General features: G+C 61.8%; 49 protein-coding genes and 1 pseudogene (2 of these 50 running past the window's edge). 21 read left to right on the top strand and 29 right to left on the bottom strand.

Going from position 1 to position 57,671, the window contains the following annotated elements:
* The 5 genes from LDN90_RS09440 to LDN90_RS09420 all read left to right on the top strand — a co-directional run.
* On the top strand, positions 1–499 hold the final stretch of the coding sequence (locus LDN90_RS09440; protein WP_223948806.1) for an ATP-dependent acyl-CoA ligase. It extends 1,187 nt beyond the left edge of the window; only the last 499 of its 1,686 coding nucleotides appear in the window; its start codon lies off the left edge, out of view; the stop codon is at positions 497–499.
* Between the two features lie 43 nt (positions 500–542).
* Complete coding sequence (locus LDN90_RS09435; RefSeq protein WP_223948805.1) at positions 543–1,718, top strand: thiolase family protein; 1,176 nt, start codon at positions 543–545, stop codon at positions 1,716–1,718.
* Complete coding sequence (locus tag LDN90_RS09430; RefSeq protein WP_223948804.1) at positions 1,715–2,458, top strand: zinc ribbon domain-containing protein; 744 nt, start codon at positions 1,715–1,717, stop codon at positions 2,456–2,458. The genes LDN90_RS09435 and LDN90_RS09430 overlap by 4 nt, the downstream gene beginning before the upstream one ends.
* A gap of 65 nt (positions 2,459–2,523) precedes the next feature.
* Complete coding sequence (locus LDN90_RS09425; RefSeq protein ID WP_223948803.1) at positions 2,524–3,315, top strand: cyclase family protein; 792 nt, start codon at positions 2,524–2,526, stop codon at positions 3,313–3,315.
* Complete coding sequence (locus tag LDN90_RS09420) at positions 3,312–4,988, top strand: thiamine pyrophosphate-binding protein (RefSeq protein WP_223948802.1); 1,677 nt, start codon at positions 3,312–3,314, stop codon at positions 4,986–4,988. The genes LDN90_RS09425 and LDN90_RS09420 overlap by 4 nt, the downstream gene beginning before the upstream one ends.
* A 104-nt stretch (positions 4,989–5,092) precedes the next feature.
* On the opposite strand, the gene LDN90_RS09415 is transcribed toward LDN90_RS09420, so the two are convergent.
* Positions 5,093–6,349 carry an amidohydrolase gene (locus LDN90_RS09415; RefSeq protein ID WP_223948801.1) on the bottom strand — a complete coding sequence of 419 codons (1,257 nt, stop codon included), beginning with the start codon at positions 6,347–6,349 and terminating at the stop codon, positions 5,093–5,095.
* Between the two features lie 71 nt (positions 6,350–6,420).
* A complete protein-coding gene (locus LDN90_RS09410; protein ID WP_223948800.1) occupies positions 6,421–7,311 on the bottom strand; it encodes a sugar phosphate isomerase/epimerase in 891 nt (296 codons plus the stop codon).
* A gap of 137 nt (positions 7,312–7,448) precedes the next feature.
* Between LDN90_RS09410 and LDN90_RS09405 the strand changes: the two genes are divergently transcribed.
* The gene (locus tag LDN90_RS09405) at positions 7,449–8,615 is read left to right on the top strand and encodes an ROK family protein (protein ID WP_223948799.1); all 1,167 of its coding nucleotides are present in this window, start codon (positions 7,449–7,451) and stop codon (positions 8,613–8,615) included.
* Between the two features lie 121 nt (positions 8,616–8,736).
* On the opposite strand, the gene LDN90_RS09400 is transcribed toward LDN90_RS09405, so the two are convergent.
* Positions 8,737–9,117: a GNAT family N-acetyltransferase gene (locus LDN90_RS09400; RefSeq protein ID WP_223948798.1), complete on the bottom strand. Its 381-nt coding sequence runs from the start codon at positions 9,115–9,117 to the stop codon at positions 8,737–8,739.
* Positions 9,118–9,205: 88 nt separating this feature from the next.
* On the bottom strand, positions 9,206–9,688 hold the full coding sequence (locus LDN90_RS09395; RefSeq protein ID WP_223948797.1) for a helix-turn-helix domain-containing protein: 483 nt from the start codon (positions 9,686–9,688) through the stop codon (positions 9,206–9,208).
* Between the two features lie 127 nt (positions 9,689–9,815).
* On the opposite strand from LDN90_RS09395, the gene LDN90_RS09390 reads away from it, so the two are divergent.
* The 4 genes and pseudogenes from LDN90_RS09390 to LDN90_RS09375 all read left to right on the top strand — a co-directional run bounded on the left by LDN90_RS09390 (position 9,816) and on the right by LDN90_RS09375 (position 13,018).
* Positions 9,816–10,532, top strand: a complete 717-nt coding sequence (locus LDN90_RS09390) for an SDR family oxidoreductase (protein WP_223948796.1) — start codon at positions 9,816–9,818, stop codon at positions 10,530–10,532.
* 46 nt (positions 10,533–10,578) lie between these two features.
* Positions 10,579–10,815 carry a hypothetical protein gene (locus LDN90_RS09385; protein ID WP_223948795.1) on the top strand — a complete coding sequence of 79 codons (237 nt, stop codon included), beginning with the start codon at positions 10,579–10,581 and terminating at the stop codon, positions 10,813–10,815.
* Between the two features lie 52 nt (positions 10,816–10,867).
* Positions 10,868–11,689 (top strand): hypothetical protein, encoded by an 822-nt coding sequence (locus LDN90_RS09380; protein WP_223948794.1) that lies wholly within the window; start codon positions 10,868–10,870, stop codon positions 11,687–11,689.
* A 359-nt stretch (positions 11,690–12,048) separates the two neighbouring features.
* Positions 12,049–13,018, top strand: a pseudogene (locus LDN90_RS09375) (IS481 family transposase).
* A gap of 13 nt (positions 13,019–13,031) precedes the next feature.
* On the opposite strand, the gene LDN90_RS09370 reads toward LDN90_RS09375, so the two are convergent.
* A complete protein-coding gene (locus LDN90_RS09370) occupies positions 13,032–13,913 on the bottom strand; it encodes a hypothetical protein (RefSeq protein WP_223948793.1) in 882 nt (293 codons plus the stop codon).
* Positions 13,914–14,385: 472 nt separating this feature from the next.
* Between LDN90_RS09370 and LDN90_RS09365 the strand changes: the two genes are divergently transcribed.
* Entirely contained in the window at positions 14,386–15,417 is a 1,032-nt protein-coding gene (locus tag LDN90_RS09365; RefSeq protein ID WP_223948792.1) for a DUF4192 domain-containing protein, read from the top strand.
* 93 nt (positions 15,418–15,510) lie between these two features.
* On the opposite strand, the gene LDN90_RS09360 is transcribed toward LDN90_RS09365, so the two are convergent.
* The 9 genes from LDN90_RS09360 to LDN90_RS09320 are packed head-to-tail and all read right to left on the bottom strand — an operon-like array spanning position 15,511 to position 24,462.
* Positions 15,511–16,191, bottom strand: a complete 681-nt coding sequence (locus LDN90_RS09360) for an SDR family oxidoreductase (RefSeq protein WP_223948791.1) — start codon at positions 16,189–16,191, stop codon at positions 15,511–15,513.
* Complete coding sequence (locus LDN90_RS09355; protein ID WP_223948790.1) at positions 16,181–17,440, bottom strand: exo-alpha-sialidase; 1,260 nt, start codon at positions 17,438–17,440, stop codon at positions 16,181–16,183. Before LDN90_RS09355 ends, LDN90_RS09360 begins: the two co-directional genes overlap by 11 nt.
* Positions 17,441–17,443: 3 nt before the next feature.
* The gene (locus LDN90_RS09350) at positions 17,444–18,235 is read right to left on the bottom strand and encodes an aldolase/citrate lyase family protein (protein ID WP_223948789.1); all 792 of its coding nucleotides are present in this window, start codon (positions 18,233–18,235) and stop codon (positions 17,444–17,446) included.
* A gap of 38 nt (positions 18,236–18,273) precedes the next feature.
* Positions 18,274–19,260 carry an aldo/keto reductase gene (locus LDN90_RS09345; protein ID WP_223948788.1) on the bottom strand — a complete coding sequence of 329 codons (987 nt, stop codon included), beginning with the start codon at positions 19,258–19,260 and terminating at the stop codon, positions 18,274–18,276.
* Positions 19,257–20,096, bottom strand: a complete 840-nt coding sequence (locus LDN90_RS09340; RefSeq protein WP_223948787.1) for an ATP-binding cassette domain-containing protein — start codon at positions 20,094–20,096, stop codon at positions 19,257–19,259. The genes LDN90_RS09345 and LDN90_RS09340 overlap by 4 nt, the downstream gene beginning before the upstream one ends.
* Positions 20,089–21,009, bottom strand: coding sequence for an ABC transporter ATP-binding protein (locus tag LDN90_RS09335; protein ID WP_223948786.1), 921 nt, complete (start codon positions 21,007–21,009; stop codon positions 20,089–20,091). The genes LDN90_RS09340 and LDN90_RS09335 overlap by 8 nt, the downstream gene beginning before the upstream one ends.
* A 1-nt stretch (position 21,010) precedes the next feature.
* Entirely contained in the window at positions 21,011–21,952 is a 942-nt protein-coding gene (locus LDN90_RS09330; RefSeq protein WP_223948785.1) for an ABC transporter permease, read from the bottom strand.
* Positions 21,949–22,884, bottom strand: a complete 936-nt coding sequence (locus LDN90_RS09325) for an ABC transporter permease (protein ID WP_223948784.1) — start codon at positions 22,882–22,884, stop codon at positions 21,949–21,951. The genes LDN90_RS09330 and LDN90_RS09325 overlap by 4 nt, the downstream gene beginning before the upstream one ends.
* A 3-nt stretch (positions 22,885–22,887) precedes the next feature.
* Positions 22,888–24,462 (bottom strand): ABC transporter substrate-binding protein, encoded by a 1,575-nt coding sequence (locus LDN90_RS09320; RefSeq protein ID WP_223948783.1) that lies wholly within the window; start codon positions 24,460–24,462, stop codon positions 22,888–22,890.
* A gap of 193 nt (positions 24,463–24,655) precedes the next feature.
* Between LDN90_RS09320 and pdxA the strand changes: the two genes are divergently transcribed.
* Both pdxA and LDN90_RS09310 read left to right on the top strand, forming a co-directional pair.
* Positions 24,656–27,049, top strand: a complete 2,394-nt coding sequence (gene pdxA, locus LDN90_RS09315; protein ID WP_223948782.1) for a 4-hydroxythreonine-4-phosphate dehydrogenase PdxA — start codon at positions 24,656–24,658, stop codon at positions 27,047–27,049.
* A gap of 64 nt (positions 27,050–27,113) precedes the next feature.
* Positions 27,114–27,896, top strand: a complete 783-nt coding sequence (locus LDN90_RS09310) for a DeoR/GlpR family DNA-binding transcription regulator (RefSeq protein ID WP_223948781.1) — start codon at positions 27,114–27,116, stop codon at positions 27,894–27,896.
* Between the two features lie 443 nt (positions 27,897–28,339).
* On the opposite strand, the gene LDN90_RS09305 is transcribed toward LDN90_RS09310, so the two are convergent.
* Positions 28,340–28,567, bottom strand: coding sequence for a hypothetical protein (locus LDN90_RS09305; protein WP_223948780.1), 228 nt, complete (start codon positions 28,565–28,567; stop codon positions 28,340–28,342).
* Positions 28,568–29,187: 620 nt separating this feature from the next.
* Here LDN90_RS09305 and LDN90_RS09300 point away from each other — a divergent pair.
* Both LDN90_RS09300 and LDN90_RS09295 read left to right on the top strand, forming a co-directional pair.
* Positions 29,188–30,573 carry an alpha/beta hydrolase family protein gene (locus tag LDN90_RS09300; protein ID WP_223948779.1) on the top strand — a complete coding sequence of 462 codons (1,386 nt, stop codon included), beginning with the start codon at positions 29,188–29,190 and terminating at the stop codon, positions 30,571–30,573.
* Between the two features lie 141 nt (positions 30,574–30,714).
* A complete protein-coding gene (locus tag LDN90_RS09295; protein WP_223948778.1) occupies positions 30,715–32,106 on the top strand; it encodes an alpha/beta hydrolase family protein in 1,392 nt (463 codons plus the stop codon).
* 383 nt (positions 32,107–32,489) lie between these two features.
* On the opposite strand, the gene LDN90_RS09290 is transcribed toward LDN90_RS09295, so the two are convergent.
* The 9 genes from LDN90_RS09290 to LDN90_RS09250 all read right to left on the bottom strand — a co-directional run bounded on the left by LDN90_RS09290 (position 32,490) and on the right by LDN90_RS09250 (position 43,158).
* Complete coding sequence (locus tag LDN90_RS09290) at positions 32,490–33,554, bottom strand: LacI family DNA-binding transcriptional regulator (RefSeq protein ID WP_223948777.1); 1,065 nt, start codon at positions 33,552–33,554, stop codon at positions 32,490–32,492.
* Between the two features lie 151 nt (positions 33,555–33,705).
* Entirely contained in the window at positions 33,706–34,530 is an 825-nt protein-coding gene (locus LDN90_RS09285) for an alpha/beta hydrolase (RefSeq protein ID WP_223948776.1), read from the bottom strand.
* Positions 34,531–35,487: a glycosyl hydrolase family 32 gene (locus LDN90_RS09280; protein ID WP_223948775.1), complete on the bottom strand. Its 957-nt coding sequence runs from the start codon at positions 35,485–35,487 to the stop codon at positions 34,531–34,533.
* A gap of 29 nt (positions 35,488–35,516) precedes the next feature.
* Entirely contained in the window at positions 35,517–36,485 is a 969-nt protein-coding gene (locus LDN90_RS09275) for an alpha/beta hydrolase (protein ID WP_223948774.1), read from the bottom strand.
* 53 nt (positions 36,486–36,538) lie between these two features.
* Positions 36,539–37,390, bottom strand: a complete 852-nt coding sequence (locus tag LDN90_RS09270; RefSeq protein ID WP_223948773.1) for an ATP-binding cassette domain-containing protein — start codon at positions 37,388–37,390, stop codon at positions 36,539–36,541.
* Positions 37,387–39,330, bottom strand: coding sequence for a dipeptide/oligopeptide/nickel ABC transporter permease/ATP-binding protein (locus tag LDN90_RS09265; RefSeq protein ID WP_223948772.1), 1,944 nt, complete (start codon positions 39,328–39,330; stop codon positions 37,387–37,389). Before LDN90_RS09265 ends, LDN90_RS09270 begins: the two co-directional genes overlap by 4 nt.
* Positions 39,327–40,265: an ABC transporter permease gene (locus tag LDN90_RS09260; RefSeq protein ID WP_223948771.1), complete on the bottom strand. Its 939-nt coding sequence runs from the start codon at positions 40,263–40,265 to the stop codon at positions 39,327–39,329. Before LDN90_RS09260 ends, LDN90_RS09265 begins: the two co-directional genes overlap by 4 nt.
* A gap of 15 nt (positions 40,266–40,280) precedes the next feature.
* Complete coding sequence (locus tag LDN90_RS09255) at positions 40,281–42,005, bottom strand: ABC transporter substrate-binding protein (protein WP_223948770.1); 1,725 nt, start codon at positions 42,003–42,005, stop codon at positions 40,281–40,283.
* A 112-nt stretch (positions 42,006–42,117) separates the two neighbouring features.
* On the bottom strand, positions 42,118–43,158 hold the full coding sequence (locus LDN90_RS09250; RefSeq protein ID WP_223948769.1) for a LacI family DNA-binding transcriptional regulator: 1,041 nt from the start codon (positions 43,156–43,158) through the stop codon (positions 42,118–42,120).
* Positions 43,159–43,268: 110 nt separating this feature from the next.
* On the opposite strand from LDN90_RS09250, the gene LDN90_RS09245 reads away from it, so the two are divergent.
* Together LDN90_RS09245 and LDN90_RS09240 are read left to right on the top strand one after the other, a co-directional pair.
* A complete protein-coding gene (locus LDN90_RS09245) occupies positions 43,269–44,393 on the top strand; it encodes a serine hydrolase domain-containing protein (RefSeq protein ID WP_223948768.1) in 1,125 nt (374 codons plus the stop codon).
* A gap of 251 nt (positions 44,394–44,644) precedes the next feature.
* Complete coding sequence (locus LDN90_RS09240; RefSeq protein ID WP_223948767.1) at positions 44,645–46,252, top strand: AMP-binding protein; 1,608 nt, start codon at positions 44,645–44,647, stop codon at positions 46,250–46,252.
* Positions 46,253–46,601: 349 nt separating this feature from the next.
* On the opposite strand, the gene LDN90_RS09235 is transcribed toward LDN90_RS09240, so the two are convergent.
* From LDN90_RS09235 to LDN90_RS09225, 3 genes are all read right to left on the bottom strand, one after another.
* A complete protein-coding gene (locus LDN90_RS09235) occupies positions 46,602–47,399 on the bottom strand; it encodes an enoyl-CoA hydratase (RefSeq protein ID WP_223948766.1) in 798 nt (265 codons plus the stop codon).
* A 192-nt stretch (positions 47,400–47,591) separates the two neighbouring features.
* Positions 47,592–48,800 carry an acyl-CoA dehydrogenase family protein gene (locus LDN90_RS09230; protein ID WP_223948765.1) on the bottom strand — a complete coding sequence of 403 codons (1,209 nt, stop codon included), beginning with the start codon at positions 48,798–48,800 and terminating at the stop codon, positions 47,592–47,594.
* 463 nt (positions 48,801–49,263) lie between these two features.
* Positions 49,264–49,851, bottom strand: a complete 588-nt coding sequence (locus LDN90_RS09225; protein WP_223948764.1) for a TetR/AcrR family transcriptional regulator — start codon at positions 49,849–49,851, stop codon at positions 49,264–49,266.
* Positions 49,852–50,061: 210 nt separating this feature from the next.
* Between LDN90_RS09225 and LDN90_RS09220 the strand changes: the two genes are divergently transcribed.
* The 4 genes from LDN90_RS09220 to LDN90_RS09205 all read left to right on the top strand — a co-directional run bounded on the left by LDN90_RS09220 (position 50,062) and on the right by LDN90_RS09205 (position 55,576).
* The gene (locus LDN90_RS09220) at positions 50,062–51,261 is read left to right on the top strand and encodes an acetyl-CoA C-acetyltransferase (RefSeq protein WP_223948763.1); all 1,200 of its coding nucleotides are present in this window, start codon (positions 50,062–50,064) and stop codon (positions 51,259–51,261) included.
* Positions 51,262–51,294: 33 nt separating this feature from the next.
* Positions 51,295–52,056, top strand: coding sequence for an SDR family NAD(P)-dependent oxidoreductase (locus tag LDN90_RS09215; RefSeq protein ID WP_223948762.1), 762 nt, complete (start codon positions 51,295–51,297; stop codon positions 52,054–52,056).
* A 726-nt stretch (positions 52,057–52,782) separates the two neighbouring features.
* A complete protein-coding gene (locus tag LDN90_RS09210; protein ID WP_223948761.1) occupies positions 52,783–54,396 on the top strand; it encodes an AMP-binding protein in 1,614 nt (537 codons plus the stop codon).
* Positions 54,397–54,721: 325 nt separating this feature from the next.
* The gene (locus LDN90_RS09205; RefSeq protein ID WP_223948760.1) at positions 54,722–55,576 is read left to right on the top strand and encodes a LuxR C-terminal-related transcriptional regulator; all 855 of its coding nucleotides are present in this window, start codon (positions 54,722–54,724) and stop codon (positions 55,574–55,576) included.
* Positions 55,577–55,667: 91 nt separating this feature from the next.
* On the opposite strand, the gene LDN90_RS09200 is transcribed toward LDN90_RS09205, so the two are convergent.
* Together LDN90_RS09200 and LDN90_RS09195 are read right to left on the bottom strand one after the other, a co-directional pair.
* Entirely contained in the window at positions 55,668–57,041 is a 1,374-nt protein-coding gene (locus LDN90_RS09200) for an MFS transporter (RefSeq protein ID WP_223948759.1), read from the bottom strand.
* A 330-nt stretch (positions 57,042–57,371) separates the two neighbouring features.
* Positions 57,372–57,671 carry the 3' end of an MBL fold metallo-hydrolase gene (locus tag LDN90_RS09195; RefSeq protein ID WP_223948758.1) on the bottom strand. Its footprint extends 543 nt past the window's final position, so the window shows 300 of its 843 coding nt (coding positions 544–843); the start codon falls outside the window, past its right edge; its stop codon occupies positions 57,372–57,374.

The following is a 57,671-nucleotide window of genomic DNA, read 5'->3' as shown; positions in this document are numbered from 1 at the left end:
CCGGGCCGAGGACCCTTTTGCCTTCGCCACGGGCTACTTCGGGATGCCGGACAAAACGGTGGAAGCATGGCGGAACCTCTGGTTGCACACCGGCGACCGCGTTATCTGCGATGAGGACGGATACTTCCGCTTCGTGGATCGGATCAAGGACGTCATCCGCCGGAGAGGTGAGAATATCTCCTCCTACGAAGTTGAGCAGGCCATTTCCCTTCACCCATCAGTGAAGACGGCCGCAGTGTTCCCCGTCCAGTCGGAACTCGCAGAAGACGACGTCATGTGTGCAGTGGTTCTTCGTGACGACGCCTGCCTGTCTGCCGAGGAATTGTTGGATCATTGCCAGCAACTGATCTCCTACTTCTCGGTTCCGCGCTATGTCGACTTTGTCGAGTCACTGCCGGTTACCGAGAATGGCAAAATCAAGAAATTCCAACTGCGCGAAGCCGGAATTACGCGGACCACTTGGGACAGGGAACAGCACGGATACATCGTCAAGCGTTGACGACTGATGTCAGAGCCCATTCCCCATCTAAGAAAGTTGCAGCATGCCCTCCCCACGAATGAAGTACGACGGCGTCGCCGTCGCTGTGCCGGTCACAGTTCCGTACGAGAGGTTTTCGGACAAGTCAGCGCAATGGTGGATCGCCCGAGCGCTCAAGATGCTGCTGGACGGTTCCGGGCTTGGGAAGGACCAGATCGATGGCCTGGCGTTGTCCAGCTTCACGTTAACGCCCGACACCCCGGTCAGTGTCACCCAGCACCTTGGTTTGTCTCCTCGGTGGTTGGACGGAATCGCCCTAGGTGGTGCTTCCGGGGTGGTGGCATTGCGGAGGGCCGCCCGGGCAGTCCAAACCGGGGACGCCAGCGTAGTCGCCTGCGTCGCCGCGGATACGAATCGCCCTGAATCGTTCCGAAGCCTGGTAACCAGCTTCAGCAGGTTCGCCCAGGACGCGTCCTATCCCTACGGCGGCGCGGGCCCCAATGCGAGCTTCGCACTGCTCACCGACTACTACATGCGCACCTACGGCGCCACGGCGGAGGACTTTGGAAAACTTGCTGTCTCGCAGAGGGCGAATGCTTCCGCCACACCGTGGTCATTGCTTCAAAAGCCACTGACGCTAAAAAACTACCTCGACGCGCGGCCCATTGCGGATCCTCTCCGACTTTTCGACTGTGTGATGCCGTGTGCGGGCGCCGAGGCGTTCCTGGTCATGCGGGACGACATGGCCCAAGACCTTGGTATTCCTCACGCCCGCATCATGGGTACTATCGAACGCCACAACGCCTTCTCCGAAGACGTGGTCCAGGACAAGGGTGGCTGGTCAGTGGATGCCGCTGAGCTCTGGTCCAGCGCTGGCGTTGGACCAAAAGATACCGACTTCGTCCAGACCTACGACGATTATCCTGTCATCTCGATGCTCCAGTTTGAGGATCTTGGTTTCTGCGGTAAAGGCGAAGGACCGGACTTTGTACGGGCCCATGATTTCGGGGTTGGTGGCACCTTTCCCCACAACACCTCTGGCGGGCAACTCTCTACAGGGCAAGCCGGAGCAGCCGGAGGACACTTGGGATTGGTGGAAGGCCTCCGCCAACTCACCGGCGCTGCTCCAAACCCAGTCCACTTAGTGAACGGAATCGGGCTGGTTTCGGGATTCGGAATGATCAATTACGATCGCGGCCTCTGTTCCGCGGCCGCCATCCTCTCAAGGAGCAGCTCATGACGACACTCAGCGATTCGCGCCCCCCGCATGCACGCAGCGCGGCAGCAGCGGGGCTGATCCGCGGCGCCGCAACCGGGCGTTTCATCCTTCAACGATGCCAGGACTGCAGCAACGTTCAGTACCCACCCCGGGACGCCTGCCATAATTGCCTCGGCACCGAATTGGCCTGGGAAGACGTTGACCGCCAAGGCCTCTTGTCGGCGAAAACCACGATTCAGGCAAGCAACGAACCTTACTTCCAGAAAAGACTGCCGTGGACAGTTGGCATTGTGGCCTCAGCTGAGGGTCCCTCCATCGTGGCGCACCTCTTGCCAGGTTGCGTGGCAGGCGAACCAGTAGTGATGGATCTCCGCTTGGATGCAGCCGGACGCGGCGTGGTGGTGGCCCAGCCAGCTACCACACACCTTGGCTCCTTGGCCGCAAACTCCAGGCCTTTGGAGGATGACTTCTTTCAAGACCCAAAAAACAAGCGGCTGCTGGTTACTGACGGATGCTCGACGCTGGGCCACTTCGTCATCGCCGGTCTCTTGAGCCGTGGCGTCACCACCGTGACCGCGGGCTGTCCGGGAAGTGACGGCATCTGCCCGGAACACGAGCAGAGCGACCGCGTGAACTGGGTCAGAGTAGCCACAGATTATGCCTGGCCATCCGAGGAGTGGTATCTGGCCGCCCAGCTCCCGAACCCGAAAGGTACTGGCGACGGTCATGCTTTCGACGCCGTCTTCGACACCACGGCCTGAAGATGCCACTCCCCTGGCAAATCAACTTCACACCAACTCAAACCCGCCTAAGCGATAGGAGAACAATGTCTGTTCTGGCCGGGCTCACAGCAGCCCTTTCGACTGGCTCGGTGGAAATCATCGACCTCACCACCCCGCTCAGCTCCGAAACCCCCATCCTGAACCTTCCGCAACCTTTCGCCAATACGGTTGGTTTGTCGGTCTCGCCGGTGAGTAATTTCGACGACGCCGGACCCGCCTGGGCGTGGAACGACGTCACCGTGGGAGAACACGCCGGGACGCACCTTGACGCTCCGGTGCACTGGATTACGGGTAAGGACGGCAAATCCGTCGACCAGATCGAGCCACACCGGTTGGTGGGTCCTCTGGTGGTGATCGACAAGGCTGCCGAGGTAGCGACGGATCCGGACTTCCTGTTGGAGCCGGAGCATTTTGAGCAGTGGCAGTCCGAGCACGGGCTGTTTCCGGAGAACTGCTGGGTGGTTTTCCGGACCGGTTGGGCGGCCCGTGGCGCTGACGCTGCGGCTTTCGTCAACGCGGACGACGCCGGTCCCCACACTCCCGGGGTCTCTGCGGCAGGTGCCAAGTGGCTGGCCGGTAACGACTCGATCAGCGGTTTCGGCGTGGAAACGGTGGGTATCGACGCCGGACAAGCTGGTTCGCTGGACCCGATGTTCCCCGTGCATTCGTTCCTGCTGGGCGCGGACAAGTACGGTGTGACCTCGCTGCGGAACGTGGACCGGCTCCCGGTCACGGGCGCCACCTTGCTGGTAGCCCCGCTGCCGATCGTGGGCGGGACGGGCAGCCCCAGCCGCGTGTATGCGCTCGTGGAAAAGGGCGAGGTGGAACGGGCATGAGCGGGCAGGTACGGGTTTCCACCCTGGTAGGCAGGACGCTGGCCAAACTCGGCGTGGGGTATGTTTTCGGCGTGGTGGGCTCCGGCAACTTCGATGTCACCGGCACCCTCATGGCCCAGGGCGTCCCCTTCACGGCGGCCCGGCATGAGGGCGGCGCCGCGACCATGGCCGATGCCTACGGGCGGATGTCCGGGAAAGTTGGCGTGGTCACCACGCATCAGGGCTGCGGGCTGAGCAACGCAATCACCGGGGTCGGTGAAGCGGCCAAAAGCCGGACTCCCATGATCGTGCTCACTGCTGATACGCAGGCCGCTGCGATCCGGTCCAACTTCAAGATCGACCAGGACGGCCTGGCACGCAGTGTCGGGGCCGTGGCCGAGCGGATCCACTCCCCCGCGACAGCCGTGGCGGACACCGTCCGGGCGTTCCGGACGGCGGTGAACGAACGCCGCACCGTGGTCCTCAGCCTGCCGCTGGACGTCCAGAGCGGGACCGCCGAGGACGAGGTGGGTGCCGTCGTCGTGCCTCAACCGCTGAAGATCCGCCCGGACGCCGCGGCGGTCCAGCAGCTGGTGGCCCTGATCTCCGCCGCGGAACGTCCCGTCTTCGTCGCCGGCCGCGGCGGCAGGGGTGCACGCGACGAAATCCTGGCCCTCGCCCGGCACGCCGGCGCGCTGGTAGCGACCTCCGCTGTGGCCAGTGGCCTGTTCAACGGCGACTCCCACAACCTCGGCATCTCCGGGGGTTTCTCCTCTCCTCTCACCGCGGAGTTCATAAGCGGCGCGGACCTCATTGTGGGTTGGGGTTGCGCGCTGAACATGTGGACCATGCGGCACGGGCGGCTGATCAATGCCGAGGCGAAGGTAGTGCAGATCGACGTCGAAGACACCGCGTTGGGCGCCAACCGGCCCATCACCCTCGGCGTCCTCGGTGATTCGGCGCTGACCGCAGCCGATGCCCTGGCAGCGTTGGCGGACGCGCAGCCTGAACCGGCGGAAAAGTACCGCACCGAAGCCAACGCCCTGGCCATCAAGCAGGGCTCGCGGTGGCAGGACGTCGAAACGGAAGACCTCTCCACCGCCGAGTCCATTGACCCGCGCGTCCTCACCCGGGAGCTGGATACCCTGCTGCCCTCCGAACGGATCGTGTCCGTGGACTCCGGCAACTTCATGGGCTATCCCAGCCAGTATTTGGCCGTGCCCGACGAGTACGGGTTCTGCTTCACCCAAGCCTTCCAGGCAATCGGGCTGGGCCTCTACACGGCCATCGGGGCGGCCGCTGCCCAACCCGGCCGGCTGCCTGTCCTGGGCGCCGGCGACGGCGGCTTCCTCATGGGCATCAGCGAACTCGAAACCGCCGTCCGGATGAAACTCCCCCTGGTCTGCATCGTCTACAACGACGCCGCCTACGGAGCCGAAGTCCACCACTTCGCGTCCGGGCACTCCGAACAGGACCTCTCCAGCGTGGTGTTCCCCGACACCGACATCGCCGCGATCGGACGCGGGTTTGGGGCTGAAGGCGTCACCGTCCGAACCGTAGCCGACCTGGCCGCCGTCGAGCCTTGGCTGGCCGCCTACCGCGCCGGAACGCAAACCAAGCCACTGGTCATCGACGCGAAAATAGCCTCCGACGGCGGCTCCTGGTGGCTGGCCGAGGCGTTCCAAGGCCACTAACGCCCGGGTATAAGCCTGTAACCGTGATCGAGGAAGGGCCGGACGCTGCCAGCGTCCGGCCCTTCTGTTTCGTCTCAAGCCCTTTCGGGGCGCAGGTCACATAATTACGGATGCTCCCGCAGGAGTGTCTCCAAGACGTCGACCGCCAGTGGAATTGTTCGCTCGTCTGCATCGAAGGTCGCACTATGATGCGGACCAGGGCTGGACGCACCCACCATGAGGTAGGCTCCGATGCCGCCATGGAGTTGAACGTGGCGAATCATCAAATTGGCATCATCGCTCCCAGCAAATGTTTGCGTCCGATGGACTTTTCCGACCTTGGGATGCTTGCTAAACGCGTTCACGAGGAGATCGATCATCTCCTCGTCAGGACTGATGGTCGCAGACTGTCCCATGATGGCAACGTCGTGTTCCACGCCCTGCGCCAGGCTTGCTCCGGCAACGATCTCCCGTATCCTGGCAGTGACCTCCTCAACGACCTCGTCGTCGGTTGCCCGTGCCTCGCAAGTCATGGTTGCCGCAGCCGGAACAATATTCACACCATCACCAGCGATCAGGGTGCCAACATTCACTCTGGTGTCAGCGGTGCTGAACCGAGGAATCCCCATGATTCCGATAGCCCCGGTTGACGCAGCGATCAGGGCGTTCCTGCCCGCTTCCGGCATTCCAGCAGCATGGGAGGCACGGCCCGAAAAATTCACCAAAAGCTTCCGTGTCGCCATCCCGCCGGTGAAACTTCCCACGACTTCTCCGAAGGGCATCCCGCCTGCAACGTGAATCGCCAGCATATGGTCAATCCCGTCCAGAGCTCGCGCGTCAATCATCGTTTGAGCCCCACGGACTCCCTCCTCAGCCGGCTGAAAGAGCACACGAAGAGATCCTGCGAAACCGCGGTCCGAAAGCCTGTGCAGCAGCCCAACCCCAACCGTCGTGTGAACATCGTGACCACAGGCGTGCATGGCAGCAACGGCTGAGTTGAAACCTTCGTCAGCCGGATAGTGGCCCAGGGCAGAGGACTCGAGCATGGGAAGAGCGTCCATGTCGACCCTCAGACCCCACGTGGGGCCGGCTCTGTCACCCGCCAGGTCAACGATCAGGGCGGTGCCATTATCGCGAAAGTAGGCAGCTCTTTCGGGCCTGACTCCGGATTCGACGGCCAGGTCCGCCCACGTTGCCAACGTGTCTTTCGTCGGTAGATTGATCACCCGGCTTAGATCGCTGGCCGCCACGCCTGATATGACGGTTACAGGCAGCCCAACCAAGGAAGCTTCAACCCTGGCAGCCGTGCCCACTTCCGCGAACGCTGGTTCAGGATGCCTGTGTAGTTCGCGCCTGAACGCAATCAATTGCTCATTGTTCAATACGTATCCCTCCATCAGCGGTGATAATGCACTCGCCCGTTCATTCCACGGCCTATGCCCAACTGGGGGGATTAAGAAAGAGACTTGAGCCATTTGCCGCAAACTTCAATGCTCTCCTCGGCCGTGGGGCGGTTCCCCTTGTCCACCTCGATGACGGTCCAGCCCTCGTATCCAGAAGGCAGTGCGTTGAAAATCGCGTTGAAGTCCGCGTCACCAGTGCCCGGCTCCGTCCAAAGAACCCTCTGGATCGCGCTCTTGTAATCGAGCCGCTCCGACCTGGCCACGCTGGCCGTGTCCATGAACAAGTCTTTGATGTGGACACCTGAGATTCGATCAGCATAGTCAGAAAGAAGGGACGTAACATCAGCGCCTGCCCACGCCAAATGGCCCGTGTCGGGGCCGAACTTCAGCGTGCTTGAAGGTATGGCCTCCAGTACCGAGCGCGTCTCGGATTCCGTTTCTATCCATGTCCCCACGTGAGGATGAAGGGCTGGAACCACCCCGGCTGCGTTTACAACCTCAGCCGCCGTTCCCACGTAGTCGATAATGACGTTCATCCTGTCATCCGAATACTGATGCCCGACAGCCGAATGCTGATCTACGCGTGCGCTACCCAAGGCCATACCCAGCGCGAGAAATGACAGCTCGCTGCCTGCGGCAGCGTTCGCCTCCGCTGTGGCCTTACTACGCCGCAGGTGTTCCACGCGAAGTTCCGGGTCATCTGACCACCGGAGCCCAACATAGCCCGGTCCCGCCGCGAGACCGGCGCTCTCAAGCTTCCTGCGATAGGCGTCCGGGGACAGTCCCGGTGGCACGGAGCAGTGTACGTATTTGAAGCCCTGAGAAGCGATGTATTCCAACTGCTGCTCCAGCGGGGGTGCGATGCTTGGATCGATCCACCCATCTTCAGTGGCCACGTATTGGAGTGGGTTCAGGGCAATGCGGTCTTTATTGATGTTCATGTATCTTCCCTCGGAGTCTCGCCTAACTACTAAGGCTTTGGGGACGTTTAACGTCGCTTCCCCATCAATATAGAAAGAAACTAAGATTGTTCTCTAGATGCCGTACTTAATTTGATATCGAACAAAGGTTTTTGGCTGTGCAGACTCATGGACATGACGGGAACAGTGGGCTGATTCTCGATCCAGTGATCAAAGGCAAAGCCACCAGCCGTGCCGGCATTGCCCGCGTCACCGGGCTTGCGAGATCCACTGTCGGCCAGTACGTGGACCGGATGATCACACAAGGTCTCCTTGTCGAAAGCGCCGAAAAAAACCAGGGCACCGGGAGACCTTCAAGAAAGTTGCAACTGGGCGACAAGGCCGGGGTGGTGGCCGTCGTCGAGCTTGATGTGACCTCTGCGCAAATAGCCGTACTCGACTTGCGGTCGACTATTCTCGGGCGGTCGTGGATATCCATCGCCCAGGACGCACAGGTGGAGGAAACCACTGCGCGCATTGTTTCCAAGGTGATCGATACGGTTGACGATGCCGGGAGAAAAGGTGATCTTCGGTGGCTTGTGCTCGGCGCGCCTTCTCCCGTAACCACGGTACGAAATGTTGCAGAATCCGTTTCCAGATCCGGCTACTGGTGGGATAACGTCCCACTAAGCGCTGCGATTGCACTCCATACAGACGTACCTGTGACCGTGGAAAATGACGCCAACCTGAGGGCGATCGCCGAGTCTCCGGAAGCTCGCGAAACCGGTCCCATGATCTACGTCCACCTTTCCTCCGGGCTGGGAGCCGGAATCGTGGGGGCCGATGGCGAACTATATCGGGGAGCCGACGGTGTCGCAGGGGATATAGGCCACATGAGGATCGGAAACAGGTCTGGGAAACTGTGCGCCTGCGGACGTAAAGGATGCGTCGGGGAAAGAGTTACCCGACTCTCTGTTCTTAGAGATGTGGGGCTTCTCCATGATCAAGATCAAAGCTCCGGCATGGAAGCACTGAGACTCCGGATTCGACAAAGTGATACCGCCGCGCTGGAACGGATTCGAGAGTATGCATCGCTGACCGGAGAGCTGATAGCGACCGCTGCCAACTTCTACAATCCCCGGACCGTCATTTTGGGCGGCGAGATGGCATACCTGGGGGACGAGGTTCTCTCGGGAGTGAGGGCTGGAATATATGAGCACTCCTTGCCCATCATCAGCCGTGGCCTCTCCGTCAAACTGTCAACACAGCGAGCGGACGGAGCTTTGATCGGGGGCGGCCAGTTAGCCGCCCGGAAAGTATTAAACAAGATCACCGCGGGTCCCTGATTTCGGCGGCCGAAGCTCTTTTTCAAAGCATATGGATGTCGGGATGGCGTGATCGTAGGGAGGGTAGGTCGGTATCTGTCTATATCCGAGCTTTCTATACAGAGCTTCAGCTTCCGGCTGCTTACCCCCTGTTTGCAGGATAACGCGGGGGGGCGCCGGCACATGCAGCAATCCTCTCGAGTTCAGTCATGAGTGCGGTCGCTGCGCCCGTACCTCGGGCTGCGGGGTCAGTAATGACCCGCTTGACCTCCCATTCCCCGTTCAACCGGCGAAGGGCGCCGTGCCCTATGGCTTCGCCGACAGCATTGATTACCAGCACGTTGGCAATGAAATCCTGCGGTGGCACGGACAAGGCTTTTCTCGCTGCTTCTGAAAGCTGGTGCTCTTTTTCGGTGGCATACCTGGCCAGAAGCTCGTTCGTTAACAGGTCCCGCAAACGGGCTGCCCGGGGGTCCTCGAAGTCAACCAACTCCGGTGTCAGTGCCGTAGGATCGCTGGTCATTCTTCTTCTCCTGATGTGTGCCTTGTCGACAGTCCTTGTTGGGTGCGGCCGCTAGAGCGACGAGGCGGCGCGTTCAGTCACCTCGAATTCACCCTTGCTGGCCCGCGGGGTCCACGTCGGCCGCAGAAACGAGGGGGCCCAGCATCAGGCTGCCCGGCTTGAATTCTTCGCCGCATGCTGCGCAGGTCAGCACCGGTTTCAGGTCGGCACCGCAAGTGTGCCGGTAGGAGGCGCGGGGTGTCTCGTCGCGCATCCAGGTACTGCTCCACGCCGCGAGCGAGATAAGAATCGGAGCAACTTCAGTCCCGGAGGTTGTGAGGTGGTACTCATGCCGCGGGGGACGCTCTGAATATTGGACGCGCTCAATAACGCCGTGGTTTTCCAGAGTGCGGAGCCGGTTTGTCAGAGTATCGCGTGAAGCGCCGGTGTTGCGGGCTATCTCGTCAAAACGATGAACGCCCAGGGACATCTCCCGAAGGGCCAGCAGCGCCCATCGCTCACCCAGCACTTCGAGCCCTGTTGCGATAAAGCACGCCCTGGGCGCGTCCCTGGACGTATTGGTTGGTGTCATGACTTCCCTGCCTTCAGCACTTTCTTCAAGCATACAAGTTAGTTGGAAAATCCAACCCACTGGGCTACTCTGACTTTCGAAGGCTGCGGCAACCGCGTCGCCGCCCTGTCTAAGCTCAGGAGAATTCATGCCACACCTGTCGGGTGCCGTCGTCCTTGTCACCGGCGCTAATGGAGGACTCGGGCGCGAGTTCGTGGAACAGGCCCTCGCTCGTGGAGCTGCGAAGGTGTATGCGACGGCCCGCCGTCCCCAGTCATGGCACGATTCCCGCATCGTCCCTCTCGCTCTCGATGTCACCAGCCCTGCCTCGATCCGGGCCGCCGTCGCGCAAGCTCCGGACGTCAGTCTTCTGATTAACAACGCCGGCATTTCCGTGGAATCGGACACACTGGCGGGACTCCCCGAGGAGGATTTCCGTCGGGTCATGGAGACCAATTTCTTCGGGCCGGTCGCACTGACCCGGGCCTTCGCCCCCGTGCTCGCCGCCAACGAGACGTCCGCAGTCCTCAATATCCACTCGGCGCTTAGCTGGATCGCACTCACCGGCGCCTACAGCGCATCGAAGGCCGCGTTGTGGTCGGCAACCAACTCCTTCCGGCTGGAACTGGCCCCCCAAGGGACGCATGTCACCGGTGTCCACGTGGCCTTCATCGACACGGCCATGGCTAAGGGCGTCGACGCCCCAAAAATCTCTCCGGAGGAAGTCGTACGCAAGTCCTTCGACGGGCTTGAGCAGGCAGAGTACGAGGTCATCGTGGACGACACCACCGCCAGAGTGAAGCACGGCCTCGCCGGTCCGATCATGGACCTGTACCCGGGCCTGACCAGCACCGCTGCGGTGTGACCGGGCAAGCCCCGACGCTTCCTTCAGAACCCAGAGAGATACATTGATGACTTCCAGCACCTCCGCTGAGCGGTCGGAAACCTTCACTTGGACGGACCAGGCGATGGCCCTCCAACAACTGCCGCTACTAACCGGCATGGACTACTTCTCGGACCTCCGCGACGGCAGCTTGGTCCCATCCAGCCCAGTGTCGGCCCGCAGCGCTGCAGCGACAACGGTTCTTTTCATCGGGTGCCGTTCGCTGGGACTCCCTGGGGTGCCTCCCGAAGTGGCACACGCTTAGAAGAACCGCTGACCCTAATCAACAGGTGCGTCGGGCACTGTAAGTTGATGGCATGGTGGAAAGCGAACATCTGTGGGCTGCGCGGATCGAGAGGTGTTTCGGCGCGGTCCGGGCCTGGTCTCTACGAATCACGGCTCCTGATGAGGTGGAGGCTGGCAGTTCACTTGCCGGCGATGACAAGGACCTGGTTACGGCTCCCGTGCGGACAGCGGCCTGGTCTGGTCTCCTGTCGGCTGTCGACCATCTGGCGCTGATGGCAGACCTCCCCGGCGAGGATGGGCTTAGCATGCGGCCTACCTCGCTCTACACTCCGGCGCGGGCCGCCCTTTTGGGAGCGTCCCAGGCTGTGTGGGTCCTAGGTGGCGGCACCAGGGCGATCCGCAGGGCCCGGGCCCTGTCCGTTGCCGAAGATGAGCGTGCGCAGCACCGCAAATTCCTGTGGGACTACACCAACGATGCGTACGCGAAGGCCAACTTCAGCCACCAGCTCATAGAGGAGATGAACGACCTGGCCGCCCGACTGACGGCTGAAATCAAGCGCATCCGCGCGCTGCAGAAGGAACACCCGAAGATCGATTCTGACGCCACGACAATGATGCGAGATGCGGCAGAGCACCTGTCCAGGGGCAGTTCAACGGAGGACCAGTGGATGCGCTTCGCCCTCGCGTACGAATGGCGGGTCGCCAGTGCCGCAGCCCACGGCCGGTCCTGGCCGGTGTTTGTCCGCAGGACGGGGAAGGCCAAGGCTGCCGGCGGTGAGTTGCGCAGTCTCACGACAACGGCCGAGGAGCTCGGCAAAGCCGTCGGAGCGGCAACTCTGATGACCAGTGAAGCATGGCGTCTTCGGGATCTCCGGCGGGTCAACCACCCCTGAGCCCACAGGCCTCCAAGCCCCCAGGCGGGCCTTGATGCGGTGGTGGACCCTCAAACCCCGGCGTACCTCGGCGACCCGCCAACCATGGACTGGCCCGGAAGTCCGGCATCCGCCACGTCCAGAGCCGTATGCCTGGCTGCCTCTGGCCAATAACGGCGCATATGACCGAACTCAACTACTCGTACTGCTCCTCCTGGGTACATGGAACGTGACCACGAGAACTAGCTGTACTGTCCCGGTTGGTTGATGACACGGGTTTGGAATTGACGCAATAAAGAGGACCTCCGGGTGTCGTGTGGAGCTAGTCGAGAGCAATCACACATACCAGGAGGTCCTCGTGTCCCACTCTAACGCGATCCTTGCCCCCTGCCGGCCGCCTGAGGCTGGCCCGGTGCGTGGTCGATGGCCACTGGCCTTTGCGCCGGGCCGCCGAACGGTTCAACGTTTCGGTACCAACGGCGGCCCGCTGGGCCAAGCGCTATGTCGAGCTCGGCGAAGCCGGCATGCAGGACCGTTCCAGCCGGCCACTGAGCTGTCCGCACCGAAGTGCGGCGCGGACAGAGCGCAGTGTTGTTGGTCTACGGACATCCAAACGTCGGGGCCCGCCAGGATTGCCTACCACCTGCATCTGAACATCTCCACGGTCCACCGCATCCTCCACCGCTACCACTGCCCGCCGCTGCGCTTCACGGACCGTTCAACGGGGATTAGGATCCGCCAGGAACGCGCCCGCCGCTATGAGTACGCCTGGCCAGAGGAGATGATCCACGTCGATGTGAAGAAGCTCGGCAGGATCCCCGATGGTGGAGGCCACCGCAGCTTGCCGGGCAAGCCAATGCCCGTGCCCGGAATCTCGCTGAAGGAACCCGCGAGAACCGGGGAATGCTTCGTGGGTACACGTTCATTCACCACGCCGTGGATGATCACTCCCGCTACGTCTATTCCGAGATCCTGCCCGACGAGACCAAAGAGACCGCCTCGGCCTTCATGGCCAACGCGATTGCCGCGTTCGCCGCCCACGGCGTGAAGATCCAACGCGTGCTCACCGATAACGGCGCTTGCTACCGATCCAAGGCCTTCGCGCAGGTCCTGGCCGACGCCGGCATCAGCCACAAACGCACCAGACCCTACCGACCCCAAACCAACGGCAAAGTCGAACGCTTCAACCGCATCCTCCTCGAAGAATGGGCTTACGCCCGGCCCTACACCTCAGAAGCCGAACGACAGGCCTGTTACCCCGATTTCATCAAGCACTACAATCACACCAGGCCACACACCGCGCTCAAAGGCGCCTCACCAGCCAGCCCCGTCAACAAGCTACCGGGTTAGGACAACTAGCCTTCTACGCTACCCACTCATCTCCAACGCACCGTCTCGGGTCCTTGCCGACCTCGTCGGCGATTGCTGCCGAAAAAGCAAGCTTGGCTCTCACGAAATCTGCAAATGACTCGCTAGTCACGACATCGATATCGAAGACACCGTTGACCGACCTGCTTTTTAGTTCTCGACGTGTGGTAACCCACGGCTTCTTTGCGACTTCAGGAGTGTCGGCCGAAGCATCGACAACAAACAAATCTGCACTGATGAGTACGACGGGGAAGCACAGATCGACCATGACCCATTTATCTCGATGACCCGCAATTCCCGAGTAGTACTCGGTAGTGACCGCACCCTTCTGAGTCGCTCTAAGTGCCTTGGCCAGAGGATAAACCAGAGATGTGAATATGCCGTTGTTGTTCGCACTCCAGCCGCCACCCTTTACGCGATCGAGTCGTGTAAGTTGCGTCGCTCGAAAGTGATCCTCACCGTGGCCAAGTGCGACATTGTCGAACCCAAGGGCTCCCCAAGCTGGCGCGTAAGTAGTCGTGTTTCCTTCACGTTGAACTGGGAAGTTCTGCACAGGCAACACATGCTGAGTTGGATTTCTTTGCAAGTGGTACTCAGGCAGCACATGGCCTATGGCCGCATATGGTTGGCTACTTTGCTTACATTCAACCAGAAACTTGACTCCAACGATGATTTTGTTTGCCTCATCGCGGAGCATCTGCTTGTACGCCCAAACGTCCAATTCTCGCGAGACGGAGGGGTCGTCGGCGTCTTGATAGGCCCAACCAGACCTCGGGTGAACCTCATGCTCCTTGAGGATTCGCAATGCGTGCTGTTCTAGCAGCCAGCCTGCGGACTCTACTGCAGACAGCAACTCTTCGTTGGTAGGTGAGCTCACGAGAGAATGATATTTGAGAATCACCGCCATTGGTGTATTTCCAGGATACATATGCTTCCGATATGCGCTCCGGCCGCTGACTCAGGTTTCGTTACAGCGATGAGAGGCAGTCTCATCCTCATGGAGGTTTCTCTGACGGACTTGCTTGCGGTCCAAGCTGGATAAACGCATTGGAATTTGGCGGCTGTCGTCATGTCGCTGCGTTTAGCACGGTGCATGAAAGGCCATAAGTAACAAAGCTGTTTGTCATTCTGATATCCGATCATCGCTGGCAGGATTCTCCGCGCAACCTAGGCGCCAAGGGCGCTGGCCCGCACCGGAAACGTCACTCGACGCTAGTGCGCCGGTCTGTCCTCCCAGGCCCTTCCGACCCTGCCTGGTCCTCCAAGTTGCACTCCAGCCCCCAGACCGGCCGACAGGTCCCCGATCAGAACGGCCCACAGAAGAACGGACAAAGGCAAGGAAAAGGACAATGAATGCGCTCACCATCAAGGACCCGGCAGACCTCCTGAGCTTCATCGGGCATACCCTCGGGTTCTGGCCCCAAGAAAGCCTGGTCTGCATCACCCTGGACAAGGGCAAGGTTGGAGCCACCCTCCGCATCGACCTTCCCCGGCACCCCGGGACAGAACTCCCCTACGCCAAGACGGTCAGCAGTTACCTCACCAGTGACACCAGCGCGACGAGCATCGTGTTCGCCCTGTACACCTCCCAGCACTGCCAACCAGGACAACCGAAGCCATATGCAACGACCATCGCGGCGCTCACGGGAGTGCTCGCGGAAAACGGCATTACCATCCGCGACGGGATTTTCGTCAACGACGACACCTACTCCCCCTATGACAGCGAGCCCGACCAGGACATCAGTCTTCCCATCAGCTCCACCGAGTACAGCCGCGTCAACGCGGAGTTCATTTACCGCGGCAGCACCATCGAACCAACCAACCAGATCGTCCTCCCAGCGCCCACCCAATCGGCAGACCGCGCCTTCGCCGTCGAAGAACGTATGAACACCATCCGAACCCAAGCACCCCATCAAGCCGCCCTACAAGCGAGTCAACTTTGGACTGGCATGCTCGGCAGCAATGACTTCCCCACAAGCGAGGACTGCACTCAACTCATCGCGAACTTCCAATTTCCGCACATCCGCGACCAGCTCATGGCCGACATCCCCGGTATCGACGAACCTCCCCAACGCATCCTCTTCGCCCAAACTGAGACTGCACCTCAATGGTCGCGGATCGAGTGGGCCCAACAACTACTCATTCATGCGTACACGAGAACCAGCCCACAACACGCAGCACCGATCCTCACCACGATCGGCTACATCAACTGGTGGGAGGGCCGAGGCTCCAAAGCGCACCAATACATGCAACTCGCTCTCGACGCCGACCCCGGCTACCGGTTCGCACGCCTCTCCGACCAGATGCTTGGAGCTGGAATCATCGCTGGATGGAACACCAACAGAGACACCGCCTACAAGACCCGACTCGATATGCCCTAAGCCCCGCTGTTCCCCTCTTTGGAAAAGTCATCACACCCACGAATGGGTAGGCAGGTGACTGTTTTAACTACCCTAGGCTAGCGTAATCGGCGCCTAGAGCGAGGCGCCCCCGCAGATCACGTAGTTTTGGCCTGTGATCGACTTGCCATGCGGACTCAGGAGGAAGGCTGCCAGGGCGGCCACGTCCTCTGGGTCCACCAAAGCACCCAAAGCGGGCATCCGTACAGGGGTGGCGGCACGGCCAGGATCATTCAGCATGGGGGTATCCGTGGGGCCGGGCGAGAGAACGTTGACCGTGATTCCACGGGGTGCCAACTCCTGCGCCCACGTCCGTCCCAGCCCCATTAGAGCTGCCTTGGTGGCAGCATAGTGGCTTTTCCCCGGCATCCCCGTGGAGGTACGGCTGCCCAACAGAATGATCCTGCCGCCGTCGGGCATTCCTGGAACCAGTGCGTTGGCCAGGACGCTCGCGGCAGCGACGTGCACGGTGAACATGCCCGCCAGGGCTTCCGGGTCGAGGTCGCCCAGGTGGGCGGTGCGTTGGTAACCCGCGGCGTGAACCAGCGCATCAACAGGCCGCAGCCCGGCCAGTGAAGCGCCAAGGGACGCAGGATACGCGAGGTCGGCCTGCAGCCACTCGAACTTTCCGTCAAGCTTGGTGGCCGTCCTGCTGAGGCCCGTCACGGACCAGCCATCGACCAACAAGCGCCGCGCAATGGCCTGGCCGATCCCAGAGCTGGCACCCGTGACCACCGCATGCTGATCAACCGTCATTGATCGTCCCATCCTCCAGACCGCCCGGGGTCAGGGTTCCTTCGTAGGCCCACTGCGGATCCACCCGAACGAACTTGATGGCCTGCCGGAAGTACGTGTAAGCGATGTTCAGGGAGCCGTCCGGGCCCTGGTGGATGGACGGGTAGGAGTATTCGCGGTTGAGGCCGTCCCGGGAGTTGTTGGACAGGCAGTACCCGTCGCCGACGTCGAGGTTCCGACGGATGGGCCAGGACCGGCCGGAGTCTTCGGAAATGGCCAGGGTCATGGGCGACCGGGGCGTTCCCCAGAAGGCTTTCCGGGCACCGTCGTCAACAACAGAGGCATCCGGCTCGGCCACCTGCCCCTGCTCCTCGGCCAGGCCGTCATCGTCGATTTCGTCGTACAGCGAGAGGCGCCGTTCGGTGTTTTCACCGGCCCGGCTGTGGTTATAGACGAGGGCGAGGCGGCCGTCCGCCAAGGCAGCAAACTGGATGGACGAGTTGTTGTTCGGCAGTTCCGTGGGGACTGGTTCGCTCCAGGTGGTGCCATCGTCTGTGGAGCGGGACTCGTAGATGGAGTCCGCCCAGCGGCTACGGAAGAGGGCCAGCAGGGAACCGTCGGAAACGGGCTGGATGTTCATGTGCACGCAGCCCAGGCTCCCGGGCAGGACGTGTTCGCTCCAGGTGGCGCGGGCGTCGTCCGAGATCATCACCGCGCTGTCGTCGCTGTTACCCACCCACTTTTCGCCCGGTGTGGTGATGCACCGGAAGATCGGCACAATCATCCGGCCCGAAGGCAGCACCACAGGGAGCTGACGGACAAAGACGCCCCCGGTTTGGTTGGCAGGGAACAGGGTTTCAGGCTCGCCCCAGGTGCGGCCTCCGTCGGTTGACGTACGACGGCGGACCTCGGCCGTGTCCTGGTTGCCCGCCTTTTGGGCGGTGTAGAGCAGCCAGAGGGCGCCGTCGGGGGCCGTGAAGAGGATGGGGTTTTGCTCTGAGCGGGTGGGGTCATTGGATAACTGCTGCGGTTCGGACCATTGGCTGCTTCCGGGTTCCAGGGTGGAGAACCAGATGGAGATGTCAGGCACGCCTTCCTGGGTGCCGCCGAACCAGACGCAACCGAGGCGGCCGTCGGGAAGGGTGAGCAGGTTGGCTGCATGGCTTTGGACAGTGGGGGCGGGCAGGTAGGCGAATTCAATCCCGTCCAGGCTTTTGACGGTGCCGTCGGGCGTGATGTCGCTGTAGTGGTTGCTGATGGTGTTCTGCATGGGCTAGCCCTTCTGGGTTCCGGCAGCGGAGGTCGCGGCGTCGAGGTGGGACTTGGCGATCTGTTCCAGGTGCGTCAGGTCCGAGGCGATGGTCGTGAAGGTGTAGCCCTGCTGCAGGCGCTGGTTGGCCACGGTGCCAGCCGGGGTGTGGATTCCGGCGGCAATGCCTGCGGAGGCTGCGGCTTCGGCGATGGTTTCCAGTGCGGCGTTGAATTCGGTTTCGACGGCGGGGTCGCCCGGGAAAGCGCCACCTACGGCGATGGCCAGGTCTGATGGCCCCACGTAAATGCCGTCGAGGCCAGGAGTGGCGCAGATTTCCTTGACGTTGGCCAGGCCGTCGGGTGTCTCGATCATGGCGAAGACCAGGGTGGCGGCGTTGGCATCGGCCGGTTTGGGTCCGATCCGGAGGGCGGAGCGCATCGGTCCGTAGGAACGGCCGCCCATGGGCGGGTTTTTGGCGGCGGCAACGGCAGCGGCCGCATCCTCGGCGGTGTTCACGAGGGGGACGATGACGCCCACGGCACCGGCGTCGAGTGCCTTGCCGATTGCGGTCAGGTTGTTGTCCTCCACCCGGACCATACCGACGGCGGTGTTCCCGGCGTCGATGGCCATCAGCCCGTTGAGCACCCCGGAGTAGCCGAGGAGACCGTGCTGAGCATCAAGTGCAACGTAGTCATAGCCGAGCCTGGCAATACGTTCAGTGGCGACGGGTGCGTCCAGCACCGCCCAGTACCCTACCGCTTGTTCCCGTGCGCGGACTTTGCGGGCGAATTCAAGGGCCAGTTCGGATGTCATGAAAATTCTCTACCTTCAGTTGCGGTGGCGTGTGTTGGTCAGCGGTTGTAGGCGGGCATTGGCCCGCGCAGAGAGGTCCCGACGGCGTCGCATGCTTCAACCACATCAGCTGGCAGCGGTCCGTTGGCCACGGAGGCAATGTTGGCGCGGAGCTGTTCCACCTTGGAGCCGCCAAGGAGCATCGACCCGACGCCGGGACGGTAAGCGAGCCAGCGGAGTGAGAGCTCGGCCAGAGAAATTCCGGCCCCGTCCGCGATCCGGGACAGTTCCTCGATCGCGGCGAAGAGTTGGCGGTCCCAGTACCGCTGCGTGTACATGGCGGCAAGCTTGGAGTCACCGTAGCGGCCTTCGGTGGGCTTGGCCTCGAACTTGTGCTTGCCTGTGAGCAAGCCACCGCCCAGGGGGTTGTAGACCATGGTGTGCACGTTGTGCGTGGCGGCGAATTCGAGGTATTCCTCCTCAAGCCTGCGTGCCACCAGGTTGTAAAGCTGCTGTGCCACAATCGGACGGGGAGCCCCCACCTCGCGGGCAGTGTGGACTACGTCTGCGATTTGCCAGGCGGCGAAGTTGGAGACGCCAAGCGAGCCGATCTTTCCCTCGGCCGCCAGTTCCGCGATGGTGGTGAGCGTGGCGGACAGTGGGGTGGCCCGGTCCGGCTGGTGCAGGTAGAAGAGGTCGATGCTGTCCACGCCAAGCCGGCGCAGGCTCCCTTCAACGCTGGCGCGAAGTCCTGCCGGTGAGAGCGGTGAATTGGAGCCGTGATCCGCGTGGGGCATCCCCGCCTTAGATGCCAGTACAACGCCTTCACGGCGTCCTTTGAGGATTCGCGACAGCATTTCCTCCGTAGTACCCCCAACGTAGGCGTTGGCGGTATCGATAGTGGTGATCCCGGCGTCGAGGGCTTCTTCCACCATCCGCCCGGCGGTGGCTTCGTCCGCGGTGTCGCCGAAGGTCATGGTTCCCAGGACCAGTCGGGAGATGGGGAGCTTCAGGCCATCGAGGGTCTGTTCGGGTTGCGTGCTCATGCGGTGGTTCCTTGGTTAGACAGTGCCAGGGACCGGACCACGTGCCGCGGTTTGAGTCCCTGCATATTGGACGGGTCCAGGGCGGCCCGCCGGAGTTTGCGCGTGTAGTCCTCGGTTGGCGAGGTCAGGACTGAGGCCGTGGTGCCGTGTTCCACCAATTTCCCGCGTTGCATGACCATGACGGTATCGCTGATCTCCTGCACCACGCCCAGGTTGTGGGAAATGAAGACGTAGGTAATGCCGGTTTCATCCTGGATGGACTTCAGGAGCCGAAGGACCTGGGCTTGCACGGAAACGTCCAGGGCGCTGGTGGCCTCATCGCAGACCAGGAGTTCGGGCTTGGAGGCAAGTGCGCGGGCGATGCCGATGCGTTGGCGTTGACCACCGGAGAACTCGGACGGCCTTTTGTCCAAGGACCTTACCGGCAGCCCCACCTGGTCGATCAGTTCCGCGGCGGCTTTGAGGCGCTGGTCCTTGGAACGGACCCCCTGCAGTTTCAGGGGTTCGGCCACGATTTCCTGGGCCGTCATGTGCGGATCCAGCGAACCGTAAGGATCCTGGAACACCATTTGGAACTTGGAGCGCATGGGCCGCAGCCTGGCTTCGCTCATGCCGGCGATGTCCGTTCCGTCCAGCTCGATGCGCCCGCTGGTGGGTGTAACCAGCCGCATCAACGCTTTCGCCACGGTGGACTTGCCGCAACCGGACTCACCCACCACCGCGATCGTCTTGCCCTTGTCCACAGCGAAGGACACATCATCCACGGCGCGGAAGGTCCCGCCGGGTACGTGGTAATCCACCACCAGGTTGTCGACGGCGAGGAATGGCTTAGTCATTGCTGGCTCCGCTCTTGGTCAGGGCTGGGTCGGTTGCCGCTTGGGCATGCGCGCCGCCGGAAGTCTCGTCCCAGGGGCCGAGGACCGGCACGGCGGCCAACAGGGTCCGGGTGTATTCCGTGGCCGGGTGGTCCACGATTTGCTGGACCTCCCCGGATTCCACGAACGAGCCATCCTTCATCACATGGATGCGGTCCGAGATGAGACGGGCCACACCAAGATCGTGCGTGATCATCAGGATGCCTATGCCACGCTGTTCCTGAAGCTCCAGCAGCAGGTCCAGGATGCCGCCCTGCACGGTGACATCCAGAGCCGACGTCGGCTCGTCGGCAACCAGCAACTGCGGTTCGCTCGCCAACGCAATGGCAATCAACACACGCTGGAGCATTCCACCGGAAAGCTGGTGCGGGTACTTCTTCAGCTGCTTGTCCGGCGTGGGAATGTGCACCTGTTCCAGCAGCCGGATGGCCCTGGCCTGCAGCGCGTTCTTGTCCTTCGCCGGGGCGGCGCCGGCAATCCTGATGGCTTCGAAGAGTTGGCTCCCGATCGTGTGGACCGGGCTCAACGCCGTCATAGGGTCCTGCGGAATCAATGCCAGCGTCCTGCCGCGCACCTTGTCGATGGCCTTCGGATTGGCGGAAATGTCGACGCCGTCAATCACCACTGTGCCGGACAGTACCGCGAGATCTTCTGGCAGCAAGCGCAAGATGCCCATCGCCGTCGTTGATTTACCGGAACCGGACTCACCGATGATGGTGACCGTCTCGCCGCGGTGGATGCTGAAGGTGACGCTGTCAACGGCGCGAACGATGCCGCCGTCGGTAATCAGTTCAACCTGGAAGTCGCGGACTTCAAGGAGCGGCTGGTCCTTCAACGCAGGGGACTCTTTCGGGGCAGCGTGTTGTGCAGTCATGTCAGGCACCCTTCTTCTTGCGGCGGGGGCGGTCGCGGAGTCCGTCACCCAGCAGGTTCACGCCAACCACCATCAGCACGATTACCAGGCCGGGCAGGGTGACCATCCACCAGGAGGTGGTGATGTAGTCCTGGCCGTCGGAGATGATGCGGCCCCAGGTGGCGAAGGGCCGCTGCGGCCCGGCGCCGAGGAAGCTGAGCGCGCTTTCCAGCAGCACGGCCTGGGCCAGCAGGAGCAGCACCACGAGGGTTGCCTGCTTGATGACGTTGGGAATGATGTGCCGCAGGAGGATCTGGATGCGGTGCAGGCCGAGGATCCGTGCTGCGGAAACGTACGGTTTTTCGCGTTCCACTAGCACCATGGAACGCGTGAGCCGGGCGACTTCAGGCCATTGTGCGATGGCGATAACAAACGTGATCACCGGGATTGACGGGCCGAACAGGGCAACCACCAGCAGCAGCATCATGAGCAGCGGCAGGGACATCTGGGCTTCAAGGATGCGCGAAACGATGGTGTCCACCCAGCCGCCGAAGTAGCCGGCGGCCGATCCGAGAATGATGCCGATCGCACCGGAGACCAGCACTGCCAGCAGCCCGATGGTCAGTGACACTTGGCCGCCGTGAAGCACCCTGGAGAGGAGGTCGCGTCCCAACTGGTCGGTGCCGAAGAGGTGCCCATCGCTCAACGGTGGAAGCCGCCTGGCGGAGAGGTCCTGGAAATTGGCGTCAGGGAGCGGAAGGACTTGGGCCAGGATAATGGGGATGATCACCAGCAGGGTGCAGACTGTGCCGACGATCAGTTTCCACTGCGATGCCTTCCGACGGCGGGTGGCACCTGCCTTGGCGATGTCGGCTTTGGTGACTGCGCTGGGACTGGGCCGCCGGGCGGGAGTGTCCGCTGGGCTTCCTGGAGAAGCGGGGGTTGCGGTGTCGCTGAGGCTCATGCTGTTGCCGCCTTTCCAAGACGAACGCGGGGATCCAGGAGCGGGTAGGCGAGGTCGATGAGCAGCTGGACGGCGACCGCCAGCAGTGCGGTGAGCAGGACCGTGGCCTGGATGAGGGGGTAGTCGCGGGTTTCGAGGGCCCTGACAATCAGGGAGCCGACGCCGGGCCAGGCGAAGACCACCTCCACTACCACCACGCCGTTGAGCATGGCGGCGAAGCGGGTGCCCAGTGCGGTGAACACGGGGATGGCTGAGTTGCCCATGGCGTAGCGCCAGGTCAGCACGGAGTTACGTACGCCGCGGGAGCGGGCAACCATGAGGTAGGGGGCTGCGAAGTTGTTGGTCATCTCACGCCGGACCATTCGTGAAATCAGGGCGATCTGCAAGATGGCGATGGTGATGGTGGGCAGGACCAAACCGCCCCAGGTGGCGAAGCCGGAAGCCGGGAAGATCGGGATCAGCACGGCGAAACCGGCGAGGAGCATGATGCCGGTCCAGAAGTCGGGCATGGACTGACCGGCGATGGTCAGCACGTTCACGCCGAATTCCCGGCCGGTGTCCGGGCGGCGGGACATCCAGACGCCCAAGGGGATGGCAATGACGGCGGTGAGCAGGATGGACGCCGTGGCAAGGGTCAGTGTGTAGGGCATCCGCTCGGCAACCACCTGGATGGCGGGTGCCTGGAAGGAATACGACTGGCCCAGGTTTCCCGTGAAGAGCTGCTGCAGGAAGATCCAGTACTGCTCCAACAGAGGCCGGTCCAGGCCGAACTGTTCACGCACCCTGGCGAGCTGCTCAGTAGTGGCCAACGGTCCCGCGTAGGAAACGGCCGGATCACCAGGGGCCATGCGGATCAGGATGAACACGGTGGAGACGGTGAGGAACACAGTCAACAGGCCCTGTCCCACACGTTTAAGGATGTAGTTGGTCATGGCTTAGGCCTCCAGCCGTGCGTCGACCAGCGGGTATGAGTTGGTGGGTGCCAGGTTGATGCCGGTCACCCTTTCGCGGTGGGCCAGGACGGACTTGGGCACGAATGCCCATGCGCAGGGCCAGGTGTCCCAGATGGCCTGTTGGGCATTGGCCAGGAGTTCTTGGCGGCGAGTCGCGTCCACTTCGGAAGAGGCTGCCTGAATTTTTGCCTGCACCTCCGGGACAACGTAGCCCTGGTACGTATCGCGGGTGGCTTCCTTCTCGGGAGTTCCCGCGTACATGCCCTGCATCATGGTGATGGCCAGGCCCGTGGGACTGCTGAAGCCGTTGCCCAGCAGGTCCCAGTCGCCTTGCTTGCCCTGGCGCCAAGCGAGGATGTTACCGCCGGGTTCGAACTGCTGGAGTTCTGTCTTGACGCCGATGGCACCGAACATTTCCACCAGGGCCTCCATCACGGAGGTATCGGAGGCGAACTCGCCCGTTTCCCAGATGATCTTCAGGGTGAGGTCCTTGACACCCAGCTCAGCCAGGCGGGCCTTGGCCTTCCCAGGATCGTAGGCGTAGGTGCCGGTCTTGTGGTAACCGGTGAGGCTGGACGGTGTGACGCCTTCGGCCTGGCTAACGGAGTCCACCAGGACATCTTTGACCAGCGCTTCGCCGTCGATCGCCCAACTGAGTGCCTCACGGACCCGGACGTCGGCCAACGGGTGGCCGGCTGGTTTGCGGAAGTTGTAGAAGATCTGGTTCAAGCGGAGGCTCGAGGCTTCTTTGAGTTCGACGCCGGGAAGTCCGGCCAGCTGCTCCCGGGAGTCGGGGGTGATCGAGTCGATGATGTCCACCTCGCCGCTGCGCAGGGCAATGACACGGCTGGACTCCTCCGGCAGGAAGCGGACTTCAACGTTCTCCACCGCTGGCGGCGTGCCCCAGTAGTTCTCGTTGCGGGCCAAGCTGTAGGTTCCGGCGCCGCGGTTGAATTTGGTGACCTTGTAGGGCCCTGTTCCCACGCCTTCCTGGAGTTCTTCAGGCTTGTTCTGCGCGGCGGGGGTTATCAGGATCATGCTCATCAGCGAGTCCAGGATGGGAACCGGATTCTTGGAGACCATCTTGAAGGTGCGCTCGTCAACGGGCACTACCTCGGGAAACTCGGGGAAGAAGCCGGCCACGAAGGAGCCTTGGACCTGCTTGTACATTTTGAGGGCGGTGGCAACGTCTTCGATCCGGACCGGGCTGCCGTCCGAGTAGCGGATGCCCTCACGAAGCGTGACAGTCCACTCGGTGGGGCCGGTCATGTCGAACCGTTTGGCCAGTACCAGAACCGGCTTGGTTTCCGGGCCGATGGCTGTGAGTCCTTGGCGGACGGAGCGCTGAACGGTCACGGCCGCGTCGAACTGGTTGAGCTTGTTGTCCAGACTGACGAGGGACCGGTTGAGGGCCAGCGTCAGGGTACTGGGGCCCGGTAGGCCGGTGGGGCCTGCGCAGCCTGCGAGGCTGCCCGTGCCCAGCAGAAATCCTGCCGCGGCACCGAACTGCAGGAGGCGGCGACGGGAAATCTCACTTCCTTGAGGAAGAACGGTCATCGTTGACCTCTCGGTTGGTCGGGGGTTCGGCTGCCGGCCGGATGGCTGCGCCGATGTTATGTCCATCACTTTGCCATCCTTGCGCTAATTGCGCAACCCTCCTAGCGCGTTTCGCGCAACTGTGTCATGATGTTTGGAAGCAGACCGCAATAACAGCGGCCTGCAAGCAGCCCGCCGACAAGAGAGGAGCACCGTGGCTTCCATATTTGTTCAGGCCGATGACTTCTCCGGCGCCGCCGAGGTCGGTTCCTGCTTCGCCCGGCATGGGCTGACGGTGCAGGTTCAGTTGGCAGCGGACGCATCCCTGCCAACCAGCACCGGGACGCTGGCGCACGACGACGACCCTTTCGTGGGCGGGGACGTCACCGATGTTTTGATCACCGATACCCACTCGAGAGGGCTCCCCGAAGCAGCGGCCGAGACCTTGGTGGCCGAGGCGTTCAGCAGCCCTTCAGCCCTGGCAGCCGCCGTAGCCTTCAAGAAGATCGATTCGCTGTGGCGCGGCAATGTCAGAGCTGAAGTTGGGGCCATACTTCGGCTCGGTTACAGCGCTCTGGTGGCGGGATCACTCCCCCAACTTCAACGTACCGTGCTTGGCGGAGAGCCCTTTGTTGCGGGTATTCCCCTGGCGCAAACGGACCTTTGGCAGGCCGAGTCGATGGCACCTCCCAGCAGCATCCCGGCCCTCCTGCGGCCCGAAGCTCCGGACTCAGTACACACAATGGACCTGGACCTGGTTCGCTCGCCCGAGCTGCCAACCAGGCTGGCCTCCCTGCTCGACGCACAGAAACCAGTGATGCTGGTTGCCGATGGCGAAACCGTCCAGGACCTCCATCAAGTTGTGCAGGCCCTGCTGATGCTGAACACTTCTGCCCTGAAACATCGCGTCGTCCTGGTGGGCACGGGAGGGACTGCGGACGTGCTTGCTGAGCAACTCACCGCACAACTTGCGCGAAATGCGCAATCTACGCGTCTAGCTGACAAAACCACCACGCAACCCGAGCAGCGCAACAGAGCAGTACTCGCCGTCGTCGGCTCTGCCTCAGGTGCTGCGCAGTCGCAACTGGTTCAACTGGAAGCACGCAGCTTCACAATAGTCAGACTGGCCCCCCTCTCACCCGAAGCGGCCAGCGACGCGCAGCTCGAACAAGTAAGGCTCGCACTGCAGTTGGGTACAGATGTCGCCTTGTCCGTTGAAACTTCGGACGTGGACCCACGCAACGCTCCGGCCATCGTCCGGGGACTCTCGCGTTTCGCGGCGGCAGCCGTCACCGGCACCCGCGCCGATCCAGACCTGATCCTCACCGGTGGCGAGACCGCCCGGGAAGTCCTGGACGCCGTCGGAATCCGCAGCCTGGAACCGCTCAGCGCGGTGCAGCATGGCGCCGTCCTGAGCCACGCAGACAACGGAACCCTCGTGGGCACCAAACCGGGCAGCTTCGGTGACGACCTTGCCCTGATACAGCTTTACGACGAAATACGAGAGCTGCGCGGCCAGGCCGCCCGCACTCCCTCCACTCCTTCTCCCCGCACGACTTCCAAACAAAATGGAGCAAACATGACAACCGCCGCACCCGATAACAATGCCCTTCCCCTAGTTGCCGTCACCATGGGTGACGGTGCCGGTGTGGGACCCGAAGTGGTAGTCGCTGCTGCCCTCGATCCGCAAAGCAATGCCGAGTGCCGGCCCGTAATCATCGGCGACGCGTTGCGGCTCCGACAAGCCTCGGATGTCCTGGACATCGAGGCTGACATCCAGGTGATTGAAAACGTCGAGGATGCAGTCTTCACACCGGGCAGGGTCAACGTCATCGACCTCGCGCTGCTGCCGGAGGACCTTGCATGGGGACAGTTGTCGTCAACGGCCGGGCACGCCGCCTATGAGTACATCCGCGTGGCCTGCGAGCTGGCCATGGCGGGACGGGTCCAGGCCATTTGCACCGCCCCCTTGAACAAGGAAGCGCTCCACGCCGCGGGGCACATTTTCCCCGGCCACACCGAAATGCTGGCCCAGCTGACCGGCACCGAAGAGGTGTCCATGATGCTTTCCACGCCCAAAATCCGGGTAATCCACGTGACCACCCACATCGGGCTGATGGATGCTATCCGCAAAATCGAACCCGGTTTGGTGGAGCGCACCATTCGCCGCGGACACGAGGCACTGGTCCGCGCCGGTATCCCTAACCCCAAGATCGGCGTCTGCGCCATCAACCCGCACGCCGGTGAGAACGGCCTGTTCGGCCAGGGCGAGGAAGCCGAGAAGATCGAGCCCGGCGTGAAGGCAGCCCAGGCCGTCGGCATCAACGTCGTGGGCCCGTTGCCAGCCGACACCCTGTTCTTCCTCGCAGGCCGCGGCGACTACGACCTCGTGGTTGCCATGTACCACGACCAAGGCCACGGACCCGTGAAGGTGCTTGGCATCGAAGCTGGCGTGAACATCACCGTCGGCCTGCCCGTGATCCGCACGTCCGTGGATCATGGCACCGCCTTCGACATCGCAGGCAAGGCCATCGCCGATTCCCGCAGCATGGTCGAAGCCCTCCACCAGGCAGCTGAGATGGCGACGCGTCCCAGCCTGGCCGTTTAGAGGGCCCGGTTGCAAGTACCCGGCGGTTAGCATGGTTACCAATGCCACGGGAAGGAGGCCAAGGATGCTCTCGGCAAGTGCAAGGCGCGAGGAAATCTATCACCTTGCCGTGACTACGGGCTTGGCGTCCGTGGAGGAGCTCTCCACACGCTTCGACGTCACAGCCTCCACCATCCGACGCGACCTGGCGCTGCTCAACTCGCAGGGACGGCTGGCCCGCACGTACGGCGGGGCCATGGCCTTGGGGGCGCACCCCGAAGCTTCGCTGCGGCAACGCACCGGCGAAGCGTTTGAGCAAAAGCACGCCATCGCGAGATGGGCCGCATCTGAGGTTCTGGCCGGGGAAAACATACTGCTCGACGCCGGGTCAACAGTGGGCGCGTTAGCTCACGAGCTGCGCGGGTTCGTGAGATTGTCCGTAACCACTCCCGGCATTAACACCATGCAGGAACTCGCCGACTCAGAAGGCATCGAAGTCGACTGCCTCGGCGGTCGTCTGCGCAGTGTCAGCCAGAGCTTCGTGGGTCCACTGGCCGAGGTAGCGCTGGAACGAATGAGCTTTGACCGTGTGTTCCTCGGCGCCGACGCTGTTACCGCCGAAGACGGGATCTGCGAGGCAGACCACGCCCAGACGCGCCTCAAGGAACTCATGGCCCGGCGAGGCAGCAACGTATACGTCTTGGCAGACTCCTCCAAGCTGGGAGTGCGTCCTTTCCACGCTTGGGCGCGGCTGGCGCTTCCCTGGACCTTGGTTACTGACGACGGCGCTGATCCCGAGCAGGTGCGCAAGTTCACTGACACAGGGGTTGGGGTGCAGGTGGTCGGGATTACAGGGGAGCTCGGGTAGGACAATGGCACGGTTCACGCTGATGACAATGAACCCGGCCAAGACATAAGCCTCCCCATCAGCGGCCCCGAATACAGCCGGTTCCAAGCCAAGTTCATCTACTCGGCAGCGCCATCGCAGCCACCAATCGGATTACACTGCCGCCAAGAACACATCTGGCCGCCGACGAAAGACACTCTGGACCTGGTCGCGTATTTCGAGACATCGACCGTCCGCGATTAGCTCGTGGCTGACATCCCGAGGCATGGACGACCGCCTCAGCATATTGTCTTTGCACATTCTCGCAGCGCGCCACATTGGTCGCGCATCTAATGGGCTCACAACTACTCCTGCTCGCCTTCACCCGGACGATGCTTGCCACAACTCGCAAGGGATTTCGACGATGTCCAAGTACCGTCAAAGCAGTGCGGCCGGAGAGGCCAGCCGTCATGCCTGCGCATGGGTCACATTGAGGACGCAACCACGGCGTCGTGTTCAACAGTGCAGCCGAACGGAACGAGGGGGGAAATTTGCACAGAGAAGCGGTTGAAGTCGTGTCGGGTCACCAATACGCCACCGGCCTGACTCGAGTACGCGTGGAGCTCAGCAGCGGCGACCGCGGCGGTGATTTCTTGCTCCGCCTCCATAGCAGACGTGCAACGAAAGTCGGCGAAGACCAGGTCAGGGCTCATTATTTTCAATACTTCCTCGGACTATACACGCGGCAGCGGTGCTCCGCGCGAATGTGTTAAATGGATTTAGCCAGGATCCGCTCAATCACTCGTTGTTGTCAAGGCGGAACTTCCCACGCGCACTGTAAAGACTTGCCAGACCTTTTTGGCCCTGCACATAGGCGCCTCCAGTCGACCCTCGCCCGTCGGGGGCGAGGGTCGACTGACGATCGCCCCGGATCCCACGCCTCCTTCGAGAACTCCAGGACACAACCGGCGTAGCAGTGTTGCTCACATCACGACTGGCATGGGCTCCCGACTGCGTAATGCACTGTGATAGCCCCCAGTCGGACAAGTGCTGAGCGGCCACCCCCGGCGGGATCTCCTAATGCCCATCCCCCAAGGATCCTCCGAAGGATTGTTCCCCCTAACAGGTACGTGACCGTAGCGACGTTTGTTGACTCCGAGCGCACCCCTAACCCCTTCGCGGCTTCACGGAGGGTGATCCTGAGGTCTTGACAGGCCAACAGCGCGAACTTAGCTTTGATAAAAGGATTTAACACCGACGACGCTTGACTATGAGGTCATCAAAGCCGGCAGGTCCCGATTTCCATCCCGACGTTGTCTTGGAGAAAAATTCAATGCATCTGCACTTTCGATCTGTTCATGGTGCCCGTGTGCACGGGATCGGGGTGGCCGCGGTCCTTGGACTGAGCGCCGCCTTGTTCTCTGCTCCACCTTCGGCGGCTGAGGATCTTCCGCCCGCACCCGCCACGACAGCTGTTTCAGGAGCGACGATCATTGGGCAGAAGTGGCTCACTGAGCGCAGCCTGGAGCTGACGGTCAATTCGCCTTCGTTCACGGCACCGGTCCAGGTGGAGGTGATGCTGCCAAACGGGTACGGCGAAGATACCTCCCGCAACTGGCCCGTCACCTACTACTTGAACGGGACGCATCATGACCAGACTTTGTTCCGCACAGCTTACAACGGTGAGGCCCTGACATCCTCTTACGCCTCCATTATTGTCTCGCCTAGTGGTAACGCGGGGTACTGGAGTGACTGGTTCAACAACGGCGCAGGGGGCCCGCCGATGTACGAGACGTTCACGACCCAGCAGCTGATACCGCTGATCGATGCGAACTTCCGCACCCTGAAGGACCGCGCCCACCGCGCCGTCCTCGGAGATTCGATGGGCGGTTACGGCACGCTGATGCTTGCTGCCCGGCACCCTGATCTGTTCGTGGCAGCGTCCAGCCTTTCCGGGGCCGTGGATACCAACTGGCTCCCCGGTGCCGCCGTGCACACAGTCAGCCCCGTCCTGGATACGGCGATCCCGGATTCCATCTACGGACCCCGGGCAACGAACGAGGTCAACTGGCGCGGACACAACCCTGTGGACATCGCGGCAAACCTGCGCACCGTGGATGTCCAGCTCTACACCGGCAACGGCGTGCTGGGCGCAAGCGAGGTGACCGACCCTACCGCCCCATCCGGCTGCGCGCTGGAGTCGGGAATTATCCTGCCGGAGACGCAAAGCCTGCACAACACCCTTGTTAGCCAGGGCATCCCGCACAAGTACGCCACCTACGACTGGGGCTGCCACAGCCCGGCGATGTTCAAACAGGAGATCGCAGAGACACTGCCCCGGTTCACGGAGGTCTTCGCCAAAAACACACCGGCGCCAGCCACCTTTGATTACCGTTCCCCTGCACCGGCCTTCAATGTCTTTGACTGGTCAATCACCGCCGATCCGGACCGGGCCGCAGAATTCCTGGACCTGCGTAGTGCCAGCAACACCGGACTCACCATCACCGGCAGCGGCACCACCAGGATCACCACGCCCCCTATTTTCCGCAGGAACAAACCCGTCACGGTACTGGTCAACGGCGCGCCCACAACCCTCAGTTCCGACAGCACCGGCCGGATCACCGTCACCGTGGACCTCGGCCAACCCAGCCAGGACCAGCAGTACACCCTCGGCGCCACAACCAACCTGCGCACCAGCGTCATTAGCTTCCTCCGCTAACAACCCTCACACCCACTGGAACCCGTTCCTGTTGATTGGTGGTGAGTCCAGATACGTGGCGGAAGGGCGTGTCCCTCGCCCTTCCGCCACTCGTAACAACGAACATCATGTCCTTCCCAATGTCGCTTAGGAGAATATTCAATGCATCTGCAACCTCGTTCCGTTAGTAGTGCCCGCATGGGCATTCTGGGGATAACGCTAAGCGCTGTCCTGTGTCTGAACTCCACGTTGGTGTCGGCCCCGGTTTCGTCCGCCGCGGATCTACCGCCTGCACCCGCCACGACAGCTGTTTCAGGAGCGACGATCATTGGGCAGAAGTGGCTCACTGAGCGCAGCCTGGAGCTGACGGTCAATTCGCCTTCGTTCACGGCACCGGTCCAGGTGGAGGTGATGCTGCCAAACGGGTACGGCGAAGATACCTCCCGCAACTGGCCCGTCACCTACTACCTCAACGGTACATACGGTGACCAGACCCAGCTCAGAACAATGTTCAACGGGGAGGCACTGACTGACTCCTACGATTCGATCGTCGTGTCGCCAAGTGGGAAGTCGGGGTACTGGAGTGACTGGTTCAACAACGGCGCAGGGGGCCCACCGATGTACGAGACGTTCACGACCCAGCAGCTGATACCGCTGATCGATGCGAACTTCCGCACCCTGAAGGACCGAGCCCACCGCGCCGTCCTCGGCTTTTCGATGGGCGGTTACGGCACGCTGATGCTTGCTGCCCGGCACCCTGATCTGTTCGTGGCAGCGTCCAGCCTTTCCGGGGCCGTGGATACCAACTGGCTCCCCGGTGCCGCCGTGCACACAGTCAGCCCCGTCCTGGATACGGCGATCCCGGATTCCATCTACGGACCCCGGGCAACGAACGAGGTCAACTGGCGCGGACACAACCCTGTGGACATCGCGGCAAACCTGCGCACCGTGGATGTCCAGCTCTACACCGGCAACGGCGTGCTGGGCGCAAGCGAGGTAGCCGACCCGATCCCGTCGGGTGCCTGCCCAGTGGAGTCGGGAATTATCCTGCCGGAGACGCAAAGCCTGCACAACACCCTTGTTAGCCAGGGCATCCCGCACAAGTACGCCACCTACGACTGGGGCTGCCACAGCCCGGCGATGGTCAAACAGGAGATCGCAGACACACTGCCCCGGTTCACGGAGGTCTTCGCCAAAAACACACCGGCGCCAGCCACCTTTGATTACCGTTCCCCTGCACCGGCCTTCAATGTCTTTGACTGGTCAATCACCGCCGATCCGGACCGGGCCGCAGAATTCCTGGACCTGCGTAGTGCCAGCAACACCGGACTCACCATCACCGGCAGCGGCACCACCAGGATCACCACGCCCCCTATTTTCCGCAGGAACAAACCCGTCACGGTACTGGTCAACGGCGCGCCCACAACCCTCAGTTCCGACAGCACCGGCCGGATCACCGTCACCGTGGACCTCGGACAACCCAACCAGGACCAGCAGTACACCCTCGGCGCCACAACCAACCTGCGCACCAGCGTCATTAGCTTCCTCCGCTAACAACCGCTTGTGACGCTGAAACACACGCCGTTGGTCTGACAACACGTGGTGGCTGGGCTCAGCCCCTGAGCCCAGCCACCACGTCAAAGACCCAATTCCTCAACTGTCGATAGTCCTTTGCCCGGCGTAATGGCCCTGGTTGCACCACAGAGGTCAGCACGCTCACTTCGAAGCGTCGAAAAAACCGTGGGCGGAATCCACTTGGCCCTGAGCAGCACCAAGGCCAGCGTGATGAACACAGGATAACCAGTCCCTGCCTAACCCTAGTCTCCGTAGTCCGGCAACCGAGCTACTCAGGCGAAGGAACTCCTGAACCCCGCAACGTGGACCGGGTTCTTCCAGGCCTCGGTTCTTCTGTTTGCGGCAGGGCAATCAGATCGTGTTCAGGCCCGTAGGCGAAGAGAGCCGCGGAGCTGCACCGGCATTGTGACGAGGTGTTCCCTTTTCTCTGCATTCGGGTCCAGAAGCAGCTGTACAGCCAACTCGCCCATTTTCCTGAAGGGCAGGCCTACAGTTGTGAGCTGGGGCCGCATGAATGAGGCGAGCGGGTCATCGTCGAAGGACACTACTGAAACGTCCCCGGGTACTTGCATGCCGGCCTCGGCGAGGGCCTGGTATGCGCCGAAAGCCAGCCGGTCATTCAGACAAAGGAGTGCACTGAATGGCACCCTGGCGTCGATCAAGGTCCTCACCGCCGTGTACCCAGCCTGAGGATCCCAGATAGAACAATCTATCTGGGCCAGCGGAACAACGCCATGCTCGTCAAATACGGAGAATATGCCATCGATTCGTCGGGATACTGCTGGCGTGCTCGCCGTGTCGTGGGCCGCGGTTCGCGAACCCCCCACAAGCGCAATCCCGTCGGAAAAGGCGTTGTCAAGGAGTAGCCCGGCCATTGATCTGCCACCGGCATACTCATCAGGAAGGACGCTGCAGGCGGGTTCCCCCGAACTGGAAGCGTTGAGAAGGACGAGAGGGACGGAGCGGGCAGCTTCGGGGACGTTAACCGGTTGAGACCGGACGGTCGCATATACGATTCCCTCTGGCAAACGGTCCAGCAAAGCGTTAATGGCCGCAGACTCATCACTGGGTTCCAGGTGCTCGACCCCAGGTTCAGCTATAGCCTGAGGCACCATCGGGTCCTGCCCCGTCTCGGTGATGAGCAGCACGTGTCCGGTCTTGCGCGCCTCCAGCATCGCCCCATGAATCAGCTGGCCACCAAAGCCTGCCAACGTGATGAAGTCCGACACGAAGCCAATTGTTTGGCTTTTTGTCCTTAAGCTGCGGGCTGCCATGTTAGGTCGATAGCCCAACTCACGTGCTGCACTCCTGACCCGTTCGGCAGCATCCGCCGAGAGCCGGCTGGGCTTGTTATTCAGAATGAGCGAAGCCGCTGTGGGGGACAGACCTGCACGACGGGCAACGTCGATCAGTGTGGGGCGCGCCAATGTCCTTCTTCCGGTCGGCTGGGCCGCGATTTCGGGAACTCGACAGTCCTCTCCATCGCGGCAGGTCCTACTATTATGTGCGACGTTTAGCGTTTCAAGTCCGATTATCACGTCGCGTACGACCGCAACTTCGCGGACTATGCGGTCGGAGCTACTCGAAACAGTGGTGCTCACCTGCCCTCTTGACTGTTCTTTCTATGGTCGCCACGAAGTCGGGCCAGAGAGGTCGGGCAATTTCGTGTCCCAGCCCGGGGTATAGATGCAGTTCGGCCTGAGGAATTTGTTCGGCGATGCGAACTGAACCCTGGTGCGAGATGAGGGCATCGTCCCGTCCGTGGATGAGCGCCACGGGCACTGTGATCTCTGGGAGCCTGTCACTGATGTCAGGCATCTGCCGCACGGCTTGACGCTGGCGGGGTACGCCGGACTGGTCAGGATTGCGGTGGTACATCTGGCTGGCGAGCAGGCGTTGATCCTCTTCGTCGTAGTCATATGCAGGCGACGCCGTGTCCCTGTTACCCGAAAGGAACACCTCAATGGCTTCGGCTTGCGTCTGGGGGATGACGACGTCGCCCTGAAAGACGCGCTCATTGACCTCGGCGATGGTCGGGGTGGTGTAGAAAAGTACCAGGCCGGCGACCCGGTCCGGATGGTTGAGGGCCACATGCTGGGCGATCAAGCCGCCCATTGATTGTCCGACAACGGTCGCCTTCTCAAGGCCGGCTGAATCGATGACGTCCCGGACGTCGTCTGCCATGTCCGCGATCGTGTACGTGGCGCCTTCCGGCTCGTGCCGGGAGAGTCCAATGTCGCGGTTATCCATGCGCAGGACTCGCAGGCCCTTGGCAGACAGCATGGCGCAGAACCCTTCCCGCCATCCGATGAGCTGGCCGGTGTATCCCTCGAGGAGAAGGACTGGAGGGCCGTCGGGGGGTCCATGGCTATCCCAGTACATGCCGGACGGGGTGGTTGGCATCTACTGAATCCCTGCCTCGCGCGGCAACATCAATCGGCCGTCCGCGACGTCGACGGGGATCGGGTCGCAAATCCCGCCTACGAAGGGACCTGTGCTGTCCGGGAGTTCAAAGGCCAGGAAGACAGGGCTTCCGTGGTGGTCGATGATGCGTCCGCTGTAGAGACCGGCGTCGCTGAGGTTGCTTGCGCGGTCGAGTGCGATGTTCCCGTCCCAAGGGGCGACCCATGTACCGGTAGTTGCCCCGGCAAATCGTCGGTCCTCGGAGATGACCTGCTCGTGGGCGGAGAAGAGGATCAGGTCCTGCCCGTTGAGAGCTAGTTTTTGGAAGACTTCGAGGTGGGCGAATCCGTGGATGGGGTCAGTGAGGGGTGGTTGCACTGTCCAGGTCAGCAGGTCCGGGGAGGTGGCGTGGGCGACGACGCCCCGATTTATGGATGCGCCCGTGTTGGCCCGTGCTGTGATGAGCATGTGCCATTGACCGTTGTTGTCTCGGTAGACCCATGGGTCACGCCATGCCTCTTCGGGCCAGTCGGAAGTTCCGAGCGTCTCGTACCAGCGCGGATCAGCGTGGAGTGCGAAAGACGGGTCCTTGGTCCAGGTGTAGAGATCCGTTGATACCGCCATGGCGATCACTTCGATGTTCGTGGTGTTATCTGGAGACGGGAAGGTGGAGCCTGTGTAGAACATCCGCCACATACCATCATCGCCGCGGACGATGGATCCGGTCCATGTTGCGGTCGCGTCGACTGCCCCGGGACCTCCCGGGACCAGAACCGTGCCGTGTTCTGTCCACGTACGCAGGTCCGTGGAGGTCGCATGCCCGATGGTGGCGTTGCGGTGCCGAAGCTCAGGGTCACCGAGCGACTTGGGCGCCTGGAGGTAGTAGAGGTGGTGGATGTCGTCATGCTGGATGTGCCAAAAGTCCCAGATCCATCGGTCATCGGGTGTGAGGGCCAAGATACGTCCTAACTTGAGCTGTGAACCGGCTAAGCCCGAGTGGCGGAGCGGTGATCTGCGTGCCTGGTGAGCTGCGCTATGGCCTCATCACGCCAGGCGACCGCTTCGGGGAGAAGTTTGGTGAACTGCGATGACCCGTGGATGTGGCCGGCACCCACTGTGAGGGTCGCCTGGTTTCCTGCGGCGGTGAGCCTGTCGACATAGCGGGCCCCGTCGTCCTGCAGGGGATCGTACTCGGAGGTCATGATGTGCGCAGGCGGCAGCCCAGAAAGATCCCCGCTAAGGAGTGGGGAGGCATACTCATTCGTCGCGTCCTCCGGCGTCGCCAGGTAACCCTCGATGCAGGCCTGCAGCTCAGTTCTGGACAGTGGGTACTCGCCCGTCCCGTACTTCTCGACTGAGGGGCTGCTCGCGGTCAGATCCAGGGCGGGTACTTCCAGGAGTTGGAAGGTGATCGCTGGTCCGTTTTCGTTCCGGGCCTTCAGCGCGACAGCTGCAGCAAGGTTCGCGCCTGCTGATCCTCCGCCGAGCGTGAGGCGGGTTGGATCGGCGTCGTACTTTCCGGCGTGCTCGACAATCCATTCCAGCGCGGCATAGGAGTCGTTGAGCGGGACCGGGAATTTATGCTCGGGGGCCAGACGGTACTCGACGGCGACGCTCACATATCCGGCGATGGCGGTTCGCTCGCGGCACAGGATGTCAACGAAGGGGTCGTCGATGGTGCCGAACATCCATCCACCGCCGTGGTAGTAGAGGTGGATAGGGTGTGGTCCTGGAGTCGCAGGCTGGTAGATGCGGACGGTGATGTGTCCGCCGTCGACCTCTATCTGGGCGGTGCTGACGGCACCGACGTCACGGGGCTCTTCAGCGAGGGCGGCCGCGAGGGCGGCAGCCCCTTCATTGCCAGCTTTCCGCTGGTCTTCGAGGCTCATCGTCTGGGCATCCGCCTGGGCAGGTATATTGGCGAGCATCGCTTGGAGGGCTGGGATAACGGGCATGAGGAAGTGTCTTTCTTGACGCGGGCCGGGACGTGATACTGCAGGAGGTTGAATCAGCTGATGAGAGAGGTGCGGCTGGGTGCCGGCACGGCCGATGTTGGCCGTTGCCGCTGACGCTGCACGACGGGGTCGGCGATGGGGGCAGCCAGGAGGAGGGCTTTAGTGTAGGGGTCGGCGGGCTGGGTTGTAATCTGCTGAGTGGGGCCGGATTCCTTGATCGTGCCGCGGTAGAGCACAGTGACTTCGTGGCAGATGTGCTTGACTACAGACATGTCGTGGCTGATGAACAGGTAGCTCAGTCCGCGCTCTCGTTGCAGATCGGTGAGGAGGTTCAATACTTGGGCCTGAACGGAGAGGTCCAGCGCGCTGACAGCTTCGTCGCAGACGACGACTTGTGGGTTAGTGATAAGCGCCCGTGCTATGGAAATGCGTTGCCTCTGCCCGCCGGAGAACTGGCGGGGCTGCCGCGATGCGGCATCCGGTTCCATGCCTACGGCCGTGAGTACCTCCGCCACACGCGCGTCCACATCGATGTCGCCGAGCATGTTCTGCGCCTTCAACGGCTCAATGAGGCTCCGCCCTACGGTGAAGGAAGGGTTCAGTGAGGTATTCGGATCCTGGAACACGGCTTGAATGGACCGCCCGAGTCCCCGCCGGCGCCGGCCGTTCAGGTGGGTGATGTCCTGACCCAGTAGCTCTATGCGTCCGGTGGTGATAGGCACGAGCCCCAGGATGGCTTTGGCCAGCGTTGATTTTCCAGAACCCGACTCTCCTACCAGCCCGACGGTTGCCGCGTGGGGGATGCGCACGTTGACGTTGTCCAGCGCGGTGAAATGCTGGCGGCCCTTCCGGTAGCGGACGGTGATGTTTTCGGCGACCAGCACCGGGTACGACGTGTCCTTCATCGGTCCAACACTCCTTCGCTGGCAAGTTCTTCAGCACGGATGCAACGGGTGACAGATCCCGGTGGGACGACACGCAGTGGCAGGGGCCCGTCGAGGCAGGCTTCGGTGGCGAACGGGCACCGGCCGGCGAATCGGCAACCTGTCGGGCGGCTACCGGGTGCGGGCACGCGGCCCGGGATTGTTTCCAGACGTTTCCCGAGCGGCGAGACGCTGGGATCAGCGGCCAGGAGCGCTGCGGTGTAGGGAAAGCGGGGAGCCTGGAACACCGTGTAGACATCGCCCATTTCGACGACCTCACCGGCATACATGACGACCGCCCGGTCTGCCATGTCAGCGACGACACCCCAGTTGTGGGTGATAATGAGCACGCTGAGCTTGGTGGATTGCTGGAGTTCACGCAGGAGGTGCAGGATTTCTGATTGCACCGTGACATCAAGGGCTGTGGTGGGTTCGTCGGCGATGATCAGCCGGGGGCGGCCGGCCAGCGCGAGGGCTATGTTGATGCGTTGGGCCATTCCACCGGAGATTTCGTGCGGGTAGAGCTTCAGCACACGTGCCGGGTCCGCGATCTGTACCTGCTGTAGCAACTCGTGGGTGCGTTGCTTGAGCTTTGCGGGCGAGAGTTTCTCGTGGCGGAGGATGACTTCGCGCAGGTGGCCTTCGACGGTGTGGGTCGGATCGAGACTCCCGAGTGCGTCCTGGGCGACGTAACCGATTCCTCCACCGCGTACGGCTGCGTATGCCTCCGCTCCCCTGGAGAGGAGGTCAACGCCGTCAAAGATAACGCTGCCCCCGTCAACGTGCAGTCCAGGCGGCAGCAGCCCGAGGGTACCGAGGGCCGTGACGGATTTCCCGCATCCGGATTCCCCCACGACAGCGACGATCTCTCCCTGAGCCACGGAGAAGGTCGCGTCATCGACCAGTGTCACACCGTCATCGACGCTCACCCGCAGGTTGCGCACCTGAAGAAGGTGGTTCTTCGTGTCGAGGTCGAACTGATTGGCAGCCGGGGTCACGGTCTTGGCTCTGCGGCGGCGCCACCGGCGGCCTGCCGGCGATGCTTCATCGGATGTGGCGTCACGGATGGCGTCACCGACAAGTCCGAAGGCCATCACCGTGAGGATGATGATCAGTCCTGCTGGCACCAATGGCCATGAGGTAAGCGATATGACCTGGGATGCTTCACCGATCATCCCACCCCAGGTCGGCCGGTCTCCGTCGCTGAGGAGCCCGAGGAAGGCAAGCGCGGCCTGAATCACCAGGGCGGATCCGACGAATACCGAAGCCTGAACGAGGATCGGGCCCAGCGCCCGGCGGACCAAGTGTGTTGCCATGATGTTTACGGGTTTGACACCGGCGACCGTTGCGGCGGTGACGTACGCTTCTTCCCTGACTACGAGGGTGACGCCCCGGACGACGCGGATCAGTCCGGGTGAACCAAGCACACCGAGGGTGATCATGGCCGCGATGGGGCTCGATGAAAAAACTGCCAGGACCACCAGAAGGATGATGACCGCCGGGATGGACATAGCGATTTCAGCGACGCGACTGATGACGCTGTCAATGCGTCCGCCCCGGTAGCCGGCGACGATGCCCAGCGGGACGCCGATGAGGAGGAATACCGCCAAAGCGATCAGGGCATAAGTCAGGGACGGAACAGCGGCATAAAGAAGCCGGCTCAATATATCGCGGCCCAGCGCGTCCGTTCCGAGCCAGTGGGCGCTGCTGGGCCCGTTGAGAGTGACCAACAAATCCTGCTGTCCGGCCTTGAACGGAGCGATCACGGGTGCGAGGACACCGAGTACGAAGATCAGGAGGATGAAGATGCTGGCGATGACCCCGAGAGGCTGCCTTTTCCATGCCTGACCGAGCCAGCCTTGCCGCCGGGGTACCGCGTTAGGTAAGGCTGCGCTGGAGCGCTGGGAAGATGTCACTGTCATTTAACTCTCACACGTGGGTTGAAGTAGCCGTACGCGAGGTCGACAATCAGGTTGACGACGATCGTGATGAGCGTGAAGTAGACCACGACCCCTTGAATGAGGGGCAGGTCGCGGGACGCCGTGGCCTGAACTGCGGTGCTTCCGAGTCCCGGGATGGCGAAGATGGATTCAATGGCGACGGTGCCGCCCAGGGCTCCGACGAAGACGAGCCCGATCACGGTCAGGATCGGCACGGCCGCGTTGCGCAGGGCGTGCCTATAGATGATCGAGTTCTCTTTCACGGCAGCCGCCCGCAGGGTACGCACATAGGTCCCGTCAAGTGCCGTTGCCATCGAGTCCCGCGTCTGCTTGGCGATGCGTGATAGCGCCGGCAGGGACAGGGTGATGATCGGCAGGATAAGGGATGTAGCCCACATGCCGGGATCCTCGGCGATCGGGACGTAGCCGGTAGGCGGAAGGAGTTTGAGCTGCACGGCGAAGATGACGACCAGGACCAAGCCCAACCAAAAGTCGGGGATGGCCAGGGCGAGGATTGAGGAGGAGTCAACTACTCGGCCGAGGACCCCGCGGCGTGCCGCCCTGACGCCCATGGCTATCCCGATGATCGAGGCCACGAGTGTGGCCCCGATGATCAGGGACAGGGAGGGTTCCAGCCGTGCGTTGAGGAGCTCCGTGACCGGCTGTCGGCTGATCAATGATGTTCCCAGGTCCCCGTGCAGCGCACCGGTCAACCAGTTCCAGTACTGCTGCCACAGGGGCAGGTTCAGGCCAAGTTCCTCCCGCGCGGCCGCGAGCTGAGCGGCAGTGGCGTTGGGTCCGAGCAGGGCCCTGGCCGCGTCGCCGGGAAGGAACGGGACAAGGACGAACGAGATCATGGACGCGATGAGCGCCAGTGGAATCGACAGCGCCAGGCGGCGCAGGATCAACCTAAGCACGGTTTTGTTTCTTTCTTACTTGGCCGGTCGCAGATCGGTGAAGAGCGGGACGGCGGCATTTGCTGATGTGGCGTCGAAGCCGGTCAGGCCGGGAGCGAGGTAGTAGCTCAGTGGAGCGCCGACGACCGGGATGGTCCACGCTTGGTCCATCAGACGTTCGTTGATCTGCTTCTGCAGCTCAACTCCGGATTTTTCATCAGCAGCCCGGTACTTGTTGTAGAGCTCATCAAGCTTCGGGTCGGAGGTCTTGAACCAGTTGAATGGACCGGCCGGGTTCACGAATCCTGCGTAGAGGGAGTTCATGTCCGCCAGCCCGTAACCGATCACCGCTGCCGGGTATTTCCCTGACACCATGGCCGTGAAGTAGTCGGGGGCGGAGGCCTGGGTGGTGAGTTCGAGTTTGACGCCCACCTTCTCGAGCTGGCCGCCGACGGCCTGGGTGAGTTTGTCGAGGCCTGCTAGCGAAGTGGTAAGAACAGGGAGTGTGAAGCCGTCCGGGTATCCTGCTTCGGCGAGCAAGGCCTTGGCCTTTTCGGGGTCGTACGGGTACTTCTCGGTGAGCTCTTCGCTGAAGGGGGCCTGTCCCTTCAAGGCGTACTGGGACAGTGCGAGGTCCTCGGAGCCGTAGAGTGCTTTCGCGATCGTCTTGCGGTCCACGGCCATGTTCAAGGCCTGCCGGACCTTGAGGTTACCGAGGGGTTTCGAAACTTTGCCTTCACGGTCAGCGAGGTTGATTCCGGACAGTGCCTGCGGTGGTGCGATGACCTCCAGACCTGCAGCCCGGGCTGCCGGCAGCGTCGTGGCATCCCCCAGGGCGGCCTGCACCTGGCCCGCCTGCATGGCCTGGATGGTGGAGGACGGGTTGGCGATAACCCGGACAGTCACGGAGTTGAAGTGCTGTCGCTCGGGGTTCCAGTATTTGGGGTTTTTCACGAAGGTGTAGTGGTCCCCGGCGACTGTCTGGGCGGAGTCCAGCATGTAGGGTCCCGCGCCGGCTGTTGCGGCGTCAAGCGTCGCAGGTTTGTCCAAAGACGCAGGGCTGATCGGGTAGCCCGCGCCAAAGGCCTGGGCGAAGTAGAAGCTCAGTCCGGGATCAGGGCGGGACAGGGTAAGCCGGACAGTTAACGGGTCGGTGACCTCAACTTTTTCCACCGAAGCCAACAGGGTGGAGGGGGTGCCGAGAGTCTGGGCACGACTGTAGTCCAGGTTCTTCTTCAAAGCTTCGGCATCCAAGGTGCTGCCATCGCTGAACGTGAGGCCCTTTCGAAGGGCGATTTCGTAGGTCTGGTTGCCCTCCCCTACGTAGCCAAACTTTTCAGCAAGTCCAGGTGAAAACGTGCCGTCACCATTCATGACGACCAGAGGATCGTAGGCCCACTGGTACACCGCCGCGTAGGCCGGATCTCCCACCGCTGGATTAAGCGACGGCGGAACTACCGAGGTCGCGAAGGTGACGGTGTCTTTGGTGTATGGCTCAGCTGTCGCGCCCGTCCCGCCTCCGGTGCCGGAGCAGCCGGACATCGCAACGCCGACAACCAGGAAGCCCGCCAGCAGCACACCACCGCGGACTGGTGACGCTGAAGACTTGCCGCCGCTCCCCTGAGTTCCCGCAGCGAAGAAGGTTTTGATGCGACTGCGCAGAGTCTTTCTTGTGATCGCGTCCTCTGCTGACGCCCCCTGGCGTTGGCAGGCTTGTGGGGAATCAATGCCCTCGGCACTGCTCGCTCGCACATTGTCCATTTCTATCCTCCGTTGGATCTCATACCCGGCGATGTTGCCGGGTAAATGGATTTAGCAATACGATTACACGTGCTCCACATCACTGTCAAGCCCCACATGGAATAAGTTGGAATCAATGGTCGAAGGCGCTCCGGGAGGAGCCTCCAGGGCGAAGAATCATATGCTCGAGGTGCTCCCCCACTGGGAAGGAATCGCCATCGAGGGCCATCTCGACGGCCCGGCGGCCCATGTTCTCGAAGGGCAAGGCGACCGTAGTCAGCTGCGGCCGCAGGAACGAGACGATGTCATCATCGTCAAAGGAGACGATGGATACATCATCGGGAATCCTCAGACCCGCCTGCCGGATGCCTTCGTAGGCGCCGGCCGCGAGGGTGTCGTTGAGTGCGACGACAGCACTGACGGGTGGGTGCAGGGTCACCGCCCTGGTTGCTGTATCCAGGCCGGCCTCAAAATCCCACACCGGTCTTTCAAGTGGCACCTGGACGACTTCCACGCCTGCGTTCGAAAATGCCGAGAGAAGACTTTGGATGCGCCGCCGCACCGGGACCGTCCAGTACTGCGGATCTGAGGTCCCGAGGATGTGCACCCGGCGGTGACCAAGACCGGTGAGGTGCTCGGCCGCTTGGCGTCCACCTCCTTCCTCGTCGGGCAGGACCGAGAGGTACTCCCCCGGGCCGGCGCTACCATTGAGGACAACCAAAGGCACAGGCACCCGGTATTCGGGCATAATGATGCTCCCTGTGACCGTGGCGAGAATCAGCGCATCGACCTGGCGGTCCAGCAGTACTTCTATTGCGCGGTCCTGTTCCTGGAGGTCACCTTCAGTCTCGGTGACGAACAGGGTGTAGTTCCGCTCCCGGGCAGCCCGGAGTGCTCCGCGGATCATCGGACCGGCGTAACGCGTTGTTGCAATAAGATCGGAAACGAATCCGATGGTGGCAGACTTCTCCGTTCGCAAGCCCCGCGCCATGAGGTTGGGCCGATAGTTCAGCGCTTCAGCAGCTGCGAACACACGCCGCCGGGCATCGTCGCTGAGCCGGGTGTTTTCCCGGCCGTTCAGGATCAACGAGGCTGCCGTGGGGGAAACGCGTGCCCGCTCGGCGACATCAGCCAGTGTGACGCGGGGACTCTTTGGTTCATTGCGTCGGGTCATGCGGTACCTCGACGAATGCCTTGACAGACCTTAGTTGGGACATGAGACTAGTATTCGCTAAATGCTTTTAGCTTCCAAGTGGAAGCGCACTTGTCGTGGGAGGCACCTAAATGCTCAACGTCAGCGGGGATGTTGCTTCGGGGTTTGGTCCTGTTGCGGATGCTTTCAAGGAGAACTTCGACAACCACGGCGACGTTGGCGCTGCATGTGCCGCGATCATCGATGGGAACACCGTCGTCGACATCTTCGCTGGAGACGCCCGCCCAAACACGCCCTGGACAAGGGATACGCGCAGTGTCGTGTTCTCGGTCAGCAAGGGCATCACCGCCATCTGCCTCATCATGGCCTCGCAGCAGGGGTCTCTTGACCTTGACCTGCCAGTCGCCCAGTACTGGCCCGAGTTCGCAGCTCATGGCAAGGACCGGGTCACAGTCCGTCAGCTCCTCGCCCACCGAGTCGGCCTCGTTTATCCAGCAACTACCCTGACTTCAGGGGATATCCGCGACTGGACACCCACGGCCGATGCGCTTGCCGCACAAGCCCCTCAATGGGCTCCCAATGAAACGTTCGCCTACCACCCCCTCACCATGGGCTTCCTGGCAGGCGAGGTTCTGCGTCGCACGACGGGCAAGAAACCCTCGGAGTGGCTCGCAACCCACATATCCAAACCCCTGGGCCTGACCATGACCTTCGGCGGTGACGGTGATAGCCCGGATTTCGCCCCAATTCTTCCTCCTCGCGTCGAAGAAGCCGCGCCCTACCCGCCCGAAATGCAAGTCGTCGCCGAAAGAGCACTGACCATGTCCGGCGCCTACGATAAAGATTTTTTCAGGGGTGCCAACAGCGAGTCCTTTCTGGGAAGTGAGAGTCCCGGGGCAAACCTCGTCGCCTCTGCCCGAGACCTGGCACGCCTCTATGCCGCCACAGTGAGCGACATTGACGGGACCCGCCTGCTCCATGAGACTTCCATCACCCAAGCGGTTCGGCCGCTGTCCAAGGGCCAGCCGTTCTATGGGACCGACGAGGGAAACATCTGGGGCACTGGCTTCATGCTCCACTCACAACGCCGCTACATGGCCGGACCCGGCAGCTTCGGCCACGACGGAGCCGGCGGCCAGCTGGCCTTCGCCAGCCCCAAACACCGCCTCGGGTTTGCCTACCAGACCATCCAGGCAGGACCCCAAAACGACCCACGCGCCGAATTGCTATCGCAGGCCCTCCTCAAATGCCTGTAAGCCGGCCAGTCCACTAGAGCTCGGAACCTACCGGGAAACTTCGGGGTCTGGCATTGTCCGTCGGTCCTGGACATCGAGGGCTAAAGAGGGAATCCGTTCACTTCTGTCAAAACAAGACAATCTGCAGTACGCTAGTTCCATTCCAAGTACTCTCGCGGCTCGCGGTTTGTGCCCCCTGCCAGAGCTCCTGCCTGAGGAGAATGCAGGCCGCTTCATACATTCTGGAAACGTCACCATTCAAAGGAGAATCGATGCCCCTTCAAGCCCCGAGCGCCGAGGACTTCATTGCCCGGTACAGTGCTCCCGACGCCTGCGCTGCCGATTTGCTTTGCGACAGCCATGATCCGGACGCTGTAGCGTTCTCCGTCATTGAAGCCGACTTGTCCAGTGAGGACATAACATACGGAGAATTGCGTGAGCGGTCAGAACGGGGAGCTGCAGCCTTGGCTGAACTGGGTGTAGGCCCCCATGATGCCGTGGCAACGCTCATGGGAAAATCGGCCGATCTGGTGGTGATGCTCCTGGCCATTTGGCGCCGAGGTGCGGTCCATGTACCCCTGTTTACGGCATTTGCATGGCCAGCAATTGAGATGCGCCTGACATCGTCGAAGGCAAAAGCCGTCATAACGGATGCCGACCAGCGCGAGAAGATTCAAGACACGTCGGCGGCCGTCATCGTGGTTGGGGAGAATGCCGCAGCGCCCGATCACGCCCTCACCCCGCTCCTCGCTGCTCAAAGGCCGGGCATCCCTGCCGAAGCCATCGGGCGGGACGGCACCTTGGTGCTGATCTTTACGTCCGGTACCACAGGCTCGCCTAAAGGCGTACCAGTCCCCCTCCGCGCTTTGGCATCCTTCCGGCAGTACATCGAACTCGGCCTGGACGTCAGTGAAGATGACGTATTTTGGAACGCCGCAGACCCCGGTTGGGCCTATGGCCTCTACTACGGGATCCTAGGGCCTCTGGCAGCAGGCCGGCGCAGCCTGTTGCTGCACGCAGGGTTCTCCCCTGAACTGAGCTTTGACGTGCTGGAACGCTTCGGCGTCACCAACTTCGCCGCGGCGCCCACCGTATACCGGACCATGCGATTGAAGTCTGAATCCGGGGTGAGAAACATTCGACTGCGTCGGGCATCCTCTGCCGGGGAACCGCTGACACCGGAGGTAATCACCTGGGCTGAGGAGACCTTCGGTATCCCGGTCAGGGACCACTACGGCCAAACTGAACACGGCATGATGATTGTCAACGCCTGGCACGATACCGTAAGGGACGACCTTCGGCCAGGTTCCATGGGCCGCCCCCTCCCCGGTTGGTGTTGCGCAGTGCTCCAAGACAGCAGCGATGAAACAGCCGCAGCCGGCGAAATGGGCCGCGTCGCGGTCGAGGTCGCCGGGAGTCCCCTCATGTGGTTCGCCGGCTACAAAGATGCCCCGGAAAAAACTGCTGAACGGTTTAGCCCCGATGGGCGATGGTACCTCACCGGAGACGCCGGTAAGGTAGACGAAGACGGAAACTTCTTCTTCTCATCGCGCGATGACGATGTCATCATCATGGCCGGCTACCGCATCGGGCCCTTCGATGTAGAAAGCATCCTCGCCAGCCACCCGTCCGTACAAGAATGTGCTGTCATTGGCGCCCCGGACGAACTCCGTGGTGAAGTCCTGGAAGCGTATATAGTTCTTACCGAGGGCACCACTGGCACCGCAGACCTGACGGTTCAGCTTCAAAAGCTCGTCAAGACGCAGTTCGCGGCACATGCATATCCCCGTCAGATCCACTTCGTAGATGATTTGCCAAAAACGCCCTCCGGGAAGTTGCAGCGGTACGTCCTGCGTAGGCAGCGCGCTCTGGGACGTTGATGGGAAGGGGGCCAGAGTCAGAGCCAGCTTGCTTGGCTCTGACTCTGGCCCCACATCGCGGGCTACCCAGCTGAGGACCGGAAATGCCGTGGCCCCTCTGAGGTCGGTACGACTACAGAAGTAACTAGACAGGAACAGCAGGCACCAGAAGATGGCGGCCTTACCTAGCGCTGACGCTTCTGGATCTTGCTCTACACGGTAGGCGGGACACCCGGATCCTTTCGCTCCCAGGCGTCAGAGCGATGAGTCTTCAGCGACGGTGGCGCTGCCTAGTAAGCACGCGCCGCAGTGCTGCAGAAACAGCGTCACTGAATCCTGGTTGTCGAGGCTTGCACCCGGCCAGCGGGCGTCATCGGTGTGTGAACCGGGGCTCCCGCTTCTCGGTGAATGCGGCCATGCCTTCCTTCTGGTCTTCTGTTGCGAACAGTGCATGGAAAAGCCGGCGCTCGAACAGAACTCCTTGTGCAAGCGTTGTTTCGAAGACGGTGTTCACGGCTTCTTTGGCAGCTATCGATATCGGCTTAGACTTGCTCGCTATGGTCCCCGCTACACCCAGTGCCTCCTGAAGCAGTTCGGCGGCAGGCACGACCCGCGAGACAAGCCCGGCCAGTTCGGCCTCCGCTGCGTCCAGCTGCCTGCCGGTAAGGACCATGTCCATGGCCTTTGCCTTGCCGACGGCCCGCGTCAGCCGCTGTGACCCGCCCATACCGGGGATCACCCCGAGGTTGATCTCGGGTTGGCCGAAGCGGGCGGTGTCGGCGGCAATGAGAACGTCGCACATCATCGCCAACTCGCACCCACCTCCCAGGGCATAACCCGCGACTGCTCCCACCACAGGGGTGCGCACCCGGGTGAAGGCGTCCCAACCCGCGAACCAGTCCGCCTGGTACATCTCCGGGAACGTACGGGCAGCCATCTCCTTGATATCAGCCCCGGCGGCGAAGGACTTCGCCGACCCAGTAAGGACGATGGCCCCGATATGCGGGTCCGTGTCCATTGCCACTGCGGCCGATACAACCTCACGCAGTGTCGACACGCTCAAGGCATTCAGCGCCTGCCGTCGGTTGAGGGTAATGACACCCACCCTGCCGTGACGTTCAATGAGGATAGTCTCGTAGCCTTGACCGATAGTCTCTGTCTGTATCATGTAAGTCCTCCTCCTTGCGGCGGATCAACCGCGGCAATGGGCCGGCAGAATAACGCCGAAGCGTCGCTGTTCATCACGGCCTGAAGGTTGATCATCGTTCCCAGCCGAAAGGCCGGGAACGTGTGACACCGATTTTTCTTCAGGGCATCGTGTTTGTGGGGTGGCTGCAAAGCGCACCCTCCGAAGACGGCCTCAGACGAAGGCCGAGACTCCAGTAACGGCACGGCCCACGATGAGGGCGTTGACTTCGTAGGTGCCCTCGTAGGTGAAGATAACTTCGACGTCGCTGAATATTTTGGCCATCTCGTGGTCGGTGACGATGCCGTTTCCACCCAGCAGCGCCCGTCCTAGCGCTGCCGATTCCCGGGCGAGCGAGGTAGTGGTGGCCTTCACCATAGCGGCGTGGGGCATGTCGAAGGTCCCCTCTTCCTGGAGGCGGGCAATCTGAACCATAAGGCCCAGGCTTGCAGTGGTGTGGCCGAGAATCCGAGACAGGGGCTCTTGGATGAGCTGGAAGCTCGCCAATTGTTTCCCGAACTGGTGTCGCGACAGAATGTAGTCCCGTGCCACGTCAAAAATTGCCATTTGCACGCCGGCTGCCTGCCAACCGACCCAGGCGCGGGAGTTGCGAAGCATGGAATTGGCAGCCGCAAAGCTCTGAGCCCCAGGCAACGCATTGGCGGCCGGGATGCGCACCTCGTCCAGAACGATGTCCGCATTCGGCATGATCCGAAGTCCGGTCTTGTTCTTGATCCTGCTAGCGGAGAACCCGACGCGATCGGTCTCTACGAGGAATCCCTTAACCTGCCCATCGGCGACATCACGCGCCCAGACGACGGCGAAATCAGCGATCGTACCGGCCCCGATCCAGCGTTTTGCTCCATTGATCACCCAGTCATTCCCGTCACGCACCGCGGTAGTGGCCAGACCACCGGCGACGTCCGAACCGTGCTCCGGTTCGGTGAGTGCAAATGCTCCCAGGGCCTGGAAGTTGCGCAGCCGTGGCAGCCACCGCGCCTTCTGCTCCTCAGATCCCAAGACGTCGATCAGGCCTACGACCAGCTCATTATGAATGCCAACCAGGGCGCTCAAAGACAGATCGGCCCGCGCCAGCTCGGCATGAACCAGGCCGGTAAACAACCGGCTGCCCCCGGAGAGCTCAAGGTCCCCTAGCCCATGCGCTGCCAAGTCCGGGAGCAATTCGGCAGGAAACTTTTCCTCATTCCAATAGTCGCCAACCACCGGGCGGATCTGCCTCTGCAAAAAATCCCGGACCACGCTCAGACGTACCCGTTCATCGGGTGAAAGCAGATTTTGCACCGACAGGAAATCAGCGTGTGGGCACACAATGCCCAACATCTTCTCCACCGTTGAGGGCACGGTGTGTGTAACCGGGGTCATGAGGGTCCTTCCCAAATGCCAGCCAAGCGGACGCCCAGCAGACTGGAATAGATACTGTCGTTCGTACGATAGTACGCACAACGGTCCTTTCTTGGCTATGCCGGACGACCCCTTTATTCGTGCCACGGTGCTGACCATCCGCGTGGTACGGCTGAATATCGAGAAGCGCGCGCAAAATGCCACCAAGGAACGGCGACGCGAAAATGGGTAGGGGCTGCGTTACGGATCCGGACCTTCGCGATCCCCCACAGCATCCCGCCGCAGTCGCCTCATCGCGCCTGGGATCAGCCACAAGGCTCCCTTGCCGGAAAACCCGGGATCATGGTGGCCCCGCGGGTCGCCAACGGACGCGGCGGCGCATCCCGAACGAACGCCTCTGCTGTTCTCAAGTCCAGATGCTCAACGGAACAACAACTGCATTCCGCCAAACCAAGTTTTGATTTACCTCAAACTGCGGGTCATGCTAAACGCCTATTCCCGCTGTCAGGATGGTTGCCAATTCGCGATAGGCGCCAGCGTCGTCCAGGCCGGCATGACCACGAACAGATCCCTGCTGTATGCGCATCATCATGGTCGCCGCCAAATCTCCGGCGAAGGCCGCATGGACCTGCCGAAAATCACCTTTGATAACGCCCTCAGTGATCAGGTCCTGGACTTTTTTCGCGGCTATGCCGATATTCTGCTCGTATACTTCACGGGCGGGCGCAAAGGCGTTCAGGTCCGCCATGAACTGTTCAGAGGCAATAGATAGCGCTTCGCCCACTGCGGAGACGTAGGCCGTGATCCGGTTTCGGGAGCCGGTCGTGGCAGACAGCTTCGCGTCTACGGTGTTGGTTTCCCGCCGGAAGAAGTGCACCGTCGCGGCACGGACGAGCTGCTCTTTGCTGCCCGCCAGCGTGTAAAGGGTCGATTTTGAGCACCTGAGACGCGTGGCTATTTCGTCGAGCGTCAGATGCGCAAACCCCTCGGCCAAGAATAGGTCGACCAACTCATCAAACAGTTCCGCGCGTCGGACGGTGCCAAAATTCAGTGCGCTACGTTGTTGCTGCATACCTTCGATAGTACTGCCGGACTACTTGCGTTCCCCGCGCAGCGCCAGTACTGTGGCCTGTAATCCAGTACTGCTCCACGTAGCTGTGGAGTGACTTGTTGTGTCCCAACTGAACGGAGAAGGTCTCTACTGGTTCGCTAAAGCATTCAACGGAACAGCAAGTGGATCACTCCTGACGCACTACCTCCCCATCGCTTCGAAAGGCATTTCATGCGTACCTCTGTGATCGTGGCTGGAGCACGCACCCCGATCGGGCGCCTACTCGGATCCTTGAAGGATTTATCCGCCGCGGAGCTCGGCGGTATCGCCATCAGCGCCGCTCTCGCCAAGGCCGCTATTGAACCGGGGCAGGTGCAGTACGTCATCATGGGCCACGTTCTCACAGCCGGGGCAGGACAGATGCCGGCCCGGCAGGCCGCCGTCAAAGCGGGGATCCCCATGACGACCCCCGCGCTGAACATAAATAAGGTATGCCTCTCAGGGCTTGAATCGATCATATTGGCAGATCAGCTCATCCGGTCGGGCGCTTTTGACGTCATTATCGCGGGTGGTATGGAATCAATGAGCCAGGCACCCCACCTACTACCGAATTCCCGGACGGGCTACAAGTACGGTGACGTTACGGTCCTGGACCATATGGCGCTCGATGGCCTCCAAGACGCTTTTACGGATCAGCCGATGGGATTGCTGACGGAAGCCGGTAACGACAAGGACGTTATAGCCCGGGAAAGTCAGGATGCGTTCGCTGCACGCTCCCACCAGCTTGCGGCACGCGCCTGGGACAACGGTATCTTCAACGAAGAGGTCGTTCCCGTAGAGATTCGTGGCCGCAAGGGCGAAAGTACCTGGTTGCGGCGAGACGAAGGCATCCGCCCCGAAACGACTGTTGAGAATCTATCGAAACTGCGCGCTGCCTTCCGTGAAGGCGGAACTGTCACTGCCGGGAACGCATCGACCATTAACGACGGGGCCTGCGCCGTCGTGGTCATGAGCAAACAGCACGCCGAGGCGGAGGGCCTGACGTGGCTGGCCGAAATCGGAGAACACGGCATGGTCGCCGGCCCGGACTCGGGCCTGCAGTTACAGCCGTCCCGCGCCATAAGCAAAGCCTGCGAGTCAGCTGACATCTCACCCGCTGACCTGGATGTAATCGAGATCAATGAAGCCTTCGCTGCAGTAGGCATTGCCTCCACCCAAGAACTCGGAGTCGACCCTGACCGCGTAAATGTCAACGGCGGCGCCATCGCGTTGGGTCATCCGATCGGAATGTCTGGGGCAAGAATAGCGCTTCACCTTGCCCTCGAACTTCAACGCCGCGGCGGCGGCACCGGCGCAGTCGCCCTGTGCGGGGGCGGCGGCCAAGGCGATGCCCTGATCCTGCACACACGCTCAAAAACACCCACCAGCTGACCGTAATATGCCTCATGCCCTTAGGAGAACTTCGTGAACGTCAACGGAGCCGTTGCCCTGATTACTGGAGGAGCCTCCGGGCTCGGCCACGCTACCGCCACTGCCTTGCACGGCCAGGGTGCCCAAGTGGTACTGGTAGACCTGCCTTCATCGGACGGTGAAGTAGCGGCAAAGGCTCTTGGAACCGGCGCCCACTTCATGCCTGCCGATGTGACATCAACCGAAGATGTCGGCTCAGCAGTAGATTTCGCTGCCTCATTGGGAGCTTTGCGCATCGTCGTCAATTGCGCCGGCATCGTCGCTCCCGGCAAGGCTCTGGGTCGTAACGGGCCTCTGCCACTTGCCGATTTCGAACGGGTGGTGCGCATCAATCTGAGCGGCACCTTCAACGTGATCCGTCTTGCCGTGGAAAAGATGGCGGCCACCGATCCCTTAGATGGCGAACGCGGTGTCATCATCGACACAGCTTCAGTAGCCGCCTTCGACGGTCAGATCGGCCAGCCCGCATATGCCGCCTCCAAAGGTGGCGTCGCAGCACTGACTTTGCCGTTAGCCCGCGAACTGGCCAGTCACCTCATCCGAGTAATGACCGTGGCCCCCGGCATCTTTGAAACCCCCATGATGGCCGGCCTACCCGAAGACGCCCAACTATCTCTCGGTCAGCAAGTCCCACACCCTTCGAGACTCGGGAAAGCCTCCGAATACGCTGCTCTGGTTACCCACATCATCAATAACCCCATGCTGAACGGCACTACCATCCGCCTTGACGGCGCGATTCGAATGGGACCCAAATAGCCGGTCCCCCCAAGGGCAATGTCTGAGGGGTCCACGCGCAGGCCCTGACTGGCACGATGGCCGTCGAAGCGGTCTCGCCCGCACTCGTGAAATAGGAGCAAAACATTGGCGGCGGGAAGCAGCGCCCCCTTGCGACTGCTCAAGACCGCACTGATCTCGGTGGGGCGCCGGATGATCACCCGGATCATCACCTATCGCAACGAAACGGCGCCCCACCGTTAGCCGCGGTCGCACTCAATCGCCCTCCGGCAATTGATTGCAAAACCTTGCGCAACCGGACAGAAATGAAGAGAGGTTTGCTGTGCCGAGGCGGTTCGGTCTAGATGCTCGATGCCTCGAAAATGCCAAGTCAATTAGTGGGCTTTAACTGAAAATTGGGTTAGTCTTTGTTAACTGTGATGTTCATCACGCATGAATCCAAAGCACAGCTGTCTTGCAGGCTCAGAAACCCGCCACCCGGGTCTGAAGCTCCGACCAAGGCCACCAACTGAGGGGCAGCGACACCAAGGCACACCAGCCGGCTGCTGTCTCCTTGAGTACTTCCCATTCCACCTAAAGGCTTTCTCACCGACGACCCTTACGAGAGAACGGATGCATCTTGCGTGATGTGACTAGGGCAGCGTTGCCGGGCACCGACACCGCTCCTCCCAATAAGTCAAAGCTGGTAGGGTGCAAGCCCGCCCCGAAACAACCCCGCTCCATCTGCCATGGCATTGGAGCGCAGGCATGAGGTCTTACGAGAAGGGCGCGCTGTTGCCACCCCTTCTTTCCGAAACGATTGGCCGGTCCTTTGAACGGACCGTTGCTCTTTACGGCGACAAGGAGGCCTTGGTCGAAGCAGCCTCCGGACGGCGCTGGACCTGGGCCGAGCTTGACCGCGACGTCGACGATCTGGCCAGGGGGCTGATTGCAGCTGGTCTGGAGAAGGGCGACCGGTTGGGCATCTGGGCACCCAATTGCGCCGAGTGGACACTGGTCCAGTACGCCACAGCGAAAATCGGTGTCATCCTGGTCAATATCAATCCCGCTTACCGCACACATGAATTTTCTTATGCCATCAACCACAGCGGTTTACGGATGCTTATCGCCGCCTCAAGTTTCAAGGGGAGCGACTACAGGGCCATGATCGAGGAAGCCACGGATGAGACGCGGTCCTTGAAGAGGGTGACATATCTGGACACCAATGACTGGACCGATCTCATTGATTCGGGCCGAACCCTGGAACAGGATGTCGTGGTCCAGCGACTGGCTGCCACGAAGCCGGATGATCCAATCAACATCCAGTACACCTCCGGAACCACCGGGTATCCCAAGGGGGCCACTCTCAGCCACCGCAACATCCTCAACAACGGCTATTTCACCACTGAGCTGATCGGCCTTGGGCCTGATGATCGGCTCTGCATCCCAGTGCCCTTTTATCACTGCTTCGGGATGGTCATGGGCAACCTCGGTTGCACCGTCCACGGAACGACCATGGTGATCCCATCGCCGGGCTTCGACGCTGCAGCAACCCTCCGTGCCATAGCTGAGGAGAACTGCACCGCCGTCTATGGTGTGCCGACGATGTTCATCGCCATGCTGAATCACCCCACGTTCGGCACCTACGACCTGTCAAGCCTGCGCACGGGAATCATGGCCGGATCTGTCTGTCCGGTCGAGGTCATGCAGCGCTGCATCAAGGACATGAACCTGACCGGCATCTCCATCGCGTACGGCATGACCGAGACCAGTCCGGTCTCTTGCCAAACCCGGGCCGATGACGATCTGGAACGCCGCACGGAAACGATAGGTCGGGTTCACCCTCACTTGGAGGTCAAGATCATTGACCCGGCAACAGGCGTCACCCTCGAGCGAGGTCAACCGGGCGAGTTCTGCACCCGCGGCTACTCCGTGATGATGGGGTACTGGAACGATGAGGTCAAGACCCGGGAGGCGATCGACGCCGACGGCTGGATGCATACCGGGGACCTCGCCGTGATGCGGGAGGACGGCTATTGCTCGATAGTTGGTCGGATCAAGGACATGGTCATCCGTGGAGGAGAAAACATCTATCCCCGCGAAATCGAAGAATTCCTTTACAGCCACCCGGACATCGAAGACGTCCAGGTCATCGGGGTACCGGACGAGAAATACGGCGAGGAACTTTGCGCCTGCATCAAAATGAAAGCGGGTGCGAAGCCTCTCGATGTCCCAGCGATACGCGCGTTCGTTGACGGCAAACTCGCCCGCTACAAAATTCCGGCCTACGTCATAGTGGTCGACGAATTTCCTACCACTGTGACAGGCAAAATCAGGAAGATTCAACTCCGCGAAGAGGCCTCAAGCATCCTGCAGCTGTGACGCTCCAGCTCCGGCTGGCCCGGCTTGGGGGCGTCTTCGCGCCTCCTCCGGCGCCGCTCCGCCCCTCCCAAATCGACGAACACAGCACCCTGGTCGATCTCGCCACGGACGGAATCAAAAGTGGGCAATATTCGACGGCGGCACTCCCCATAGGTTTTCGGCCAGTCCAGCTCGCCTACCGGGACACGGACCGGTCGGTCAGAATCCTGGCCAACTCTCGCCGGATCGCCGGGCGGCCTCGTCAATTGGGATTGGTCGTACGGCACTAACAACTGATCTTCCGTTACATGCAGTGACGGGTTTCCGCGGCATCTGGAGATAATTCATGCAGCCCAACGCCTATTTCCGCCCCGACGATCGGGAGCTGCTCCGCGCAGCCTTGCGCCAGCTCTCCGGCAGGTTCCGCTCCGCCGTACTCTTCGCCGGGCTGGCCAGCAGCGACCAGATGCAGCTGACGGATTTCCTGGGCACCGCGACGTCGAGCCTGCACCACGTGGTTGTCGTCCCCGGCGCGGGCCTCGGCGGCCGCGTCCTCACGCAACGGCAGCCGTTCCTCGTAGAGAACTACATCGCCTCCAAGGGAATCACTCACGAATACGATCTGGCCGTCCGCCGGGAGCTGCTGACTTCGGTGGCGGCCGTTCCCGTGGTGGTCCAGGGCACGTCGCGGGCGGTACTGTACATCGCCAGCAGGGACCGCTCCCCGCTGGGGGAAAGCGTTGTGCGCGAGGCTACTGAGGCGTCCACAGAGATGGCAGAGGAACTCCGGGTCCGGGACGAGGTGGACCGGCGGGTCTCGATCCTCGATACCGCCAGGGCCGAACCTGCTCGGACCGTGGACCGGAGCTGGCTGGAGCATGTTCGGGAAGCCCACGCCGAGTTGCGCTCCCTGGCCGGTACCGTATCAGACCCTGAGCTGGCACGGCAGTTGGACCTCATCGGCGGTCACCTGGCGCCACCTCCCGCGCACGCAGTCCATCCGACTGTGCGGCTGGCCCGCCGGGAGCTCGATGTCCTGGCGCAGGTGGCGCTCGGCTGTTCGTACCAGGAAACGGCGGATCGCCTGGGCCTGAAGGCGGTGACCGTTAAAAGCTACCTACAAAACGCGATGACCAAGCTGTCCGCGCATAACCGGCTCGAGGCCGTGTCCAGCGCCCGGCGGCTGGGCCTTATTCCGTAGCGCGGGGCTGTCGGTTCTTCGTCGACAGCCCCGCTCCCCCATCTGCAGTCTCGCTACGGCTCAGTTACCTAGGGCCGGGGGACGAGCCCGGTTATTTGATGCCGTCAGTGTGCTCCGGAGGGGTTTGCGGCTTGCCGTCTTGCAAGCCCCGGTTTTCGCGGTTGGGCAGTGCCAGGGTGCAGAACACACTGAACACGCCGAGCCCGGCAAGCAGGACCCCGATGGACCACGCCCCGGACGTGCCGGCCAGCTGGGCGGCCACGAGCGGCACAATGCCTCCGCCGACCACGCCGGCAAGGTTGTAGCCCATGCCGGCGCCGGTGTAGCGGTACCGGGTGTCGAAAAGCTCCGGAAGCAGTGCCCCGGCGGGCCCGTAGGCGATGGCGAAGATCACCAGGGTGACGGTAAGCCCGAGGCCGAAGGCGAAAACGGTGTTGGCACTGAGAATCGGGAACAGCACGAGGGACCACGGCACGGCGAGGATGCAAGAGGTGGCGATGACCTTCTTGCGGCCGAAGCGGTCAGAAAGAACACCGGAGGCCAGGGTCGCGGCGGCGACGAACAGAGAGGCGACGATGCCGGTGCTCAGCACCTCCACCCGGCTTAGCCGCATGCCCGAGGTGCTCGTGGCATAGCTGGTGAGGTAAGCGGTGCCAATGTAGAAGAAGGCGAAAAGGAGCGTCAGGGAGCCGCCCGCAAGGACTATTTCGCGCGGCTGGCGCTTGATTGATTCAAGGACCGGCAGCTTGGCGCCGGTTTGTCCTGCCTTGGCTGCGTTCTTGAAGACTGGGGTTTCCTCGATGCTCAGCCGTACCCATAGACCCACGAGTACGAGCACTGCGCTGAGAATAAAGGGGACCCGCCAGCCAATAGTAATGAAGGCCTCCGATTTGTCCCCCAGCGTCAGGTTGGTGATGAGGAACGTGCCGCTGGCAAGGGCAAAGGCAACGGAAGGGCCGATCTGCGGGAATGAACCGAAGAGCCCTCGTTTTCCCTTGGGAGCGTATTCGGCCACGAGGAGGGTGGCGCCAGCCCATTCGCCGCCAACGGCGAGGCCCTGCACGAAACGGAGTACTACCAGCAGGATCGGGGCAACCACGCCGATCGAGCTTGCGTCCGGAATGAGGCCGATCATCACAGTGGCGATGCCCATCATGAGCAGCGTGGTGATCAGGGTTCTCTTCCTGCCAATCCGGTCTCCGAAGTGGCCGAAGATAATCGCGCCAACGGGACGGGCAAAGAAGGCGACGGCGAATGTGCCGAACGAGGCAACGGTGCCGGCCGCGGCTCCGAGAGCGGGAAAGAACACCACGGGGAAGACCAACGCCGCGGCGGTGCCATAGATGAAGAAGTCATAGAACTCGATGGTGGTCCCGGCGGCGCTCGCGAAGGCGACCTTGCGAAGTGTTTTGGGGCTGGGCGGCATTGACAGCCCTGGCGGCGAAGTCGGTGAAACTGAGGTCATGGCAATCTCCTTTGATGTCAGCCTCGATGGCGTTTGTGACTTAGCTCACCGTAGCGACAGCCGTGAACACCCAACTACCTCCCAAAGGAGGTAGTTGGAAATGCAGGACCGTCCGGTCCCGGGAGGTCGGCCGAACAGAACCGCTGAACTACCTGCGCACCCGACGGATAACCAGAGCCGGCCCGCGATCTCTATGGAAGGCAGGCCGGCGTCTCGGGCTTTAGGGAAATTCGGGAAAAGCGTAGGTTGTGCAGGGAGCTGAGCACGCGTCCTGCCCATGGCGAACTTGGGCCAGTACGTGAATCCGGGACGGGCCCATCTAAGCCTCGATCAACCGCCCAAAAGCCCCAAGGCCCCGTACCACACAGGTGAAGCATTCACGTGGTGAGGGTAGCGGCGCAGCATCGTGTCGTAGTAGTCCTTTGGCGAACCTGCGGCAGCCAGCGCGTCACGGGCATCAAGCAGATACTGCCTCGTCGCTTGAATGTTGGAGGGATCGTCCCCAGCCCCCGGCGCCTTGTGCCCGGCCACAACGTACTTGGGCGAGAGCGCCTCGATCTTATCGATCGCCTCCAGCCATTGCTCCAGCCCTCCGTCACCTGACTCGAGGACGTATTGATGTGCTCCGTT

This window comes from Arthrobacter sp. NtRootA1 (assembly GCF_019976975.1).
In the GTDB taxonomy this organism is placed as follows: Bacteria; Actinomycetota; Actinomycetes; order Actinomycetales; family Micrococcaceae; genus Arthrobacter; species Arthrobacter aromaticivorans.
This window is presented reverse-complemented; position numbering and strand designations above follow the sequence as displayed.

Coding starts and splice junctions, on each gene's coding strand:
- LDN90_RS09435 (WP_223948805.1), top strand. CDS start 543: ATGCCCTCCCCACGAATGAAGTACGACGGCGTCGCCGTCGCTGTGCCG.
- LDN90_RS09430 (WP_223948804.1), top strand. CDS start 1,715: ATGACGACACTCAGCGATTCGCGCCCCCCGCATGCACGCAGCGCGGCA.
- LDN90_RS09425 (WP_223948803.1), top strand. CDS start 2,524: ATGTCTGTTCTGGCCGGGCTCACAGCAGCCCTTTCGACTGGCTCGGTG.
- LDN90_RS09420 (WP_223948802.1), top strand. CDS start 3,312: ATGAGCGGGCAGGTACGGGTTTCCACCCTGGTAGGCAGGACGCTGGCC.
- LDN90_RS09410 (WP_223948800.1), bottom strand. CDS start 7,311: ATGAACATCAATAAAGACCGCATTGCCCTGAACCCACTCCAATACGTG.
- LDN90_RS09400 (WP_223948798.1), bottom strand. CDS start 9,117: ATGACCAGCGATCCTACGGCACTGACACCGGAGTTGGTTGACTTCGAG.
- LDN90_RS09395 (WP_223948797.1), bottom strand. CDS start 9,688: ATGACACCAACCAATACGTCCAGGGACGCGCCCAGGGCGTGCTTTATC.
- LDN90_RS09390 (WP_223948796.1), top strand. CDS start 9,816: ATGCCACACCTGTCGGGTGCCGTCGTCCTTGTCACCGGCGCTAATGGA.
- LDN90_RS09385 (WP_223948795.1), top strand. CDS start 10,579: ATGACTTCCAGCACCTCCGCTGAGCGGTCGGAAACCTTCACTTGGACG.
- LDN90_RS09380 (WP_223948794.1), top strand. CDS start 10,868: ATGGTGGAAAGCGAACATCTGTGGGCTGCGCGGATCGAGAGGTGTTTC.
- LDN90_RS09365 (WP_223948792.1), top strand. CDS start 14,386: ATGAATGCGCTCACCATCAAGGACCCGGCAGACCTCCTGAGCTTCATC.
- LDN90_RS09360 (WP_223948791.1), bottom strand. CDS start 16,191: ATGACGGTTGATCAGCATGCGGTGGTCACGGGTGCCAGCTCTGGGATC.
- LDN90_RS09355 (WP_223948790.1), bottom strand. CDS start 17,440: ATGCAGAACACCATCAGCAACCACTACAGCGACATCACGCCCGACGGC.
- LDN90_RS09350 (WP_223948789.1), bottom strand. CDS start 18,235: ATGACATCCGAACTGGCCCTTGAATTCGCCCGCAAAGTCCGCGCACGG.
- LDN90_RS09345 (WP_223948788.1), bottom strand. CDS start 19,260: ATGAGCACGCAACCCGAACAGACCCTCGATGGCCTGAAGCTCCCCATC.
- LDN90_RS09340 (WP_223948787.1), bottom strand. CDS start 20,096: ATGACTAAGCCATTCCTCGCCGTCGACAACCTGGTGGTGGATTACCAC.
- LDN90_RS09335 (WP_223948786.1), bottom strand. CDS start 21,009: ATGACTGCACAACACGCTGCCCCGAAAGAGTCCCCTGCGTTGAAGGAC.
- LDN90_RS09330 (WP_223948785.1), bottom strand. CDS start 21,952: ATGAGCCTCAGCGACACCGCAACCCCCGCTTCTCCAGGAAGCCCAGCG.
- LDN90_RS09325 (WP_223948784.1), bottom strand. CDS start 22,884: ATGACCAACTACATCCTTAAACGTGTGGGACAGGGCCTGTTGACTGTG.
- LDN90_RS09320 (WP_223948783.1), bottom strand. CDS start 24,462: ATGACCGTTCTTCCTCAAGGAAGTGAGATTTCCCGTCGCCGCCTCCTG.
- LDN90_RS09310 (WP_223948781.1), top strand. CDS start 27,114: ATGCTCTCGGCAAGTGCAAGGCGCGAGGAAATCTATCACCTTGCCGTG.
- LDN90_RS09305 (WP_223948780.1), bottom strand. CDS start 28,567: ATGAGCCCTGACCTGGTCTTCGCCGACTTTCGTTGCACGTCTGCTATG.
- LDN90_RS09300 (WP_223948779.1), top strand. CDS start 29,188: ATGCATCTGCACTTTCGATCTGTTCATGGTGCCCGTGTGCACGGGATC.
- LDN90_RS09295 (WP_223948778.1), top strand. CDS start 30,715: ATGCATCTGCAACCTCGTTCCGTTAGTAGTGCCCGCATGGGCATTCTG.
- LDN90_RS09285 (WP_223948776.1), bottom strand. CDS start 34,530: ATGCCAACCACCCCGTCCGGCATGTACTGGGATAGCCATGGACCCCCC.
- LDN90_RS09275 (WP_223948774.1), bottom strand. CDS start 36,485: ATGCCCGTTATCCCAGCCCTCCAAGCGATGCTCGCCAATATACCTGCC.
- LDN90_RS09270 (WP_223948773.1), bottom strand. CDS start 37,390: ATGAAGGACACGTCGTACCCGGTGCTGGTCGCCGAAAACATCACCGTC.
- LDN90_RS09265 (WP_223948772.1), bottom strand. CDS start 39,330: ATGACAGTGACATCTTCCCAGCGCTCCAGCGCAGCCTTACCTAACGCG.
- LDN90_RS09255 (WP_223948770.1), bottom strand. CDS start 42,005: ATGGACAATGTGCGAGCGAGCAGTGCCGAGGGCATTGATTCCCCACAA.
- LDN90_RS09250 (WP_223948769.1), bottom strand. CDS start 43,158: ATGACCCGACGCAATGAACCAAAGAGTCCCCGCGTCACACTGGCTGAT.
- LDN90_RS09245 (WP_223948768.1), top strand. CDS start 43,269: ATGCTCAACGTCAGCGGGGATGTTGCTTCGGGGTTTGGTCCTGTTGCG.
- LDN90_RS09240 (WP_223948767.1), top strand. CDS start 44,645: ATGCCCCTTCAAGCCCCGAGCGCCGAGGACTTCATTGCCCGGTACAGT.
- LDN90_RS09235 (WP_223948766.1), bottom strand. CDS start 47,399: ATGATACAGACAGAGACTATCGGTCAAGGCTACGAGACTATCCTCATT.
- LDN90_RS09230 (WP_223948765.1), bottom strand. CDS start 48,800: ATGACCCCGGTTACACACACCGTGCCCTCAACGGTGGAGAAGATGTTG.
- LDN90_RS09225 (WP_223948764.1), bottom strand. CDS start 49,851: ATGCAGCAACAACGTAGCGCACTGAATTTTGGCACCGTCCGACGCGCG.
- LDN90_RS09220 (WP_223948763.1), top strand. CDS start 50,062: ATGCGTACCTCTGTGATCGTGGCTGGAGCACGCACCCCGATCGGGCGC.
- LDN90_RS09210 (WP_223948761.1), top strand. CDS start 52,783: ATGAGGTCTTACGAGAAGGGCGCGCTGTTGCCACCCCTTCTTTCCGAA.
- LDN90_RS09205 (WP_223948760.1), top strand. CDS start 54,722: ATGCAGCCCAACGCCTATTTCCGCCCCGACGATCGGGAGCTGCTCCGC.
- LDN90_RS09200 (WP_223948759.1), bottom strand. CDS start 57,041: ATGACCTCAGTTTCACCGACTTCGCCGCCAGGGCTGTCAATGCCGCCC.